The sequence below is a fragment of the Pelagibius sp. genome (assembly GCF_965249265.1).
Lineage (GTDB): Bacteria > Pseudomonadota > Alphaproteobacteria > Kiloniellales > Kiloniellaceae > Pelagibius.
Window position 1 is genome coordinate 1,687,960 of sequence record NZ_OZ252224.1, and the last position, 52,041, is coordinate 1,740,000.

General features: G+C 62.4%; 27 protein-coding genes (1 of these 27 only partly in view). 16 read left to right on the forward strand and 11 right to left on the reverse strand.

What is annotated here, in order from left to right:
• The 4 genes from ACP146_RS08040 to ACP146_RS08055 form a co-directional block, all read left to right on the forward strand.
• Nucleotides 1-11,183: the 3' portion of an SdiA-regulated domain-containing protein gene (locus ACP146_RS08040; RefSeq protein WP_422366241.1), read on the forward strand. 5,122 nt of this gene lie to the left of the window's left edge; the window shows 11,183 of its 16,305 coding nt (coding positions 5,123-16,305); the start codon falls outside the window, past its left edge; it ends in the stop codon at nucleotides 11,181-11,183.
• 448 nt (nucleotides 11,184-11,631) lie between these two features.
• Nucleotides 11,632-16,053 (forward strand): beta strand repeat-containing protein, encoded by a 4,422-nt coding sequence (locus tag ACP146_RS08045; protein WP_422366242.1) that lies wholly within the window; start codon nucleotides 11,632-11,634, stop codon nucleotides 16,051-16,053.
• A gap of 303 nt (nucleotides 16,054-16,356) precedes the next feature.
• Nucleotides 16,357-17,361: a hypothetical protein gene (locus ACP146_RS08050; protein ID WP_422366243.1), complete on the forward strand. Its 1,005-nt coding sequence runs from the start codon at nucleotides 16,357-16,359 to the stop codon at nucleotides 17,359-17,361.
• A 312-nt stretch (nucleotides 17,362-17,673) separates the two neighbouring features.
• A complete protein-coding gene (locus ACP146_RS08055) occupies nucleotides 17,674-23,286 on the forward strand; it encodes a beta strand repeat-containing protein (RefSeq protein WP_422366244.1) in 5,613 nt (1,870 codons plus the stop codon).
• An 81-nt stretch (nucleotides 23,287-23,367) separates the two neighbouring features.
• Here the strand turns inward: ACP146_RS08055 and ACP146_RS08060 are convergent, their stop codons facing one another.
• Nucleotides 23,368-24,555, reverse strand: coding sequence for a glycosyltransferase (locus ACP146_RS08060; protein WP_422366245.1), 1,188 nt, complete (start codon nucleotides 24,553-24,555; stop codon nucleotides 23,368-23,370).
• Between the two features lie 22 nt (nucleotides 24,556-24,577).
• A complete protein-coding gene (locus ACP146_RS08065; protein ID WP_422366246.1) occupies nucleotides 24,578-25,756 on the reverse strand; it encodes a hypothetical protein in 1,179 nt (392 codons plus the stop codon).
• Nucleotides 25,757-26,020: 264 nt separating this feature from the next.
• Here ACP146_RS08065 and ACP146_RS08070 point away from each other — a divergent pair, with 264 nt between their 5' ends.
• The 3 genes from ACP146_RS08070 (at nucleotide 26,021) to ACP146_RS08080 (ending at nucleotide 28,438) form a co-directional block, all read left to right on the forward strand.
• Nucleotides 26,021-26,746, forward strand: coding sequence for a glycosyltransferase family 2 protein (locus tag ACP146_RS08070; protein ID WP_422366247.1), 726 nt, complete (start codon nucleotides 26,021-26,023; stop codon nucleotides 26,744-26,746).
• A gap of 73 nt (nucleotides 26,747-26,819) precedes the next feature.
• The gene (locus tag ACP146_RS08075) at nucleotides 26,820-27,572 is read left to right on the forward strand and encodes a glycosyltransferase family 2 protein (protein WP_422366248.1); all 753 of its coding nucleotides are present in this window, start codon (nucleotides 26,820-26,822) and stop codon (nucleotides 27,570-27,572) included.
• A 95-nt stretch (nucleotides 27,573-27,667) separates the two neighbouring features.
• Complete coding sequence (locus ACP146_RS08080) at nucleotides 27,668-28,438, forward strand: Stf0 family sulfotransferase (protein ID WP_422366249.1); 771 nt, start codon at nucleotides 27,668-27,670, stop codon at nucleotides 28,436-28,438.
• Between the two features lie 162 nt (nucleotides 28,439-28,600).
• Here the strand turns inward: ACP146_RS08080 and ACP146_RS08085 are convergent, their stop codons facing one another.
• The 7 genes from ACP146_RS08085 to ACP146_RS08115 form a co-directional block, all read right to left on the reverse strand.
• Entirely contained in the window at nucleotides 28,601-30,031 is a 1,431-nt protein-coding gene (locus ACP146_RS08085; RefSeq protein WP_422366250.1) for a glycosyltransferase family 4 protein, read from the reverse strand.
• A 185-nt stretch (nucleotides 30,032-30,216) separates the two neighbouring features.
• On the reverse strand, nucleotides 30,217-30,492 hold the full coding sequence (locus ACP146_RS08090) for a hypothetical protein (protein ID WP_422366251.1): 276 nt from the start codon (nucleotides 30,490-30,492) through the stop codon (nucleotides 30,217-30,219).
• A gap of 152 nt (nucleotides 30,493-30,644) precedes the next feature.
• On the reverse strand, nucleotides 30,645-31,691 hold the full coding sequence (locus tag ACP146_RS08095; protein ID WP_422366252.1) for a trypsin-like serine peptidase: 1,047 nt from the start codon (nucleotides 31,689-31,691) through the stop codon (nucleotides 30,645-30,647).
• A gap of 6 nt (nucleotides 31,692-31,697) precedes the next feature.
• Nucleotides 31,698-33,791 carry an HD-GYP domain-containing protein gene (locus ACP146_RS08100; RefSeq protein WP_422366253.1) on the reverse strand — a complete coding sequence of 698 codons (2,094 nt, stop codon included), beginning with the start codon at nucleotides 33,789-33,791 and terminating at the stop codon, nucleotides 31,698-31,700.
• A 34-nt stretch (nucleotides 33,792-33,825) separates the two neighbouring features.
• Complete coding sequence (locus ACP146_RS08105; protein ID WP_422366254.1) at nucleotides 33,826-34,551, reverse strand: transglutaminase-like cysteine peptidase; 726 nt, start codon at nucleotides 34,549-34,551, stop codon at nucleotides 33,826-33,828.
• A 274-nt stretch (nucleotides 34,552-34,825) separates the two neighbouring features.
• A complete protein-coding gene (locus ACP146_RS08110) occupies nucleotides 34,826-36,160 on the reverse strand; it encodes an HlyD family type I secretion periplasmic adaptor subunit (protein WP_422366255.1) in 1,335 nt (444 codons plus the stop codon).
• A gap of 146 nt (nucleotides 36,161-36,306) precedes the next feature.
• The gene (locus tag ACP146_RS08115; protein WP_422366256.1) at nucleotides 36,307-38,598 is read right to left on the reverse strand and encodes a type I secretion system permease/ATPase; all 2,292 of its coding nucleotides are present in this window, start codon (nucleotides 38,596-38,598) and stop codon (nucleotides 36,307-36,309) included.
• Between the two features lie 1,446 nt (nucleotides 38,599-40,044).
• Between ACP146_RS08115 and ACP146_RS08120 the strand changes: the two genes are divergently transcribed.
• Together ACP146_RS08120 and ACP146_RS08125 are read left to right on the forward strand one after the other, a co-directional pair.
• Complete coding sequence (locus ACP146_RS08120) at nucleotides 40,045-41,328, forward strand: TolC family outer membrane protein (RefSeq protein WP_422366257.1); 1,284 nt, start codon at nucleotides 40,045-40,047, stop codon at nucleotides 41,326-41,328.
• 317 nt (nucleotides 41,329-41,645) lie between these two features.
• Nucleotides 41,646-42,050 carry a hypothetical protein gene (locus ACP146_RS08125; RefSeq protein WP_422366258.1) on the forward strand — a complete coding sequence of 135 codons (405 nt, stop codon included), beginning with the start codon at nucleotides 41,646-41,648 and terminating at the stop codon, nucleotides 42,048-42,050.
• Nucleotides 42,051-42,080: 30 nt separating this feature from the next.
• On the opposite strand, the gene ACP146_RS08130 is transcribed toward ACP146_RS08125, so the two are convergent.
• A complete protein-coding gene (locus ACP146_RS08130; protein WP_422366259.1) occupies nucleotides 42,081-42,764 on the reverse strand; it encodes a ribbon-helix-helix domain-containing protein in 684 nt (227 codons plus the stop codon).
• A gap of 85 nt (nucleotides 42,765-42,849) precedes the next feature.
• A complete protein-coding gene (locus tag ACP146_RS08135) occupies nucleotides 42,850-43,200 on the reverse strand; it encodes a hypothetical protein (protein ID WP_422366260.1) in 351 nt (116 codons plus the stop codon).
• A 179-nt stretch (nucleotides 43,201-43,379) separates the two neighbouring features.
• Here ACP146_RS08135 and ACP146_RS08140 point away from each other — a divergent pair, with 179 nt between their 5' ends.
• The 7 genes from ACP146_RS08140 (at nucleotide 43,380) to ACP146_RS08170 (ending at nucleotide 51,902) form a co-directional block, all read left to right on the forward strand.
• Nucleotides 43,380-44,987 carry a carboxyl transferase domain-containing protein gene (locus tag ACP146_RS08140; RefSeq protein ID WP_422366261.1) on the forward strand — a complete coding sequence of 536 codons (1,608 nt, stop codon included), beginning with the start codon at nucleotides 43,380-43,382 and terminating at the stop codon, nucleotides 44,985-44,987.
• 5 nt (nucleotides 44,988-44,992) lie between these two features.
• On the forward strand, nucleotides 44,993-45,784 hold the full coding sequence (locus tag ACP146_RS08145; protein ID WP_422366262.1) for an enoyl-CoA hydratase/isomerase family protein: 792 nt from the start codon (nucleotides 44,993-44,995) through the stop codon (nucleotides 45,782-45,784).
• 6 nt (nucleotides 45,785-45,790) lie between these two features.
• On the forward strand, nucleotides 45,791-46,711 hold the full coding sequence (locus ACP146_RS08150; RefSeq protein ID WP_422366263.1) for an ion channel: 921 nt from the start codon (nucleotides 45,791-45,793) through the stop codon (nucleotides 46,709-46,711).
• 15 nt (nucleotides 46,712-46,726) lie between these two features.
• On the forward strand, nucleotides 46,727-48,454 hold the full coding sequence (locus ACP146_RS08155) for a monovalent cation:proton antiporter-2 (CPA2) family protein (RefSeq protein ID WP_422366264.1): 1,728 nt from the start codon (nucleotides 46,727-46,729) through the stop codon (nucleotides 48,452-48,454).
• Between the two features lie 12 nt (nucleotides 48,455-48,466).
• Entirely contained in the window at nucleotides 48,467-50,461 is a 1,995-nt protein-coding gene (locus ACP146_RS08160) for an acetyl-CoA carboxylase biotin carboxylase subunit (RefSeq protein ID WP_422366265.1), read from the forward strand.
• Nucleotides 50,462-50,541: 80 nt separating this feature from the next.
• Nucleotides 50,542-51,447 carry a hydroxymethylglutaryl-CoA lyase gene (locus ACP146_RS08165; protein WP_422366266.1) on the forward strand — a complete coding sequence of 302 codons (906 nt, stop codon included), beginning with the start codon at nucleotides 50,542-50,544 and terminating at the stop codon, nucleotides 51,445-51,447.
• 35 nt (nucleotides 51,448-51,482) lie between these two features.
• Nucleotides 51,483-51,902, forward strand: coding sequence for a DUF1489 family protein (locus tag ACP146_RS08170; protein WP_422366267.1), 420 nt, complete (start codon nucleotides 51,483-51,485; stop codon nucleotides 51,900-51,902).
• The last annotated feature ends 139 nt before the right edge of the window (nucleotides 51,903-52,041 follow it).

Consider the following 52,041-nt stretch of genomic DNA (forward strand, 5'->3'; position numbering starts at 1 on the left):
CGTATGGCGACAACGACGCCGACGAGCGCTCTCGTGCGGGCAACGACACCATCAAGTCGGGTGATGGCAATGACACCATCTCCGGCGGCGCGCTGGCGGCGGCGGCCGGGACGGCCTATGCCCGGCAGTTGAACGATGCCGACGACAAGGGTGAGGCCGGCAACGACTGGATCTCTGCCGAGTATGGCGACGATGCCGAAGCCTACGACGACGAGGTGGCCGGCGACGCCATGGCCCGTTCGGAGACCGGTTCGGCTGATGCGGTCGTGAAGAACACGGCCGACGAGAGGGGCGAGGCCGGTAACGACACCATTTACGCCGGTGACGGCGCCAACAAGCTGGCTGGCGATGCCATGGCGGTCAGCGAAGACGGCGATGCGACGGCGACCGTGGACAACAAGGCCACGCACACCGGCGACGCCGGCAACGACAAGATCTTCGGCGGCGATAACGACGACATCATCGGCGGCGGCAGCCAGGCGCGCGCCTCGGGCGAAGGTAACTCGGCCACGGCGAGGACCAACAACACGGCGAACGACTACGCCTCGGATGCCGGCAACGACACGATCTACGGCTTCGACGGCTCCGACATCATCGGCGGCGACGCCCATGCTCTGTCTTTCGGTGGCGATGCCTCGGCCTACGGCAACAACACGGCCGGCAACAACGGCCGCTTCAGCGACCGGTACAATGAGGCCGGCAACGACAAGATCGTAACCACCGGCGAGTATGGCGACAGCGTCTCCGGCGGTGCGCAGGCAGGGGCGGCGAAGGCGGCCTATGCCAGCCAGACCAACCTGGCCGATGGTGCCGAAGGTCTCGATATCTTCAATGAGGCCGGCAACGACACCATCAGGACGGGCGACGAGCACGCCAGCGGCGCCGACGTGATTGCCGGTGACGCCCAGGCTCTCGGCCTGAAGGATGAGTTGACCTCCACGGCGACGGCGCGTTCGAAGAACGAGGCCGACGGTGGCGAGGGCAATACGGCCGGCAACGACGACATCAATTCCTATGGCGGCAGCGATACGATTTCCGGTGACGCCCAGGCGATCTCCTACGGCGATGCAGACTCGGAATCCGATAACGACGCCTGGGGTAAGAAAAACTCGGCCGGCAACGACTCCATCGAGGCCGGTGAGGGCGCGAACGTGGTGGCCGGCGATGCCCAGGCCATCTCGACCGGCGCCAACGCCACGGCGACCGGCACCAACGATGCCTTCACCTCCGGATCGTCGGCGGGTAACGACACCATCGTTTCCGGCGATGACAACGACGACATCTCCGGTGGTGCCCAGGCGATTGCCCCGAACGGTACGGCCACGGCGACCCAGACCAACACGGTCCACGCCGCAGGTGCGTCCGCCGGTGATGACGACCTCATCTCCGACGGCGGCAACAGCGGCGACGACCGGGTGGCGGGCGATGCCCAGGCGATCAGCGGTAGCGGTAACGCCAAGGCGACGGCTAAGAACGACGCCGACGACAACCACCCCAACGGCTCCGCCGGTAACGACCATATCTTCACCGGCGGGTACGCCGGTGGCGAATACGGCGGCGATCAGGTGGCCGGTGAGGCTATGGCGTCCGGCGCTACGGCCGAGGCTTACGGCGACAACGATGCCGACGAGTACGCCCGGGCGGGTAACGACACCATCAAGTCCGGCGAGGGTCACGACACCATCTCCGGCGGCGCGCTGGCGGTAGCGGCGGGCATGGCTTACGCCGAGCAGGACAACAATGCCGATGACGATGCCCTGGCCGGCAACGACTGGATCTCTGCCGAGTATGGCGGCGAAACAGGTTTCGACGACGAAGTGGCCGGCGATGCCATGGCGCGTTCGGAGACCGGTTCGGCTGATGCGGTCGTGAAGAACAGGGCCGACGAGAAGGGCGAGGCCGGTAACGACACCATTTACGCCGGTGACGGCGACAACAAGCTGGCCGGTGATGCTATGGCGGTCAGTGAAGACGGCGATGCGACGGCGACCGTGGACAATAAAGCCACGAACACCGGCGACGCCGGCAACGACAAGGTCTTCGGCGGCGATGACAACGACATCATCGGCGGCGGCAGCCAGGCGCGTGCCTCGGGCGAAGGCAATTCGGCCACGGCGCGGACCAACAACACGGCGAATGACTACGCTTCGGACGCCGGTAACGACACGATCTACGGCTTCGACGGTGCCGATATCATCGGCGGGGACGCCCATGCTCTGTCCTTCGGCGGCGACGCCTCGGCCTACGGCAACAACACGGCCGGCAACAACGGCCGCGCGAGCGACCGGTACAACGATGCCGGCAACGACAAGATCGTAACCACCGGTGACGAAGGCGACACCGTCTCCGGCGGTGCGCAGGCAGGGGCGGCGAAGGCGGCCTATGCCAGCCAGATCAATCTGGCCGACGGTGCCGAGGGCTTCGACATCTATAACGAAGCCGGCAACGACACCATCAGAACAGGCGACGCGCACGCCAGCGGCGCCGACGTGATTGCCGGTGACGCCCAGGCTCTCGGCTTGGCGGACGATCTGACCTCCACGGCGACGGCGCGTTCTAAGAATACCGCCCGGTATGGCAAGGGGAACACGGCCGGTAACGACGATATCAACGCCTATGGCGGCAACGATACGATTTCCGGTGACGCCCAGGCGATCTCCTACGGCGATGCGGACTCGGAATCCGACAATAACGCCGGGGGCTTGCTGAACGGGGCCGGTAACGACCTCATCAACGCCGGTGAAGGCGAGAATGTGGTGGCCGGCGATGCCCAGGCCATCTCAACCGGCGGCAACGCCACAGCGACCGGCACCAACGACGCCTTCACCTTCGGTTCGTCGGCGGGTAACGACACCATCGTTTCCGGCGACGAGAACGACGGCATCTCCGGCGGTGCCCAGGCGATTGCCCCGAACGGCACGGCCACGGCGACCCAGACCAACACGGTCCACGCCGCAGGTGCGTCCGCAGGCAACGACACCATCATTGCTGACGGCGACAACAGCGGCGACGACCGGGTGGCGGGCGATGCCCAGGCGATCAGCGGTAGCGGTAACGCCAAGGCGACGGCCAAGAACGATGCCGACGACAACCACCCCAACGGCTCGGCCGGTAACGACTATATCTTCACCGGCGGTTTCGACACCGGTGAGTACGGCGAAGGCGATCTGGTGGCCGGCGAAGCCATGGCGCTGGGTGCCACGGCTGAAGCCTACGGCGACAACGACGCCGACGAGTACGCCCGTGCGGGTAACGACACCATCAAGTCCGGCGACGGCAACGACACCATCTCCGGCGGCGCCCTGGCGTCGGCGGCTGGCACGGCTTATGCCGAGCAGGACAACAACGCCGATGACAAAGCCGAGGCCGGCAACGACTGGATCTCTGCCGAGTACGGCGACGATGCCGAGGCCTATGACGACGAAGTGGCCGGCGACGCCATGGCGCGTTCGGTGAACGGCGATGCCGATGCGGTGGTGAAGAACACGGCCGATGAAAAGGGCGAGGCCGGCAACGACACCATTTACGCCGGTGACGGTGACAATCGTGTTTCCGGTGACGGCATGGCGGTCAGCGAGTACGGCGATGCGACGTCCGATGTCGACAACAAGGCCACTGCGGGTGGTGAAGCCGGCAACGACTACATCAAAGTTGGCGATGGCGACAACGAGCTGGCCGGTGATTCGCAGGCAGTCTCCGCGCAGGGCGATGCCACGGCTTATGGCGAAAATCTCGCCAATGACGGCAGCAGCAATGATGCCGGTAACGACACGATCAAATCCGGCATCGGCAAGGACACCATCTCCGGTGGTGCTATGGCGGTTGCCGCGACGCTGGCCTTCGCCAAGCAGGTGAATGCCGCCGATCTTGGCGACGCCGGCAACGACTATATTGAATCCGATCAGGGTTCGCCGGATGATGACGACGACGTCGCCGGCGATGCCATGGCCCGTTCCGAAGGTGTAAACCTCAGGAACGCGGTTGCGATCTCCGAGAACACGGCGAACGGTGGCCCCGGCGATGCGGGCAACGACACCATCTATGCCGGTGGCGGCGAAAACTATGTCGCCGGCGAGGCGATGGCGGTGAATACCGGCGATGATGCCGAGGCCTATGCCGACAACACGGCTACCAATGGTGCCGAGGCCGGCAACGACGTGATCTTCACCGGCTCGCAGGCCGATGTCATCTCTGGCGGCACCCAGGCGCGGGCCAAGGATGAGGCCAAGGCCGACACCGACAATCTGGCGACGGGTCACGGGTCTTCGGCCGGCAACGACTACATCTGGGCCGACGGCGGCGAGAACAAGGTGGCCGGCGATGCCCAAGCCATCTCGACCGATGGCAGTGCCTCGGCCTACGGCAGCAACACCGCTGGCGATGGCAACGGGGACAGCTACAACGTAGCCGGCGACGACACCATCCATGCCGGTAATGCCGACGACACGATCTCCGGCGGTGCCCAGGCCATGGGCAAGAACTCGGCCTACGCCAAGCAGGTGAACGAGGCCGGGGCCGGCGGTGACCAGGAAGAGAAAAACCGGGCCGGCAACGACCACATTCAAGCCCGTGACGGCGAGAACAAGGTTGCCGGCGACGCCCAGGCGCTCTCCAGCGATGGGACGGCCACGGCTTACGGTGAGAACACCGCGGGTGACGGCGGCAGTGCCGACAACAACTATGCTGGTAACGATGGGATCTATGCCGGTGACGCCGGCGATACGATCTCCGGCGGCGCCCAGGCCATCGGCAAGACCTCGGCCTATGCGTCGCAGGTGAACGAGGCCGGCAGCGGTAACGCTGACGACCAGAACAAGGCCGGCAACGACACAATTAAAGCCTACGACGGTGAGAATGTGGTTGCGGGCGATGCCCAGGCCATCGGCACGGGTGACGAGTCCGCCGCGACCGCCTTCTCCAGAAACTATGCCGACAGCACGGACACGGAGGACAAGGACGTCGCCGAAAACGAGGCCGGCAACGACAAGATCTACACCGGTCAGCACGACGACCGGGTCTCCGGCGACGCCCAGGCCATCGGCAAGACCGCCAAGGCCACCTCTGAGAACGAGGCGGACGGCGAAGGCAACAAGGCCGGTAACGACACCATCACCGATACGAACGGCGACAACCTCGTGGCCGGTGATGCCCAGGCCATCGGTCTGACCGATGAGGACGGCGTTCCTCTGGCGGGCACCTCGGCGGAGGCCTACGGCAATAATCTGGCCGGTGGTGTGGAAGAGTTCTTGAACGACAACCTGGCCGGCAACGACAAGATCACCATGTCCGGTGATGGCGACGACTCCATCTCCGGCGGCGCCCAGGCGCTCGGCGATAAGGCCTATGCCAAGCAGGAGAACGAGGCGCAGTCCGACGGCAGCCAGGCCGGTGACGACACCATCAACGCCGGCGGTTACTCCGAATACGGCGATGTGGTGGCCGGCGATGCCATGGCGATCGGCAACGATGCCACGGCGGTTGCCAAGAACACCACGACGGCATCCGGTGCTTCAGCCGGCAGTGACGACATCTTCACGGGTCTCGGCGACGACTCCGTGGCCGGCGATGCCCTGGCCAACGGCGACGCGACCTCTGTCACGGTGATGAACACGGCGGCGGCCGGCAGCGAGGCGGGCGTGGACGTCTGGGTCGACGCCGGGGGCAGCAACCTCTTCGACGGTGACGGCCTCGCGATCGACAACAACGGCAACACCGTGACGACCACCAACTCTGCCGCCGGCGCGGGTGCCATTGCCGGTGGCGACACCATCACCGTCCTCGGCAACGGCGACAACCGCGGCGGCGGCGATGGCACGGAGTATTCCAGCGAAGGCGATGCCGATGTCGACGTCACCAACATGGCGGTCGACGGCGGTTCGGCCGGCGGCGACACCATCAAGGTCGGCGGCGGTGACGACAAGGTCTCCGGCGGCGCCCTGGCCATTGGCAAGACCGGTGCCTCGGCGAAGATCACCAACACCACTGACGAGGGTGGCAAAGCCGGCAACGACGAGATCGTCGGCGACTACGGCGGCGGCGCCGGAATGGACACCATCGCCGGTGACGCCCTGGCAGATGCCACGGACGGCACGGTCGGCAGCACCGTTGCCACGGTGTTGAACCAGGGCTTCAATGAAGGTGCGCAGGCTGGCGTGGACAACATCCGCTCCGGCGACGGGACCGACACGGTGTCCGGCGACGGCATGGCCCTGGGCGACTACGGCTTGGCCGATGTCCATAACGAAGCCGACGGCGGTGGACAGGCCGGTGACGATAATCTTAACAGCGGCGGCGATGCTGATGCCGTGGCCGGTGACGGTCTGGTGAAAGGCAAGGAAGCCAAGGCCGACGTGCTGAACGAAGCCGGGTCAGAAGAAGATGAGGACTCCAAAGCCGGCAACGACACGATCCGCTCCGGCAGCGGCAACGACATGGTCTCCGGCGGCGCGCTGGCGGCCGGTCTGGCGGCCTTCGCTGCGCTCATCAACAAGGCGGCCCACTCCTTCGGCAGCAACGGCTCGGCCCGTGCCGGCAACGACGACATCAATGTCGGCACCGGCGAGGACACCGTGGCCGGTGATGCCCTGGCGATCGATAAAGACGGCAAGGCCGAGGCCACGAACGAGGCTTTGGTGCGGAGCCAAAGCGACGCCAAGGCTTATGCGGGCAACGACAAGATTGTTGCCGATGACGACGCCGTGGGTGACGTCATCGCCGGTGATGCGGCGACGACGAATGCCGCCGGCGGCAACGCCAAGGTCACCAACAAGGCGACCGTTGATCCGGGTGGTAAGGGATTTGCGGAGGCCGGTAACGACACCATCTTTGCCGGTGATGGCAACGACGTTATCTCCGGTGGTGCCTACGCCGCCGGTGCCGGCGCCATGGCGGAAGCCCATAACACGGCGACCGTGGGTGACTACGGAACGGCGGAAGCCGGCAACGACGATATCTTTGTCCGTGACGGCAACGATCTGGCGGCGGGCGATGCCCTCACCACCGGCGCCAACAGCACGGCCAAGGCGATCAACAAGGCCACTTCCGGGGGCGGTACGGCCCTGGCTGGCAGTGATCTCATCGATGCCAACAACGACAACCTTGCCGATCGTTTGGCGGGTGACGCGGCGGCGGTCGTGACGAGCGGCAGCGCCACGGCAATCACCGAGAACACGGCCACTGAAGCCGGCGGCGACGCCCAGGCCGGCAACGACTCGATCCGTGCCGGCGGCGGCGCCGACACCATTGCCGGCGGCTCTCTCGCCATCGGCGAGACGGTGAGCGCCACCACCACCAACACGGGCCTCGGCGGCGGCGAAGCCGGCGAGGACACCATCTCCGGTGGCGGCGGCGCAGACGTCATCTCCGGCGACTCAGGCTCCCTGGCTGAGGTGCTCGGCGGTACGGCAACGGCGGTGAACATCGGGACCGGCGGCGATGCCGGCAACGACGACATCTATGCCGGTTCCGGCAACAACAAGGTCGCCGGTGAGGCCCTCGAGATCGCAGCGATGGGTGCCCATGCCATCGCCAAGAACACTGCGAGCGGCGACGGCGGCGATGCCGGTAACGACGAAATCTATGCCGGCAACGATGACGACGCTATCGCCGGTGGCGCCTTTGCCGAAGGCGAAGACGGCACGGCCGAGACCACGAACCGGGGTATCGGCGGCGGCGAGGCCGGTGAGGACGAGATCTATGCCGACGGCGCCGAAGGCGGCAACGATACCGTCTCCGGTGACTCCCTGGCCTTCGGTAAGGGCTCTGACGCCTTCGCCACCAACATCGGCGAATACGGCGGCGATGCCGGCAACGACGAGATTTATGCCGGACGTGGCGACAACTGGGTGGCCGGCGATGCCGGTGCCTACGGCGACGATGCCGGCAATGCCACGGCCGACAACAAGGCCTGGGCCAACGACACCAACGCTTTCTTCTCCTCCGAGGCCGGTGACGACACGATCAAGGCCGGCAGCGGCAAAGACACCATCTCCGGTGATGCCCTGACGGACGGCGAGAGGTCCACGGCCCAGGCCAACAACACGGCCGATGCCAAGGGGCTTCAAGGCGAAGGCGCCGAGGGCCGCACGGCCTCTGCCGGCAACGACTCGATCGCCTCCGACTACGGCAGCGGTGACGGTGACGACATTGTCGCCGGCGACGCCTTGGCGACGGGTAAGGATGGCATTGCCATTGCCGTCAACAAGACGACGGCCGACGGTGCCGAGGGAGCAGATGTGATTGCTCGCGCCGGTAACGACACCATTGCTGACGGTGGAGACAACAACATCGTGTCCGGCGACGCCGCTTCCACAAGCGAGGAAGGCGGCAATGCCACAGCCATGAACATGGCCGATGCTTCCGATTACGGTCGGGCCTTCGCCGGGAACGACTCCATCACGATGGATATAAGTGATCAAGGTGACGCCGATGACATCATCGCCGGCGACGCCCTGACCCAGGGTGCCGAAACCACGGCCCTGGCCGACAACGACGGTACCGCTTCGGGCCACGGCCTTGCCAGAGCCGGTAACGACACCATCCGGGCTGGTGACGACAGTGACCTTGTCTCCGGTGGGGCTTTGGCCACCGGCTACAGGGCCAAGGCGCATGCTGACAATGACGGCATGGCCAGTGATTGGGCGACGGTGGTGGTCGGCAACGACTCCATGACCGGCGGGTTCAACGCCGATGCCATGGCGGGTGAGGCCCTGGCCTCCGGTGCTTATGGCGAGGCCCTGGCTCAGAACGATGGCACCGGCAACGGCAGTGCCACCGTCAAAGTCGGCAACGACACCATCTTCGGCGACTCCGGCGGCGACAAGATGGTTGGTGAGGCTCTGGCCACCGCGATCCGCGGTAAGGCCACGGCGGAGAATACCGGTACTGCTAACGACACCAGCACTGTCGAGGTCGGTAACGACACGATGTTCGGTGCCGGCAGCGGCGACCAGATCTCCGGCGATGCCTTGGCCTCCGGCCACTACGGCACGGCGATGGCCACCAATGTTGGCACGGCCAACAGCCCGGCCACGGCCAAGGTCGGCAGTGATACCATCGATGGCGGTACCTCCAGCGACAAGCTGGCCGGTGACGCCCTGGCCTCCGGTAACTATGGCTCCGCCACGGCCACCAACGAAGGTACCGGTCTGGGCGATGGCGCGGTCTATGTCGGTAACGACAGCATCACCGGCGGTAGCTCCTCCGGTGCGGAGAAGATCGCCGGCGAGGCTCTTACCACGGGCCGCGAGAGTGATGCCTTGGGTGAGAACAGCGGCGAAGGCAGCGGCACGTCAGAGGTCAACGTCGGCAACGACACGATCTATGCCGGCGGTTCCTTCGACCAGGTCTCGGGTGGTTCCCTGGCGACCGGCGCTGACAGCGATGCGACGCAGCGCAACAACGCCACAGCCAACGATGCGGCAGTGGTGAAGGTCGGCAACGACTTCATCAGTGCAGGCAGCAGCGGCGACAAGGTGGCCGGTGACGCACTGGCAACCGGCGAGAACGGTGAGGCCGAGGCCGAGAACACGGCAACGGTTCTTGGTGAAGGCACCGCCGAAGCCGGTAACGACACCATCAACGGGAACTCGAGTGGCGACACCATTTCCGGCGATGCCATGTCCGGTCACTTCAGCGGAAACGCGACGGCGACCAATAAGGCGACGGCTGGTGTCGATGGCAGCGGTACGGCTTCTGCCGGCAGCGACAAGATCATCGGTGGTGGCGGTTTTGAGAAGATCGCCGGTGACGCCCTGACCTTGGCCGACAATGCCGTGGCGACCGCGAACAACACTGCGGTGTCCAACAACTTGGACGGCACTGCCGAGGCCGGCGACGACACCATCGAGGCCGGTACGGGCAACCACCGGATCGGCGGCGACGCGGCGGCCTTCGGCGACTATGGCGAAGCGATCGCCAGGAATACCGGCGGAGAACTGATCGACGGTACGCCGAGCGGTGGCAGAGGTGCCTCGGCTGGTAACGACAAGATCACGGTTGGCAATAGTTTCTTCGGTGACTCCTACATCGCCGGTGATGCTGCAGCTTTCGGTGATTATGGCGAGGCCGATGCCCGTAACCTGGCGCTCGGTGACGATGCCGAGGTCGGCAACGACACCATTCACGCCGGCGACAACAGCCATGTGATTGCCGGCGATGCTCTCGCGACGGGCCGCAACGGTTCGGCAACGGTGATCAACTCGCTCCAGATCGGCCTCGCCGCACTGGTTGGTAACGACGAAATCGTCAGTGGTGACGGTGCAGATCTGATCTCCGGCGACGCTCTGGCCATTAACGACGGTGATGCGGAGGTCACGAACCAGGCGGTCGGCGGTGTCGACAAGACCGGCAGCGACACGATCATTGCTGGCGACGGCAACGATACCATCGCTGGTGACGCTCTGGTCGTGGGTTCGGGCACGGCGACCGTCAACGTCGGCGGTAACGACTGGATCGATGGTGGGGAAGGTAACGACCTCATTTCCGGCGATGTGTTGGCAATCGACGGCGGTACTGAGGATCTCAACATCCTTGGCGGTAATGACACCATCCACGGCGGTAGCGGTAATGACACCATCTACGGCGACACCTCTGACATCAACGCAATCGTCGGTGGCGATGACTTGCTCTTCGGCGATGAAGGTAACGACTACATCTTCGGCGGAGCCGGCAACGACACCCTCGACGGCGGTGCGGGGCAGGATACGCTCCTGGGTGGTGCCGGTAACGATGTCATCGTCTTTGATGCCGACGATGGACTAGGCGGCGTTGGTCTGGTCAGCGGTGGTTCTGATACCGGCGGCGCCGACTTCTTTGCCGGTGACACCTTGGTGATCAATGAGGACGTCGACTTCACCTCCTTGCCCACCGGTGTCTGGGAGCAGTTCGAGATCATCGATCTTGAAAACGGCGCCGCTGACACCGCGGAGACGTTGACCCTCTCGTCAGCCGATGTCATTGATCTGACCGATGGCGACGACCTGCTCTCGATCCTCGGCGGTGCCGATGGTCTGGACGCAGGTGGTGGTGCCGGCGATACGGTCAATCTGGAGGGTTCTGTCGGTGCTGGAACCGATTGGGATGGCGGTGTCGACCAAGGTACCTTCACCGTTTACACCAACACGGATGGAACCATAGTGGCGATCGACAACGACATCACCGTTAACGTACTGAACGGCGTCTGATGCGCGATTGTTGAGTTCCAAGTAGGAACCAGGTACAGGGGGCGAAGGCGAAAAACCTTCGCCCCCTTTCTTATTGTGGACGAGACAAGGGTCCGGCGGGAAACCGCCGGGCCCTTTTCCTTGCCCGGCTTGGCGGCCCGGCCGGATTCGTTGCTGTGCGGGCAGTAACGGCTTCTGGGAAGGCGGCCGTCAGTTAAGGCTTCGCTGAAACGGCGGATTGCCGCGGTGGCCATGCAATTCCCCGGTTAAAACCCGGGCGAACGCACACATAAAACCCTAATTGCCTCATTTAGGTTCCTCGATTTCCGGGACCGCGCGTCCGAGGTTTGCACGTCGGCGTTGCAGGCGCTCCGTCCCGGGCGGGGTGTTACCGGAACGCTTGTCCTGCCGATCTGTGATTTGGGCGCCGGCCTGCTGGTCCGGTTGATGCGATCGATGGGAGTGGTGGATGAACCTGGAATCAGGCGGGTTGACGGAATCCTGGCAGAGCGCGGCGACAGGAAGTAGGGCAGAAGCGGAGGCAGTCGCGGCAGCAACGGTGCCCGATGTGCCCGTGATCGTGATTGATGGCGAAGGCCCGGCAGGGGGGGGCGGAACCGTCATCATTATTGGCCAGGCCGGGGCGGCGCAGGTGCTGACCCAGCCCGCGCCGGGACAGACCGTCGCCATTCCCACCCTGAGCGGCGCCGAGTACATCATCGGCTTCGATCCGTCGGGTGCGACGGTTTCCACCGAAGGCCGCGATCTGATTCTGAACTTCGACAACGGTGGCGGCCGCCTCGTCTTTAGTGATTTTGCTGATGCGGTCAACAGCGGTGGGGGGCCGACCTTTCAGATCGGCGGTGAAACGCTGTCCGGCCAAGCACTTTACGGCCAGGCCCTTGCTTTGACCGATCCCGGCCTCAGCCTCGAAGTCGCAGCCGGTGGCGGGCCAGGGCCGCTCGGTTCCGGCGGCACCTACGATGACAATCTCGGCGCCATCATCGATCTCTTGACCGGTCAGGGTGTGATCGGCGCCACCGAAAGCGCTCCTGCTCCGCCCGACATTCCCGAAGTCGAAATCACCGACGAGGAAACCCTGCTGCTGCTTCAGGCCGCCGCCGATGGGGACGGCGGCGGGGCGGGCGTGCCGCCAACGCTGCTGATCAACGAGATCGGCGTGTCCGCCGCTTTGGATGTACCGACCTTGTCCGATGATGACGCCAGCGACATCACTTTCGTCGCGGCGGAAGTGGCAATGGTCTACGACTTCGTGGAGCTCACCAACAACACCGCGGCCGAGACCGAAACCTTTGCGACGACGCTGGAAATCCTCAACCCCGCCGGCGCGGTGATCGTCGTCACTCTGCCCGACGGCGTTACAATTCCGGCCGGTGGCTTTCTGGTGCTCTATCAGGATGCCTCGGCGGGCGAGGGCGGCGATCCGACGGTGATCGGCCGAGTGTTCGATGCTTCCGGCGCGCTGGTCGATGGGTTCGACATCGCCGGCGGCGCGGCTTGGGAACTGGGCGACGACACCACGGCCCCCCTGGCGGTCAACCTTGTTTCCGCCGGCAGCGATTCCCTCGACAGCTTTGCCGCCAATCTGACGACGGCGGACCTGGCGGTGCTGACGGCGCCGGTCTGGACTGCAAACGGCTTGGTTCCGGCAAACCTCGACCTGACCTTCGAGACCTTCAACGGCGGCTTCACCGGTGATCATCAGGTCTTCTCCCGCGTGTTCGATGAGAACGACGCGGGTTCCGGGGCGCCCACCGACAGCGAGGTCGACTGGACCACCAACGTGACCCCGACCGATGGGGCGCTCAATGCATTGGACGGCGCGGACGGCAGCGGTCCGCTGGACCCCAATCCCGCTGACATCGAGAATGACGACCTGAACCCCGGCCAGGCCAACCCCGACCCCATCGCCGGCCAGACGATCCTGACGGCGACAGGCGATGCCGGCGCGTTGCTGGAAGGCGGGCCGGGGCCGGACTTCCTGCTTGGCGGCGTGGGCGACGACAGCCTCTATGGCGGCAGCCAGGCTTCGGCGGATGCGCAGGCCGATGCTGCCAGCTACGGCGGTGAAGCCGCCAGCTTCAACGACCACAACGATCTGCTGAGCGGGGATGCCGGGGACGATGCGCTCTACGGCGGCTCGGGCGGCGATTACCTGATCGGCGGGGCGGGACGGGATTCCCTGGACGGCGGCACCGGCGACGATCTGATTTACGGCTACGCCGCGCCCATCGGCGGGGTGGACGACGACTTCAATCCGGGCAGCGGCAATCAGACACAGGCGGACCGCATAGCCGGCGATGCCTTCAACAACCTGATTGGCGGAAACTCGCCGGCGGCGCGGGCGGTGCGGGGCGGCGACGACACCATCGACGGCGGCCTGGGCTATGACCTGATTGCCGGCGAGGCGCTGGCGGCGGCGGACGGGCAGGGCTCCGCGGAAGTGATCAACAGCGACAAGGCCGACCCCACGGCCTCCGCCGGCAACGACATCATCGCCGGTTTCGACGGGTTCGACAGCATCGGCGGTGAGGCTGTGGCGGTGGGCATCGGCGGCAGCGTCAGTGCGGAGGCCGAGAACCGGGCCACGCAGGGCGGCATTGCCGGCGGCGACGTGATACGTGGCCAGGGGGCCAGGGACGTCATCGCCGGCGAGGTGTTTGCCAGTAACCAGGCGGATGGAAACAGTGGGACAGCCCGCAACGTCGCCACCGACGGGCGCGCCGGTGACGACAGCCTGGACGGCGGCAGCGGTTACAATCTGATGGCCGGTGAGGCGGTGGTGAGCGGCGGAAGAGGTGCCGATGCTCTGGTCGAGAACAGCGCCGAGGGGGCGACAGCCTCCGCCGGGAACGACACCCTGACCGCGACGGAGGGAAACGATACCCTGGCGGGCGAGGCCTATGGCGCCGCGCCCGGCCTCAGCGTCAACGTCAGCAGCACGGCGGCCGCCGGTGGTTCGGCGGGTAACGACTCTATCGTCGCCGGCGACGGCAGCAACAGGGTCTCGGGCGATTTTCTGGCGATGGACGCGACGCGGTTCGGCGGCGACCTGATTGCCACCAACACCGGCAATGACGGCGCTGCCGGCAACGACACTGTTCTCAGCGGAAGCGGCAGGGACATTGTTGCGGGCGACGGCCTGCACCAGGCCCGTTTTACGCGGGCGGAGGCGGTCAACGAGGCGAGCGGCGCGGCGGGGCTGGCCGGTAGCGACCGCCTCACCAGCGGCGGCGAACGTGACCGGGTATCCGGTGACAGCCTGGCCAACGGACAGAGCGAAGGCACCGCGACGGCCCGCGCCACAGCCAACGCCGGCGGGATCGCCTCGGCGGACAGGATCAGCTCCGGGTCCGGCGCCGACAGCGTTGCCGGCGATGCCTTCGCCGCTGCCTCACAAGGATTCGCGATCGCCGACGTTGTAAACGAAGCAATGGAAGGCGCGGCAGGCGGCGATACGATATTGGCCGGCGGCGGCGCCGACCTGGTTTCCGGCGATGCTCTGGCGATCGCCGGCTCGACCGCTGATGTCGTTGTGAACAACACTGCCGATGGTGCCGCGGCGAACGCCGGCAACGACAGCCTGCGCGGCCTCGACGGCTTTGACACCGTTGTCGGCGACGCCCTGGCCACTGCCGCTGGCAGCGCGACAGTGCTTGTCGAGAACACTGCCAGTAACGATGGCAAGGCCGGCAGCGATACGGTTCGCGGCGACGGTGCGGCGGATACCGTCGCCGGCGATGCCCTGGCGACTTCCAGAGACTTCATTGCGACGGTGGATATCCAGAATACGGCCGATGGCGGATCGGCGGGCAGCGATCTGCTCGACCCCCAGGGCGGCAACAATCTGGCATCCGGCGACGGCATGGCCGAAGGCACCAACTCGGCGGAGGTGACCGTTACAAACACCGCCGATGGCGAGGGCTCGGCCGGCAGCGATACGATAATCTCCGGCAACGGCCGGGACAGTCTTTCCGGTGATGCCCTGGTCCGCGGCAGCGGTACGGCCAGGGTGTTCAACACGGCTCTTGCAGGGGCCGCGGCTCTGGCAGGCAGTGACGTGATCACGAGCCTCAGCGGGCGGGATGTGATTTCCGGTGATGCCCTGGCACTGGACGGCGGCGACGCTGAAGTGACCAATGCCGGGGCGCCGGAGGCGGCCGGCAGCGACAGCATCAGTAGTGGTGCAGCTCGGGACACCGTTGCCGGCGATGCTCTGAGCGACGGCGGAACGGCGACCGTAGTTTACGGCGGCGACGACACCATCGACGGCGGTGCGAACGAAGATCTGATTTCCGGCGACGCTCTGGCCCTCAATGGCGGCTCAGCCATATCGCGCGACGGTGGCGACGATTTGATTTGCGGCGGCAGCGGCAACGATACGGTCTATGGCGATTCGAACTTCACCGATATCCAGGGCGGCAATGACACGCTCTTCGGCGACGATGGCAACGACTATCTGGCCGGCAACTCCGGTGATGACCTGCTGATCGGCGGCGGCGGGGACGATACGCTCATCGGTGGCGAGGGCGACGACACGCTGACAGGCGATGCCGGCGCCGACAGCTTCGTATTCGGTCGTATCGAAGGAACCACCGGTGAAGGCAACGACAGGGTGAACGACCTTTCATCCGCCGAGGACCGCCTGCTCTTCTATGGCGTGAGCGACAACGACGTCGACACCGACATCGATATCGACGACCTGCTGGCGGCCATCACGGGAACCGCCGACGGTGGTGCGGGGCTCAATGTGACTCTCGACTTCGCCAGCGGCGGAAGCGTGATCTTCATCGGTGCCGGCACCGGCGCCGTCACCTCGGTCACCGATCTGGTGGACGACCCGGCAAGCCAGATCCTGGTCTTTTCTTGACGCCCGAGAGTCGAGTAGGCGCGCTGAAGGCCAACCATCTCCGGCAACACTTTTGCGGTGTTCAGGTCTTTACCGCTTTGCCGCGATCTCGTGAATTCGGTCCGTCGGCGCCTTCCGAAAGCAATGCACCTAACAGGGGAATCTCTATAATCACTACGCGTAGTTTTATTTTTCCCTTTGACTTGAAGCGCTTGGCCGTTAGGTTCGACTGACGAAAAGACAGGTCCAGGGGTGGATCACGGGCGCTAGGGAGGTGCCCGGGGAACCAGGAAATGGTCATCCCCACCCAACTGGAGCGTCTTTATGCGCGGTGCCTCGCGTTCTTCGGTCATGGAGACCGATCTGACCGAGTCGCGGAACAAGGCCGTAAGTCCTTGTCCGCAGCAGTCGCCTAATCAAGAGACAGAGAGACATCAACCCGACGCCGGGGCGGTCGACGATTCATCAGGCATCGCTAAGCGGCCGGCCCTGCCTTGTCTGATCATCAATGAAATCGGCCTTGGTCTTGCCCCTGTCCCTTCGCTTTCTTCCGGACAGGGCCGGCAGGAAACAACCGATGACGCCGTCAACGTCATTGAGTTCCTTAATCCGTCCGACAGCCAGACCGAGACTCATGCTCTCACCGTTGAGTTCGTGAATCCGGCGCGCGCCTTGATTCGGCTTGAGATTCCCGATGGTGTTTTTGTGCCGGCCGGGGGCAGCCTCGCGATCTGTCAGCCGGCCGGCCTGGATGCCGATCCGATGGTTTTCACCCAGGTGCTGGACGCCAAGGGATTCGTTCTGAACAGCGCGACCATTGCTGAAGCGGCGTTCTGGGATTTGGGCAGCGATGCCACCGAAGGCTTGGCGGTGAACCTTGTCTGTCAGGCCGGCGGGGGCGACGAGACAGGTATCGATACCTTTGTGGCCAATCTGAAGAGGCCGGATCTCACCGCGCTCAGCAGTCCTCTCGACTTTGGCGTGGCAAGCAGATCGAAGCGTATCTCTTCAGGAAACTTTGAAACCTATTTCGCAGGCCTCAGTACGGTGCCGAACATCTTTTCGCGGGTCTTCACCGGAAGTGCCGAGACGCTGCCGGGCGACACTTCGGTGACCCAAACCCAGGAGACGATTGAAAGCACGGAGACCGTGGCGCCGGAAGGCCCGGAATGCCCGGAAGACGGCGCAATCGTCAAGGTATCGGGCCAGCCGAACGATGCCGAAGCCCAGAGCAGGAAGCGTCACCGCGGAAGAGGGCGGAGGCGTTTCGGTGGCAAGGCCTCTGGGCTTCAGAAGCCTGGTTCCGGCGGCTTTAGATCCGGCATCTGAATTGCAAAAGGGAATCTTCGACTCCGGCATTGCTGTTCATTGATAACCATCCGGCATCTTCGGCGCTGCTGGCGGCAACTCTGGATAATCTGGTTAAAAATGTTCGCGGGAGCCAAGTTGTCGCTCCGCAAACAGCAATTAAAAGTAGTATTTATAGTTAATAGATCACTTTAAACGTTATTTAACGATTGACTTGAACCATCCGATCCATATGTTCGACGCATAGCAGATCCAGGGGTGGATCGCGGCGTGTTGGGAGACACGCCTGAGAACGTCATGACGGCGTTCTTGGTTCACACCTGGAGTATTGCTATGTCCGAATTTATTGTTTCCTCGGTCAAGAAGACCGATTCAAGCGATCTTGGCGCCGCCACTGGCGAGACTTCCGTTACTGAGACTTCTTCCGCGGGTAAGCCCGCGCTGACGGGGCAGGCTGCCGCGCTTATGACGCTGGCGCCACCGGCCCCCGGTGAGACGATTGTCGTGGCCCCGCAGAGCGGCGCGACCTATGTCCTGGACTTCGGCCCCCGCGAAGCCTCGGTAAGCGCCGAGGGCGGCAACCTCGTTCTGAGCTTCGATGATTCCGGTGACGGCGCGGCCGACCGGCAGATCGTTTTTGAAGACATCGCGCAGTTGGCCGAGGCCGGCGAGGCGCCGACCCTGCAGATTGCCGGAACCTTCTTCTCCGCCGACACCCTGTTCAACGAAGCCCAGGCGCTGGCCGGCGAAGCCGCGCCGCTGGAGACTGCGGCTGCCGACGGTGTCGACGCCCTGGGCGGCGGCGCCACGGCCTACAGCGACAACCTGGGCGACGTGATCAAACTGCTGCAGGCTTTGGGCGTCATCCCGCCGACGGAACTGGAGTTCGGTCTGATCGATCTTGAAGAGGATACCGGTCTGGTGCTGTTGGGGGAGGACTTGCCGTCCGCGCCGGAAGAACTGGTTATCAACGAAATCGGTCTCGGCGTATCCTTCGGCGCCTTGCCGGGCATTCCCGGCGAACCGGAGGTGCCGGACGGCGTCCGGCTCGATTTCATCGAGTTCTACAATGCTGCAACGTCCGCCGTCGAAACCCTGGACCTTACCGTGGAGTTGCTGAACCCCGCGGGTGATGTTGTGACCATGGGAATTCCCGACGGTTTGGTGATTCCAGCCGGTGGTTTCCTGGTGATCTATGAACAGTCGGCCGCGGGCGAAGGCGGTCTTGAGACCAACGTCTTCGGGGTGATCTTCGATGCTGAAGGCGTTCAACTGGATGTCTTCCTTCTTCCCGGGGTGGCCCCCTGGGCGCTGGGTGAGGACACCACCGAAGCACTGGCCGTCAATCTGGTGTTCCAGGCCGGCACCGAGACCGAGACCGGCGTCGATACCTTCGCGGCCAACCTGCCCGCTGCGGATCTGGGCGTGCTCAGCAGTCCGACCTGGGTTCCCAACGAGACCGTGTCCGAACTGTTCCCCAATGCGAACTTCGAGACTTTCCTTGGTAACTTCACGCCGGGTCAGAACATCTTCTCTCGCGTTTTCGACAATGAGCAGAACGATCCCGCGTCCGGCGCGCCGCTCGACAGCGACACTGAAGCCGACTGGACGACCAACAACACACAGACGGCGGGCAGCCTGAACGACACCGATCTGGCGGAAGAGGGCGCCTTGGTCCTCAATCACGGTGCGAACCCAGGTGTCTTCCATGTCAGCTTAGATGGCAGTGTGACCGAGGTCGTGACCGAGGCCGATGTTCTGGCGGCCGGAGAAACCGACGTCGCCTTCATCAACAATGGCATCGCGCTGGCGTCTGATGGAACGATCTACTTTACCAACGGCGGTACCGGCATCGGAGATGGAGCGATCATGCAGCGTCTCCCCGACGGTACGGTGGAGGTGCTGATCTCGGAGGAAAATGTCGCTGCCGCTATCCCGGAGATGCAGGTTGTTCTGCAGGATCTGGTCGTCGGTGATGACGGTCTTTTGTATGTCGTCGACGAAGAGAACGATGCCATCCTCTCCATCGATCCGGGGACACTGGCGGTTTCTGTGCTGACCTCAGCCGCGGATATCCTTGGTTTACCCGAGTTTGGGACGATCAATGACCTCGGTGGCCTGATTCTGAGCGCGGATGGGACAACCCTCTATCTCGCTGTTGATGGCGATCCCAACAACGGCATCGTACAGATAGACGTTTCCACAGGCGTCCCCTCTGTACTTGCCACCGATGCGGTCTTCGATTCTCTTTCGGTTTTCATGGTTCTGGCCCCCAATGGCGATCTCATCGTTGCAGATGAAAGCGGCGGCGACGAGCTTTACCGCGTCACACCGGGCGGCGATGTGTCGGTTTTTCTCTCTTCGGCTGAGCTTGACGCTGCGACCAATGCAAGCACTGATCTGGAGGCTGGTTTTTGGTTCGACGCGGACGGTAACTTCTATCTGGCCGACGGACAGACCCAGACAGTGTACCGCTTCGATGCTGTCGATCCGGTAACGGGCGAGGTTGATGCCCTGGGCTATCCGTTGGCTCTGGAGGCCGACATCATCGCCGCGCTGGGTGCTGCCGACCTTCAAGGCGGCGCTGTGTTTCTGCCGACGAGTGATGCCAATCCGTCGGACTTCTTCTTCGACGACACCAATCCTCAGCAGGCCAATGGGGACCCCCTGGCCGGGCAGAGCGTGCAGGTGGCTGACAGTGATGCCGGCGTCTTGATGGAAGGTTTCGGCGGTCCGGATGCGTTGTTTGGCGGTGCCGGCGGAGACACCATCTATGGCGGCAGCCAGGCAATGGTCGCTGAGCAAGGTGCTCTGAATACGGAGGACCCCGGCGAAGCGCCGGCGAACGGCTTCAGCGATCACAATGACTTCCTGTTCGGTGACGCCGGCGACGACGCCATCTACGGCGGCTCCGGCAGCGACGTCGTGGTGGGCGGCCTGGGTGCCGACTCCATCGACGGTGGCAGCGGCGGTGATCTGATCGCCGGCCATGATGTGGAAGGTCAGGGCGTGCCGGAAGGGGATCCTGGTGCGCCGGAACTGAACGCCGATGTGATCGCCGGCGACGGACTCAACAACATCGCTGACGGTGACGCCGTTACGGTCGCCGAGGCGCTGGTCAACCTGGGCGGCGATGACAGCATTCTCGGCGGCTTTGGCTTCAATTTGATTGCCGGCGACGCGCTTGCACTCAATGAAGAGGGCGATGCCACCAGCCAGGTGCGCAATGATGACGAAGTCAGTTTCCCGGATCCGAACGGCAACGACCTGATCTATGGTGGTGAAAGCGGCAACATCATTGCCGGTGACGCCCTTGCCAGAGGCCTTGGCACGGCCGGTGCGGAGGCCGACAACTATGCACTGCTTGGTGGCCTCGTTGGCAGCGACTCCATCGTCGCGGCGGAAGGCTCGAACCTGCTTTCCGGTGAAGCGGTTGCGACCGCCATCGGTGGGTCGGATGCCTATGCTTATGTGACCAATACGGCCGAGGTCGGTTCAGCCGGCAACGATCTGATTGGGGCTGGTGACGGCGCCGATAGCATCGCCGGGGAGGCCGCAGCAACGTCAATTGGCTCGTTTGCCACCGTCGAGGTCGTGCAATCGGCCACAGGCCCCGTTGCCGAGGCAGGAAACGATGTTATCGAGGGTGGCGCCGGCAGCGACGATTTGGCTGGCGAGTCGCTCGCTATCAGTGACACTCAAGCTGACGCAAGCGTTGACAACGCCGCGGCCGATGGCGGAGTTACCGGCGGCGACACCATCACCGGTGACCAAGGTGCCGATGCAATGGCCGGTGAGGCTTTGGCGCGCGGCGCCAACTCCGGAACCGCCTATGTAATTCTTACGGCAGAGGATGAAGGTGATTCGGGGAGTGACAGCCTTGTCGGCGGCAACGGCGCTGACTCAATTGCCGGCGAGGGGTTGGCTTTCAGTGATGCTAACGCCGTTGGCTTCCTTAACACCGACGCGTCGTCCGGGGGTGTTCTTGCCAATGACACGATCTCAGGAAATGCGGGAAGTGATTTCCTGGCTGGTGAGATACTGGTGATCAGTCAAGGAGAAGCCACAATCATCGGCAATCTCATTGCTGAGGGTAACGGCTCCGAAGCCGGCAACGACGATCTGACCGCCGGTGGAAGCGCGGATGACGTCGCCGGCGATATCCTGGTCGACGCTGTAAACGATATCAGCGTTGAGATGAACTCGATGGCAACGGAAGGCGCCGTCGCGGCGGGCGATACTGTCAGTGGTGGGGCTGGAGCTGACGTCCTTTCCGGTGATGTCATTGCCCGCAGCTCGGTGGGTGTGGTTGATGTTGAAGTTATTCATGCCGCAGTCGCAGCAGCCGCCAATGCCAATGCCGGCTTCGACAGCATTCAGGGCGGCAATGGGGCCAACATCATGGCTGGTGACGCCCTCGTCGAGGGCGGCGACGGCTCGTCCGTGACCGTTGAAAGTTCGATCGACGGCGAAGGGTTTGTCGGCAGCGATGTGTTGCTGGCGAACGACGGCGACAACCAAATCGCCGGTGACGCCCTGGTCATAGCAGAGGGTGCTTCAACGGTTCTGGTTGATAATAGGATCATTACTGGTGGACCCACAGCCAATGTCGGTAGCGACGTCATCGAGGTTGGCACTGGTGAGAACGTTGTTGCCGGTGACGCCCTCGGTTTTGGAGGACTCGGTCTTTCAGTCACTGTTGGGAATGTTGCCGACGATGAGGGCGCAGTCGGCAATGACGGCATTCTGGCCGGTAATGGCAACAACCGGATCGCTGGAGATGCATTGATTATTGGAGGCGGGGATGCCTCCGTCACCAATACCAACTCTGCAGTGGTGCAGGAGGACGCGAGAGTCGGGAATGACTCTATCGAGGCCGGCGACGGGTCGGATACCTTGTCAGGCGATGTAATGGCTTTTGACGGTGGCACCGCCTTCGTTTTCAACTCCGGCGACTCGGGGAATGACGTGATCATCGGCGGTAACGGGGAGAACTTCATCGCTGGCGACGCCTTGGCTGCCGGTGCCGGTGGCCTCGCCGAAGTTGGCGGGGAAGGTAGCAACGATACCATCTTTGGCGGTGACCAGGCCGACCTTATCGCGGGTGACGCTCTGGGCATCCAGGGAGCCACGGTGGACGTCAGTGATGGTGGAGATGACTCAATTCTTGCTGGCGATGGAGACGATACCGTCTACGGCGACGGCAATGGAACCGAAGCAAATGGCGGTGACGACACCATCGACGGTGGAGCCGGTAACGACAGTCTCTTCGGCAACTCCGGCGACGACGTGATCTTCGGCGGGGACGACAATGATTTCATTGACGGAGAAATCGGCGACGACACCCTGGATGGTGGTGACGGCAACGACGGCGTTAGCGGCAATGCCGGCAACGATGTACTGTTTGGCGGCGCTGGTGACGACACGCTTAACGGCGGCACAGGGGATGATACGATCGATGGCGGCGCCGGTGTCGATCAGATCTTCGGCGGCTCTGGAGTCGATGTGATCGTTTTCGATGCCGATGATGAAGCCGGCGGTAGCGTGAACGCCGATATTGATGACGGCTTCAATGCGGCATTCTCGGGAGACTTCCTGGTGATCGACGAAGATGTCGACTTCACCGCACTGAACGAAGGGGTCTGGACACAGTTCGAGATTCTGGATCTTGAGAACGGTGGAGCCGACACCGACGAAACCCTAACCCTGAACGTGGATGATGTCATCGACCTGACCGACTTCAACAATCTGTTGTCGATCCAAGGTGGGGCGGTTGGTCTCAATGCCGGGGTCGGTGCCGGTGACACGGTGAACCTCAATGGCGGTGGTGCCGGCAGCAACTGGGATGCGGGTGTCGATCAGGGTGACTATACGCTCTACACCAACGACAACGGTGCTCTGGTTGCCATCGACAACGATGTCGCCGTGATGGTCGCCAATGCCTAGCGGACGCTAGGTCTCCAATCAGGCAGCTATGGAAGAGGGGCGAGGGCCGACAGCCTTCGCCCCTTTTCTTTGTTCAACATCCTAGGCGGTCTTAGCACTGCCCAGAACCTTCCGGCAGGTCTCGACGATCTGATCCACTGGGCGATGGGGACCACGGGCCTTGATCTCGGCGGCGAGCCCTGTCGCCCGCTCCGCCATGCCGCTATTCGCGGCCACCTCATCGAGAATGGCCGGTAGGGCCTTGTCCAGGTCCTTGTTCATCAGCAGGCGGCCGACGCCGAGGCGTGTCAGGGCATCGCAGGTGAGCCGGGCTTCCATGTGCGTCGGCAAGGTCAGTTGAACCCGCCCGCCGCTGAGCGCCGCACAACTCGTGCCGTTGCCGCCGTGGTGGATCATCATGGTGGCGCGGGCAATGACGTCCTTCATGGCTTGGGGCTCGCGGTGCACCGTCAGGCCGGGGCGGGCGAGGGCTTTTGCGACGTCGTCGGTCATGGCGCGGGCGAAGATTTCGCCGCTCATCTTGCTGGCGCGCAGGCCACGCAGGAAGGGTTTGGTCTTCTTGTGCTCCAGGCTGACATAGGCAAAGAAGTGCGGTCTTTCCGGCAGCGGTTGCGGTTTCTGCAGGCCCTCGACGGGCCCGATCACCGGGTCCTCACGCAGGTCGGCGTAGGGATCCAGTTCGGGCAGGGTACAGACCAGACGGCCGGCAGTGCGGAAAGGCTCGGTGACGCTTTGAGGAACCGGGCGGCGGTTCTGCGCCTGAACGTACCGCATCACTTGCAGCACATGGGCCGGGTCCACCATGTGTTTTCGCCCCTCGCGAAACAGCGGGAACTGGTCGTCGCTTGCGGGGGGCAGCGTGAATCCATCGGCAACCTGCACCACCGGCCGGTCTTGAAAGCAGGCGAGGATACAGATCGGGCTGTGGTCGCAGATCACCAGGTCAGGGTCAGCCTGTTCAATGAGGCCCCGCCAGGCCAGCATGCCGGCGTGGAGCGCTTGCCGGCGGTAGAACCCGGAGTGACACATGATGTCGAGATAAGTGCCCATGGGGGCCGGTTTGGGCGCATTGGGAATGCGTTCCACCAAGTCGGGCACCGGCAGGATGGGGCGTTTCTCCCTGGCCAGCAGCACTGCATTTTCTTTGATATTACGCAGGAAGAAGATGACCTCGTGGCCTTCAGCCTCCAAGGCCCTGACAACGGGCATCAGGCGGTGCACATGGCCGTGGCCAGCACCCAGTTCGTAACCGACGAGAATTTTTGCCATGATGTCGCCGCGTTCCAGGTTTTCAACGGCCGTTCAGCATCTTCTCGCAGGTTTCGAGAATGTGGTCCATGGGCCGGAAGGGCCCCACACTCTTGATTTCCTGGGCGATGATGTCGGCCCGCTCGGCCATCTTCGGGTCGTTGATGGTTTCCTCCAACAGCGCGGCGCCTTGGTTTTCGAGATCCTTTGCCGTTGCCATGCGGCCAACACCGATGCGCCCCAGCGCTTTGGTGTTGAGCAGTGTCTCTTCGTGGATCGGCAGGGCCAGTTGAAGGCGCCCGGCACTGCAGGATGCCAAGCACATGCCGCTGCCGCCATGATGCACGGTCATCGTGGTCCGGCTGAGGACCTGATCGATCGGCTGTGGCGATTTGTAAAAAGTCAGGCCGGGGCGAGCGTACTTTTTAGCCGTCTCCTCCGTCATGCCGCGGATATAAGCCTCGGCGGGAAGTTTGGAGGCTTTCAGCACTTCGAGGAATTTCGGCGTGACCCGGTGCTCTATGCCAAGATAGACGAAGAGCGAGGGGGACTTTGGCATTTTCATCGGGTTTTGCAGGCCTTCGGTGGGTCCGATCACCGGGTCCGCGCGCAGATCCTTGTAGGGGTCCATGCCTTTAAGGGTGCATACCAACCTGCCGGCAGTGCGCAGCGGCGCGGTGACACTGGGCACCTTGATGCCGCCCAGGCGTGCCTGGACCTCGTTCATTACCGATACCAACTGGTCGGTGTTCACCGTTGCCTTCTTTTTCGTCTGGAACGGCGGGAACACGTCATCCTGGGCCGGCGGTATGGTGAAGCCGTCGCCGACCTGCAGGACGGGGATGCGGCCGTAGGCGGCAAAGCAGGTTACCGGACTGTGGTCGCAGATGATCAGGTCCGGGCGCAGGTGGTCGAACAAGGTTCGCCAGGCGAGGGTCGCGGTGAAGAGGGTCTCGAGCCTGCCGAAGCCGCAATAGACCATAATGTCGCTGTAGGCACCCATCCGCTTCGGTTCCCGCTCCGCCGGATTGGGGGCGACCAGATCCGGCGTCGGAATGAAGGGGATGGGGTTCTTGGTAATCTGCGCCCTGCAGTCATAGGGATTGCGCAGGAAAAACGTGACCTGATGGCTCCGGGCCGCCAGGGCCTCGGCCACCGGTGCCAGGCGGCGATAGTGCCCCAGGTTGTCGCCGCGCTCGTATCCGATCAAAACCCTTGCCAAGACTCAGTCCTCAACTCGACCTGGGCCGACAGATAACGCGCCCCGCATCGTTTCATCTCATGAATTCGTTGATAAATTGTTCTTGCCGGTGCCTGCAACCGGTAATTCGGGGTGCGCCGGGATTTAAGGTTGTGATAGGAGAGTTACAGCTCCCGACCGGGATCGCCCGGTGGTGTCGCCAAAGATGCCGCCAAGCCTGCCAACAGGCTCTTGCGATCCGGGAATCGGGCCGAAGTGGGGGGAAAAGGAGGGGAGGCGACGGTCATGAAGATCGCGGTCATAACGCCATACTTTGACGAGGATGAGGACCTGCTGCGTGCTTGCCATGACAGCGTCATCGGCCAGATCCATCCGGTGACCCATATCATGGTGGCCGACGGGCATCCGCAGGCTTGGATCAACGCCTCGGCAGCCCAGCACATCGTCTTACCTGTGTCCCATAGAAACTATGGTGATACACCGCGGGCCGTCGCTTCCCTCGCTGCGATCGGGCAGGGCTTTGATGGCGTGGCTTACCTGGATGCCGACAACTGGTATCAGCCCAACCACATCGAAACCGTCGTCGAAATGCACAGGGCAACGGGAGCGGCCATCTGTTCGACCAACCGCAGCATCCATCGCCTGGACGGCAGTCTTCTCGGTTACTGCGAGGCCTCTGAGGGGGAAGACTTCGTCGACACCAACTGCTTGGCTGTTTTTGGGCAGGCTCTTGAATTGCTGCCGCAGTGGGCTTTGATGCCGGAGTGGGCTCATGCCTTAGGGGACCGCATGATGTGGCACATCCTGCGCCAGAGTCAGTTGAAGCGGGTCCATAGTCAGGCCAGAACGGTTTGCTACCGCTCGTCCTATGGATTTCACTACCGTAAGCTGGGCGAGGACCCGCCGCCAGGTTCTGCGCCTGCGGACTATTTTAACGAGGCGATTCGATGTTGGTATCAAAAGGGCTTCCCGCCCTTCCGAAACACGGGTGTTATTCGGCCACCAGATTAAGGGTATGACGTAGAGAGATGCCTGATGGATTTCGCTGCGATATAGAAAAGCCAGACAAGGGATTGCCAAGGCTGTGAGAATTGCCGTCGTTACACCCTACTACGATGAGACGGAGTCTGTTCTGCGAGCGTGCCATGACAGCGTGCGCGGGCAGACGCATGCCGCAACCCATATAATGGTCGCCGATGGGCACCCGCAGGCGTGGATTGATAGTTCTAGCGCGCAGCATATTGTTCTGCCGGTTTCGCACAGGAACTATGGTGACACACCACGTGCGATTGCGTCCGTCTCGGCGATCACGCAAAAATTTGATGGTATCGCCTATCTCGATGCCGACAACTGGTATCAGCCCGACCACATCGAGAGCATGGTGCAGCTTCACCGGGAGACCGGTGCAGCGATCTGCTCAACACGGCGCTCGATGCACCGTATCGACGGCAGCCTTATGGGTTATTGCTTCTCTTCGGACGGTGAGGATTTCGTCGATACCAATTGTTTGGCGGTTTTCCGAGAAGCCTTCCGTCTACTGCCGTGCTGGGGCTTGATACCGGACTGGGCACATGTGCTGGGTGACCGCATGATGTGGCATCTCTTACGGGATAGTGGTCTGAAGCGGGCACATCTGCCGAGATTCACAGTTTGCTACCGCGACTCATATCTGCCCCATTATCTGCATATGGGAGAGAACCCACCGGAGGGGGCGAGGGCTACCAATGAGATCCTTCAAGCCATTGGGAGATGGGACAAGGAAGGGTTGCCACCATTCAGAAAAGAGTTCGATGTTCGCCGGTCTAGCGAAATTCCCAGTGGTCGGTCGGATTCTTAAGCGGTTTGAGCGTGGGAGACGTCGAATGTCCTTAGCTGTGTTTTGGAGTACAGAACCGCCCTTTATAGATAATACCCTCAAGCTGTCTTGGGTTTGTGGCAAAACAGATCAGGTACCAGCTTGTGCTGGTAGCTAGCCCGCAAACAGATCCGGAATTTGATTTCACCGATTCTCGTGAAATGCCACGCCGTTACGTGATTGCCTGTGCACCGCGAAGCGGCAGCAATCTTCTTTGCGAACTCTTGATGCAAACAGGCAAGATGGGCTGCCCGATCGAATACTTGCATCCACAGTCGATAATGGTACCGATGGCGCGCCGGATTTGCGGTGAGGGTGAGGTCACTGGTGATCAATATGTGACGGAGTTACTTAGGCGCCGCACCAGCCCAAATGGTGTGTTCGGATTGAAGACCTTTTGCTGGCAGGCCAAGCCATACATTGATGGGCGCCGCTTTAGGGTGCTCTTTGAGAACGCGGCGTATGTCTACCTGACCCGGAAGGAAAAGCGCAGGCAGATTGTCTCACTGGCGATCGCGTGGCAAACAGAACAATGGACAAGCTATGACAAGCAACACGGACAAGCAAGATATGACGAAGACCTAGTTCATCAAGCCGGCAGGTTCTTGGCACAAGAGGCGACAGGCTGGGAGCGGTTTTTTGACAATCACGAGATTGAACCGCTTCGGATAACCTATGAAGGCTTCTTGGCGGATTTAGACAAGGTCGGACGGTCCGTTTGTGCGCTTGTCGATGTTACTCCATCACACCCGTTTCGTATTGAGCAAGCTGCTACGAAGAAGCAGAGTAATTCGGTGAATGATGATTGGCTTGAGAAGGCCGAACGAGTCCTTTCAGCCTACGTCTAATGCTGGTCATGTCACAAAAGCCTTGGACCTTGTTTGGTGATTGAGAGGCCTGACATCCATCAAGCAGCAGGTTGTTCTGAATCGACGATAGTGCCGCTGGCTGAACATCAAGGACAAGCCGATTGAATAAACGTGGTATGCGAACGGGCAGCTAGTCGCAGGTCAGCTACGCGCGGTCTTGCTGCCGGCCGATTTCTTTGCCGGGGCCTTCTTGGCCTTGCTTTTGCGTGTTCTGGTCTGGGGCTTTGCGCCCGCCTTGGCAGCGGATTTCTTGGCGGCCGATTTCTTGGAAGCTGGCTTCTTCGCCGCAGTCTTGCCGGCCGGCATTCTGAAGCTCGGTTTTCCCGGCTTGCTTCCCGCGGTGGGGCGCTTTCCGGCGACAAGATTGTCGATCAGCTTCAATTGCTCTTTCAGGCACTTTTCAAGATCGTAGCTTTGCAGGATCGTCGCACGCGCCTTTTTGCGAATGGCGGCCATGCGGTCCTTGTGGTCCAACACCTCGTCGACGCGATTGGCGATGGCCTCGTGATCGAAGAAGTCAAACAGAAGCCCGTTGGAACCGTCCTTGATGACCTCTGTGACCGGTTGGGTGGCAGAGGCGACGACCAGGCACTCCGAGGACATCGCTTCCAGCATCGACCAGGAGAGGACGAAGGGGAAGGTGAGGTAGACGTGAACGCCTGAAACCTGGATGACCTGCAGATAGGTCGAATAGGGAACGCGCCCGAGAAAGAATACACGATTGAGATCGAGGTCGACCTCTTCCAACATCTGCTTGCGATAGGTCTGACCGGCAGGGAGAGCCCGGCCGTAACTTACTTCGTCGCCCCCGATGATGATGATCTTCGCATCGGGGCGCCGCTTCAGGATCTGTTCGGCCGCCCGCATGAACTGCGGGAATCCACGGTAAGGTTCAAGATTGCGCACGACAAAGGTGATAACCTCCTCACCCTGACGCAGGGTGGTGACGGCGCCGTCGGTGTTCTTGATCTCGATACTGGCGTCAGGATTGGCCTTACAGACTTCCGTATCGATTCCGTCGTGTATGACGGATATCTTGTGCTGGTACTCCGCTGGATATTGTTCGAACTGCCAGAACGTCGGTGTCATGCCGGCGTCGGCTGATTCAAGTCCCATGAACTGGATGATGTTCTTGGTTCGAATGCGGCAATGTGTGTCCAGCGTGGTTGGGCTGCTCGGATCGAAACCGACGTCCGCACCCACGGCATGATAATAGAATTCGAAGAAGTTCAGCAGGGGCGAGTCCGGGAAGACGTCTTTGAGGTAGAGGGTCTCGCCCCAGCCCGGGTGGCCGATGATGATGTCGGGATAGAAACCCTTGCTCTTCAGCTCCAGCGCTTTGCGGGCGACCTCCTGGCCATGCAGAATCCCGCGCTCGGTTTCCCGGATATAGCGATGGGTGGAATCCGCCGGTTCACGGTTCGGTTTGTAGATCACCTTGTGGATGTTGGGGAGCTCGATGCCCTCCCGCTTGGTGATGAACACCACCGTGTTGTCTTTGTCGGCAGCAAGCCGCTGGCAGATATGCTTGTACTGCCCGGGCATGTTCTGGTGCACGAAGAGGTATTTCATATCTTTGGGCCTTCCCGTTGCCCGATCTTCTTCTGGGTTCGGCGGCGCGAGTCTACACAAGTCCTGTCAGATTCGGCTAATTTGCTCAATTTTTTGTAAAGCTTCGGACAGAGCCGCGGGCCGGCTGAAGCGCCGGCCAGGAGCCTGGCCCTCTTGAAAAGAGGGTTGTCCGGCCGCCTGTGGGCTCAGAGGTTGGTCAAGGCCTCGTCCAGGTCGTCGCCTTTGCCGGAACTGGCCTCCAGCCGGTCTTTCTCGGCCGTCCGGGTCTGGATCTGCTCCAAGGCCTTGGCGAGCTGCAGGGTCAGTTGCTTCAGCGACCCGACCGGCATGAGGAGGTTTCCCGTCGTGTGCGCCTCGAGCTCGGCCTTGTCATTCTTGCGGCGCAGCTGGACCAGTTCGATGCGCACGACCCCATTGGACACCACAATCGAACCGGTGCCGTCTGCAAATATATCGCTCATGAATGCACTTCCCTCTATCTCGCTCAAACAGTGCTTCGGTAAGGGTTTGAGAACAAACGAACGCCATAGGCGCCTGTTAAAACCGCCCCTGGATAGCAGGCTTGCTGCCGTTGATCCAGGACTTGCTCCCTAGCGCCTGCAATCCCCCGGAATCAAGGTGTCGAAGCCTTCAGAAGGCTGCCCAGTATCGCAACGGATGCCCGTCCGTTCCTCGGCAGCCCCTTGTCGGCCTGGAATCGGCTGAGAGCCTGGGCCCGCGCCTCTTCTTTCGCACGCAGGTTCTCACCCTGCAGATAGCCGAGACGAACCAGCAGGCTGTCGATGGTTTTCAGTGGAATCATCGCCGCCTCGCTGCCGCCTTTTGGCGCCTGCCCGTTGCGCCAGCGCGCCGAGGTCTGAGCCAGCGCCGAGGCTGCCTCGCGCTTGCCGCCGTCGGGATGAAACAGGCTGAGTGACAAAACGCCAGCCACTGATTCCTCATTGGGTGCCTTGAGGTCGATCACGTGTAGTCCCACGGCAAAAAAACTGCCATCGGCGAAGAGCAGGAGAGGGGACCCGGAATCTCCCTTGATCACACTGCAGTCGTGGGTGATCAGACTGCCGGCCTGACCGACGCCGCGAATCTGACAGCCCCAACCGGCCGTCATCACATGGGCACGGTCTCTGCGGTATCCGGCCTGCAGCAACAAGGCTTCGCCGGCCTTGATCCGCGACAGCATGAGACTGTCCAGCTTCTTGATTCCCAGCCAGCCGGCCTGGGTTCCGATCGGCTTTGCGAGGGTGAGGATCGCCCAGTCGCGCACGGCGGATCGGGTCGTGGCGCCGTCGCGGTAGTCAAAAGCCTCGGCCCGCCGATAGCTTGTAACCTTGGAGTGAAGGATGAAGCGGTCACGCTGATAGCCGGCGATGAAGTGTATCTCGATCGGGCCGCGCCAGCGACCGGCGCGCGGATCGAAGAGGCAGTGTGCGGCTGTGATGACATGCCTTGGGCTGATCAGAAAACCGGTGCAGTGACCGCGCCCGCCGGCATTGACTCTGCCGATGGCGCTCCAAGGGTACTCCATGGCGTTGATCTCGACACGGTCAGACGCCTGCGCCGCCTGCGTGCCGCTGGAAACGCAAATGGCCAGGGCGAGGGCGCTGAGCGCGCGCGCCCAGACGTTCGATGCGGGGCGAACACCCGCAAGGATTTTCAGCATTGTCGGTCAGCCGACCGCAATGCTGGCGATGAGTTTCTCACCGGAAATCGTGGCTGCCACCTGTCTCAATGCTTCGATCACTTTCGGGTCGTAGCGGCTGGAATTCTCCTGCAGAATATCCAGCACGGCGGCAGGTGCAAGGCCTGCGCGATAGGATCGCGGTTCCACGCGGGCACAAAAAACGTCGCAGGTGCCCAGAATCCTTGCGGTCAGCGAAATGGCGTCACCGGCTAACCCTTTTGGGTAGCCTTTTCCGTCCAGACGCTCGTGCATCTGCGCGATGGTTTCAACCACCGGCACGTCGAAATCGATCCCGTCCAAAAGCCGGACGGCGTGCTCGAGGTGGGTTTCCATCTGGCGGATTTCGTCTTCCGACAGCCGCGCCGGCTTGGTCAGAAGTTCCTGAGGAATCGCCAGCTTGCCGATCTGAGACAGATTGGCGGCCAGCTCCAGGCCGGTCAGTTCGTCTTCGGTGCAGTTCAATTCCTTGCCGACCGCCACGGCGAACTCGGCGACGCGGCGCGAGTGTCCGGCCAGGTAAGGATCACGAAGCTCGATTGCGCGAACCAGGGCGCCAACCATCTGTTCGATGGCCCGCTCTTTCTTGCGCTGCTGTTCCACCAGTTCGGTGACGTCACGCGTTACCGAGACGATACCCTGCAGCGTTCCTTCGTGGTCGACGAAAGGCGCCTTGGAAATCTGCAGATGGCGCAAAGCCGAGTCGAAGTAGATCTGCTCGTTCGAGGTTACGGTCTCAAGGCCGTTGACGACACGCCGTTCCGAAAGGGCCAGACGCTTTGCCGTGCCGCGTCCGAAGATGGCGGCATCGTCCAGGCCAACCATAGCCTCCGGGGCACGACCGACCGCCGAGGCAAAGGCGGCATTCACGTAGCGATAGGTGCCGTCCGTTCCCTTCAGGCCGATCTGTTCGGCGATGGCGCCGTTGATGCTGTCGAGCAGTTGTTTTTGCGCGTGAATACGGCTGGCCAGGCTCTGATATTGCCGGGCGAGGGTTTCATTGTGCAGGCTGGAGAGCCGCCACCAGAATGCGCCGAAGGCTATGGCGACGGCGATGACCACCAGTGCGGCGACCACCATCGCTGCGGTCGCAAAGGTCGCGAGTGGTTGTTCCGCGATGCCAACATCGAGTTCCTCAACCACCCACCAGGTCGGCCCTGCAACCATGGCGCCGGCCGAATAGACGGTCCCGCTCTCGGTGAGTGAGGCGCGTTTGCCAAATGGAACCTCACCGGCGGCGAGGTCGAAACCCTCCAGAGAAACTGTCTTGACCGGATCGGGAGCGCCGGGGGCGATCCGCGACAAGCGATCGCCGTCGAGTTGGATCAAGGCGCGGCGGGCGCCGGGGCTGGCCAGCGGGTCGACCGCGAGTATCTCCGAGAGGCCGCTTGCCAGAGGGGTCACCAGGACGAGGACAGCAACCGGCGGGGCCTGACCCGGTTCCACCTGTGCGGCGAAGACCGGGATCGCCAGATCCATCACCAATCCAGCGGAAACGCTGCGTGCCGGACCGAACACCGATTGTCCGCGCCGGAAGCTTTCGCCGGCCAGGGCGGACTGTTCGCTGTTGAAGCTCACGGAGGCGCTGGACGAGACGAGGGCATCGCCGCTGCGCCCGACGAGGTAGGCAGCCAGGAAGTCGGCGTTGACGGCGAAGTCGCTGATTACCCGCTCAATGAAAGGCAGTTGTTCGACCAGCGGGACACCAAGGCCCCCTTCGTCGGTCTGCGGCGCCACCATGCGGGACATGTCACCGCCGGCGAGGTCCATCTCGGCGGAGAAAAGACGGATCAGCTCACTCTCGACAACCGGTTCAGCGAGGCGGAGGCTGCCCTGCAGCCAGGTGGCGATCACCTCGGCCTGGCCCTCGGCGGTGATACTGAGCCGTTCGGAAACCTGTTCGGTGAGCTGGTTCCGCTTGGCATCGATCGTCAGCTTGGGCACCAGCACCGCGGCCAGGGCGATCACGGCCAAAACAATTCCGCCCCAGAGGAGCACGCGCCAGCGTCCCGAGGGTTCGGGTTTTGCGTCGATCGCGGCGAAGTCCAGGGCATCCGCCGCTTTGAGCCCTTCCTTAATCATGAATAGGTTATCTCATAGAGGAATTAACGATTGTTTACAAAGATGCGGTGCGCTTCTTTTCATAGAAATGGGCCCAGCGTGTCGACTCGTTCATCGAGTACTGCGGAATATAGTGGCGGTACTTTCGATGCGAGAAGATAAGGTCGGTGAGACTGTCCAGGATCAGGATGTCGTTGCTCTGGTAGACGGCCAGGACGGCATGGCCGATACGGCGGATCCGGTCCATCAGGATGACCACCCGCATCTCGTCGTTTGACAGGCCCAGATCGCGCAGGGCGAAGAACTTGGCGATCGAATAGTCTTCGCAGTCGCCGGAACGCTTCATGAATTCCTTTGGCGTCGCCCAGAATTCGCTGACGCCGTAAAGTTCCTGGTCGACCTTGTAGGGCCAGCGGTTGAAGTACTGGTTCACGATCTTCAGCATGGCGTCCCGCGGCTTGCCCTTGGCGGCGGAGGCAACCTCGCGCCAGGACTTCAGGCCGGCGCTGGTGCAGGCTGCCGGGTTGTCGAGACAGGCCCGGAAGGCGCGGCGTTCCTGTTTCACCTTGGAGAGAACCCGTGCCCACTGGGGCAGGGCTTTCAGGGTATCGGAGGAAATCTCGGTGGAGCCGAAGAGCGCGCCGCCTTGGTTGCGGCTGGACTTCAGGAAGTCGCCCAGGGACTGCGCAGCCGCCGGTTTCGCCCAGCCGTCCACTGCGAGACTGCCGACGGCAGTCCCGAGCATCAGAGCAGACGAACGAAGGAAGGCGCGGCGATCCACTGACCATGCTCCCGAAGCTGCGGCTGTTCCCGCGGGTTCGCGGGAATTGCGGCCATGAGCGCCTGCTGGAGGCCCTCATCGAGAGCATCGCTGTTTTGCCTTAACGTAGATTTTCCAAAGATGGTTTACGCGGTAACACCGGGGTGAGGCGCATTTCCGCCAAATACCGGGCAAATGGCATGGATTCACCCCATGCATTGGTAAAGACGCGAAAAAAGCGCCGCCGGTATGCCGACGGCGCTTTTGCGGTTCCGCTGTCTTGCGTCTTGTATGCTTAACGCTCGCGCAGGGCGCTGTCCTTGGCCTTCAGGATCGGCTTCAGAAGGTAGTCGAGAACCGACTTCTGGCCGGTCAGGATTTCCGCCGTCACGGTCATGCCCGGAATGATCGGCAGAACCTCGCCGTTGCGCTGCAGTTCGCTTTCCTGGGTACGCAGATAGACACGATAGAAGCTTTCGCCTTCTTCGTCCTTGATCGTGTCCGCCGAGATCCGCTCGAGGTCGGCGCTCAGGCCGCCGTAGATCGAGAAGTCGTAGGCAGAGACCTTGATGATGGCCTCCTGGCCGGGACGCAGGAACGCAATGTCGGCCGGCCTGACCTGGGCTTCGACCAACAGCGTATCATCCAGCGGCACGATTTCCATGATGTCTTCGCCCGGCTGGATCACGCCGCCGACGGTGGTGCGCTTCAGGTTCTTCACGGTCCCCCGGACGCGCGACTGAACCGAAGTACGGGTCACGCGGTCCTGACCGGCGAAGAGAGACTGCGAGATAGACTTGAGCTCGGCGCGCACGCCGTTGAGCTCGTCCGAGGCTTCGGTCTTCGTCGTCAGCACCATCTCTTCGATCCGCTGCTCCGCCTCTTTCTGAGCCGCCTGAAGGCGGGGAATAGCGGTGCGGATCGTCCGGATCTCGCCTTCGAGGTCGGCCACCTGGCGATCGATGCGAATGAGGTCGATGCGCGGCATCACACCCTTTTGGACCAACGGCTTGGTGATCGCCAACTCCTCGCGGGCCAGGCGCAGGCTCTGCTCAAGCTGGCGCCGGCGGCTGCCCATCTCGGCCACTTCCTGTTTGCGCTGACTGGCCTGAGACTCCAGAACAGACACCTGGGCAGCCAACTGACGCTTGCGTGCGTTGAAAAGACGCTGCTGATCCGAGGCGACGATGGGTGCTTCGGCCTCTACCGCTTCCGGAAACGTGATGCCTTCGGCTTCCTCAAGCTCCGCGACGAGGCGCGCTTCGGTCGCCAGCAAGCTGTAGTACTGTGACTGGGCATCCTCCAGGTTGGCTGTGGCGATGGTGTTCTCGATGCGGACCAGAACATCGCCCGCCTCGACGATGTCGCCTTCGCGAACCAGGATTTCGGAAAGAATGCCGCCTTCCAGATTCTGAATCACCTGGGTCTTGGAGGAGGGGATAATGGTCCCTTCGCCCCGGGTGACCTCGTCCAGGACGGCGTAATGCGCCCAGATCCCCATGACGGCGAAAAACAGGATCGACATGATAGTGAGGATGTAGGCAAACCGCCGGCCGCGATGCCGGGTGGCAGCATGGACGTCGGGCATGAAATCCAGATCGTCCCGATCGAAAACGCCTTGTGAACTCATCCTAACTTATTCCTCCATCGGGCCGGGGAGCAGGGTAACGGGCCCGCAGTGTTACAGTCTGGGCGGTATTGCCGATCTTCGCATTGATACAGCCCAATCCATCTACCGTGCCTGCCGGTCAAGGCAGGTTTGCCGTTCGCCGCCGATCAGTTGTTTGTCGCGCGGATCTGGCCCTGTCGCAGTGCTCTCAGGACCTCTTCCTTAGGACCGTCGGCAACGATCTTGCCGTTGTCGATAATCAGCAGACGATCGACAAGCGTCAGCAGCGAACTGCGATGGGTGACCAAGAACAGCGTCTTGCCCGGCAGCATTGCCTCCAGGCGCCTCTTGAAGGCGGCCTCCGAGGAGTTGTCCATGTGGCTCGTCGGTTCGTCCAGCAGGATGATCGGCGGGTCCAGCAGCATCGAACGGGCGATCGCCACCGACTGGCGCTGGCCGCCTGAAAGTGACATGCCGCGTTCGCCGACCGGCAGGTCGAAACCCAGCGGATGGGTTCGCAGGAAGTCACTGACGCCGGCAAGATCTGCGGCGCGCAGGATCGCCTCGTCGTCCACATGCGGCGCCCCGAAACAGATGTTTTCGCGGACCGAGCCGAAGAACAGATAGTTGTCCTGAGAGACGTAGCCGATGTTGCGGCGCAGATCGGCCGGGTCGACCTGGCGAACGTCTGTGCCGTCCATCAGGACAGCGCCGTCCATGGGTTCGTAAAGCCCGACCATCATGCGCGAGACCGTGCTTTTGCCGGAGCCAATGCGGCCCAGCATCCCGACGCGCTCACCCGGCTTGATCTTGAAGGAGAGGCTGTCCAGCGCCTTGGTTTCCTGACCCGGATAACTGAACGTCGCCTGCTTGAACTCGATCTGTCCGCTGAGGCGCGGGCGATGCAGGAAGCTCTTGTTCTGGGCGCGCTCGATCGGGGCCTTCATCAGGGTATCGAGGGATTTCAGTGCGACACGCGATTGCTGCAGGCGGGTCAGCATGGCCGCAACGGCGCCCAGCGGCGCCAGCGCACGGCCGGTCAAGATGGTTGCGGCGATCAGCGCGCCCATGGTGATGTTGCCGGCGGCAATCTCGTGCACGCCGTAGACAATCACGATTACAGTCGCCATTTGGATGGCCACCTGTGCGAAGGTTGTCGCAATGCCGGAGATGAAACGCGCCCGGCCCGAAGATGTTGCTGACAGGCCGACGAAGCGCTCCCAGGACTTCTGGACGCGGCCCTCCGCGGCGGTCGCCTTGATGGTCTCCAGGCCGTCGATGGTCTCGACCAGCAGGGCATGCTTCTGACTCGCCTCGCGCTGGCTCTTTTCCATGATCGAGCGCAGCGGGTATTGCAGAATGAGGCCGGCTAGAATAACCAGCGGCACCATGACGAGCGGCACGATGGCCACCGGTCCCGAAACGATATAGATGACGCCGATGAACAGGAAGATGAAGGGCAGGTCGACCAGCGCCACCAGGGTGCCCGAGGTGAAGAATTCGCGCAGCGATTCGAATTCGCGCAGATTGTTCGCCATGGCGCCGGTCGATGCCGGCTTGGCGTCGAGACGGGTCGACATCAACTGCTCCAGCAGGCGGCTGGCGATGATCACATCGGCGTTCTTGCCGGCGATGTCGACGAAATAGGTGCGCAGGTTGCGCATTACGAACTCGAAACCGAAAACGGTGATCACGCCGATGGCCAGAACCCAGAGTGTCTCTATGGCCTGGTTGGGCACGACGCGGTCGTAAACGTTCATGATGAACAGCGGGCTGGCGATCGCGAAGCAGTTGATCAGGATCGACGCCAGAAAAACGTGACCGTAAATCGGCCAGAACTGCCAGAGGGTGCCCCAGAACCAGGCCCGCGGTTCGGCGAGCTTGGTTTCCGGCGCCCGCTCGTCGAAGCGCGCCTCGGCGCGGGCGAAGATGGCATAGCCGCTGTATTGTTCCTCCAGCGCCTTCATATCGACCGACTTCTGGGTGCCGCCGGCCTCCGGCAACAGGACATCGGCAAAGCCGTTGGCCAGCCCGGTAAGCACGCAGCAACTGCCGCCCTTCAGCAGCAGAATGCAGGGCAGGGTGACCGGCAGGATCTTCACCAGGCGCGGGCGGCGCACGACGCGGGCCGAAAGCCCTGCGCGTTCGGCAGAGCGAACCGCCAATTCCGGCGTGAAGGCCTCTTGAGCGTGGGGCAGTCCGGCTTTCAGAGCCTCTGTGGAAATCGGGCGTTGCAGCAAGCCGGCAAGCAAGGAAAGGCAGCGGACAAGGGGGTCTTCAAAGTCGACGCTCGAGGCCGGCACGTCCCAATCGTTTGCCGCACTTTCCTCAACCACATCGCTGGTCCGCAAGGTCGCACCGAGGGAGGCCGACTTCGTATCGTCATCTGCCGCACCCTCAGATTCAGCCAGACTCGCCGACATCTTGGTGTCACCTGAATTATCGAATGCCTCACTCACGTCGGCGGTATCCTTACTGGTAACGGAGTCTGCCACCGGCTGGTCCGGAACAGGGGCCCCTTGATCGTCCTCGCGGCTTCTGCCGACAGTCCCAGCCTGCCCAGCCGCAACATCTTTCTGCGTTTCCGCGCCGTCAGTCTCTTCCGCCGCAGCGCTGCCCGGGAGCTGGAGCTCCGGGTCAATTTCTTGTCGGCCCAGCTCGGCTGGCCCGAATGTCGTCTTCAGGTCCGGCTCGGCGCCACCATTTACCTCCGTCGGTCCGACCGAGAGGCTTGGTTCACTTGGTCCAGCTTTATCGTCCGCCACGTCTACGTCCGGCCCTTTGCGCTTGGGCCTGCCGTGAATCGCCGACGTATTGTCGCGTGCGACCATACCGTGCCTAAAGCTCTCCCATTAGACGATCCCACCTCACAAGAGCCTGCCCCAGCAGGCTTAGCCCATCCGGCTGCAAGCAGGCGGGGCGGCGTGACGGGAAAATCGCTCCCTATCGCAGACTTTCGGATCCCAAATCTTGACCATAGACATTACGAAATCGCAAAGACTTGGGTTTCATGCCTAACTGCAACTCAGTCACTTTTTAGTGCCGCTTCATTCGGGAAGGCTTAATAGCACAATTTACCGGTTCGGCCAGGGGATTCACCCGACCGACGCCTGCGTGATTGATTGTCCGCCAAATTGCCTGCCGCCCGCTCAAACCCTTGGTGTCACCTGATAACCGGCGTTTTCACTTCCTGGTAACCCTATTCCCGCGAAGCTAAAACGGCCCGGCGCCCAGGGCTGTGGGATTTGTCACAGCTTTGTGGCCTTTGTTGGGCATAGAAGTTCTCCGTCAGGTCGCGATATTTGTACTTCGGGGGCGAATACTTACGCGCGCTGCAATTATTTCGTGAAAGATGGGAGTAAATTCCTTGATTTGGCTTGGATGCCTGGCGTCAAGGTCGTCTGACCGGCAGCTTAAGGGTTTTCACAGGGTGCTGGTATCCGGCGTTGACAGAATCGATCCGCTGTCCGTATTGCCTCGCCTGCTCATCGGGAAAGGTGCATTCTGAGAATTGAGTGGCCGGCCCGGGAAAATCGGTCTCGTGGCAGTGGTTTGAACTTCGGTCTTCAGAGCTTGCAGCAGAACGGTGAACATGGGATTGTGGTTAAAATGTCACGGTGTGGCAATTGAAGTGGCCTTAACCCCAATTAACCCTGTTTGGCCTTAGGAGCGCGCGTTGACAGCCAAACTGGAAACAGGTTACAAGTCGCGCATATTTCTAGATTTGTTTGCCTTTCGTCCGTTCCCGGACGTTGAGGTCCGACACGGGGGAGAGGTATTAGATGCAAAGATTTAGGTCGGGGGAAGCTAGCATGCGCTGGTCTCGCAGGACGAGTAAGACTCACATTAAAGCAGTACTTCTCAGTGGTGCTCTAATGCTGCCATTTGCAGTATCGGCAAATGCAATGACATTGCAGGAAGCTGTACAGCAGGCGATTTCAACAAACCCGGACATCGGCATTGTGGCCAGCAACCGTGAAGCGGTTGATCAGGAACTGCGACAGGCCCGGGGCCTTTACTTGCCGCAGATTGATGTGGCGGCCGGTATCGGTATCGAAAACTTCAACGACACGACGTCGCGCGCCAATAACAACGGCGGCACGGAGACGACCAATCGTCGCGAGTCGTCAATCACGCTGCAGCAGCGCTTGTTTGACGGTTTCGAAGCCGGCGCCACGGTCGAGCGCGAGCAGGCCCGCGTCGAGTCCGCGGCCAACCGGGTGTATGAAAACTCCGCGGTTCTGGCCCTTGATGCTATCGGGATTTACCTGGAAGTCCTGCGTCAGCGCGACCTTGTGAAGCTGGCTGAGGACAACGTTGCCTATCACCAGCAGGTGCTGAGCGCTCAGCGCGAGCGGCTCCAAGGCGGTGGCGGCAGTGAAGCCGACGTGGCGCAAACCGAAGCCCGTACGGCTCGTGCTGATAACACCCTGATCGAAACCCTGAACGATCTTCGGGACTCGGAAGCGGTGTTCACGCGCATTATCGGGTCTTTCCCGGGTAATGACCTGACCTATCCGGAGTTCCCTGCCGGCTCTCTGCCGGGTGATCTGGATGAAGCTGTCCAGTTGGCCGTGCGGAACAACAACACCACGAAGATCTTCGAGGCGGATGTCCGGACAGCGGAAGCTGAGGTCGAGCTTTCAGAGGTGCCGCTCTACCCGGCGATTACTCTGGAAGCGCAGTCCGAATACAATGACGGCACGTCGGCGTTGGACACCTACGAGTTCAACAATCAGGTGATGGTGCGCGTTCGCTGGAACATCTTCCGTGGCGGTATTGACCGGGCGGCAAGGCAGGAAGCGCTTTTCCGTCTGTCGGAAAGCAAGAACCGGCGCTACCGCTCGGTGCTTGAGTCGCAGCAGGAAATGCGGACGTCCTGGTTCGCCCTGGAAGCGGCCCGCGAAAGCATTGAAGCTCTTGAGACGGCGCGGGACTTCAACCGCTCGACTCTTGACGCCTACGAGCAGCAGTTCGAAGTGGCCCAGCGTACCCTGCTGGACGTCCTGGATGCTGAAAACGAACTCTTCGTTTCCGAAGGGCAGTTGGTGACGGCTCAGACCAACGAGCAACTGGCTTCCTACCGGGTGCTTGGGGTCGGCGGCGTTCTTCTCGAGACCATCGGCGCTTCGGCGCCTGAACAGGCGGTCGTCGAGGAAGTGTCCTGGGCCGAGGGCCTGGTCGACTAAAGATCGCCTCAGCCGCCCGCTTGCCGGCGGCAGGGCAGAGCAAAGGACAACGGCGCCTTCCGGATGGAGGGCGCCGTTTTCTGTCGTCCCTGAGGATATCGGGCGGCGGGTATCTTGAGCCTTCAGGCACCCCTCGGATGCCGCCCGCGTGCCTGCCGCTCACGAGCAAGACCGCAATTTGGGGTGTTTGATCTGGAAATAGGATTTTGAACCTATATTTCAACCCTCCATTTTGCAGAATTGTTGTTCTTTCCGGGCAGAGGTTCTATCTTTAAAACTAGTGTTTGAAAGATCTGGCCGGAAGGCGGCCGTCGGGTATGAATGAGAGCAAAACAGGCACGGACCTGCCGCAAGCCCCTGTCAGCGCGGAAGCGCAGACGGATCACGGGCTGCTGCTCGACGTCGAAAACGACGGACTTCCCCTGGTCATCGTCGAGCCGGGCGGCCTTTCGCCGGCCGAGGACCCAGCGGCTGATTCGGTACTGCTGGAACTGGATGACCTGCTGCCGGACCCGGAAGGGGAGGTGGTCCTCTTCACCGGCGATGACGTATCCGTCAACATCCTGACCAAAGAGACAATCACCGGCTTCGGGGTGGCTGAGGAGCACATTACCGCTTCCGGCGTCGATGTTACCGGCTTGAACTTCTACAGTTTTGAGGGCGGCTTAACCGTCTACAGTTCAAGCGACGTCCTGATCATCAACGATCCCAATATCGCCTGACCAGTGTTCGCCTGACCAGTGTTCGCCTTGTCAGTGTTCGCTTGTCGGGGCTCTGCTCGGCGGCATCGGCAGGCTGCCAGCAATGCCGGGCCGCTTCGCCTGTAGTGACAGCCACATGACGGCGTAGAACTCCTGGTAGGTCTGAGAGCGCAGGGCGAGGATCGTTGCCTGGGCGGCATTCACCCGGCCTGGGGCGACATAGAGCAGCTTGGCATCGGCTTTCGCCTCCCGCCCGTTCACCAGATCCTGCCAGACCTCGGTCAGCGAACGCCTGGTGCGGACCTGAACCAGAGTGGTCAGTTCGGCACCGATAACCGCAACATCGGCCGGACCCAGCCATTCGCCGAAAGCCCCGTTGTAGGCGATCACCGTTCTGTAGCGCGACAGGATAAGGCCCGGGTTGGGGCAGTTCGTCACAACGTCCAGAAGCCCATGATGGGTTGGGCCTAGGGTTTCCCGCGCCAAGGCCTGTTCCCCCTCAAGCATGCAGAAAACCCGCAGATAGGAAGAGAAGTTCGGGCCCTCATAACGCTCAGCCAGTTCGGCGACAAAGCGGCCCAGACGCAGCCGCTGACGTTCAGCCAGAACCTCGAGGGTTTGCCAGTAGATCGGTTCCAGCCTTACCGAGTAACGCTTGTTGCGATACTGGACGATACGGGGCTTGGGCGCCTGATTTCCAAAAGATGTCGGGGCCGGTATCTGCAAAGCGTTCAATCCACCTGCTCAAAAGCATCGGTAGATTACGCATACATAAATATGGCGTTGTCTGCAAGCGGCCGGAGGGGGCAGGGCTCGATTTTCAGGGCAGCATGATGTCTTCGTGGTCGCCGATAATGCCGCCCAGATCCGACAGATTGCTGCGCAGTTTGTAGCGGCGGGCAAGCTTCTGCTGGGCCGGGGCCGGAAGATCCGTAAGCATGAAAACCCGCTTGTCGATCAGAACGGTAATGACGTCCTCGATGACGCGGATGAATTCCATGTCCGAGGCTTCGAGCTCGGCGCGGATCTCGGACTCGCCTCGGCCGCTATTGAGATAGGACACCAGTTCGGGATCATCGAGAGCGACCTGTTCATAGGCCATCTCGGTCTCGCGCTCCTGGACATCGGTGATATGTCCCTGGTCATCTCTTGCCACGTAGGGCATGTCCATGGTCCTCCCTCGACGCGCCAAGGTATTCAGCTATTAGTTAACATCGGGTAAGCAACGACAGGTGGAGCGCCCGTCGGGCCCGGGACGCCTCGTTTGGCGGGCCTCCTGCTTTTTGCTTGCTGCGCGCGGTCAGTTAGCGAAACTAGCTCAGTCTTTCCCGTTGCCGATTCGCCCGGGCCATGCCTGTCATTGTCAGCAAAGCCAATACCCGAGATCCGGAGTTCGCCGAGAACCGGCGCGCCAATCAGGCCCTTGTGGATGATCTGGCGGCGCAGGTCGAGCGTATCAGAATGGGCGGCGGCGAGCGGGCGAGGGGGCGGCACGAGGGGCGTGGCAAGCTGCTGCCGCGCGAACGCGTCCGCGGCTTGCTGGACAGCGGTTCCCCCTTCCTGGAGCTTTCGCAGCTTGCCGCTTATGGGGTCTACGCGGACGATGTGCCCGGCGCGGGACTGATCGCCGGAATCGGCCGCGTTTCCGGTCGCGAGTGCATGATCGTCGCCAATGATGCGACCGTGAAGGGCGGAACCTACTATCCCCTGACCGTTAAGAAGCACCTCAGGGCCCAGGAGATCGCAGAACAGAATCATCTGCCCTGCATCTATCTGGTGGATTCCGGCGGCGCAAATCTACCCAATCAGGACGACGTCTTTCCGGATCGTGATCACTTCGGCAGGATCTTCTTCAATCAGGCGAACATGTCGGCCAAAGGCATTCCGCAGATCGCCGTGGTGATGGGCTCCTGCACCGCCGGTGGGGCCTATGTGCCGGCCATGGCGGATGAGAGCATTATCGTGAAGGAGCAGGGCACGATTTTCCTGGGCGGCCCGCCTCTGGTGAAGGCAGCGACCGGCGAGGTGGTGACCGCGGAAGACCTGGGCGGTGCCGATGTTCACACCCGGACCTCCGGCGTTGCAGACCACTATGCGGAGAACGACTCCCATGCCCTGGCGATTGCCCGGCGCGTGGTGGCTTCGCTGAACCGGCCGAAGGGACAGAGCCTGGAAGTCAGCGAACCTCAGGAGCCGCATTATGATCCGGCGGAGCTCTACGGGCTGATCCCGCGCGATCTGCGCAAACCTTACGATGTAAGAGAGGTCATCGCCCGCATCGTCGATGGCAGCGAGCTGGATGAATTCAAGGCGCTTTACGGCCAAAGCCTCGTCTGCGGCTTCGCGCGCATCTGTGGCTACCTGGTTGGCGTTCTGGCGAACAACGGCATCCTGTTCTCGGAGTCGGCCGTGAAGGGCGCCCATTTCATCGAGCTCTGCTGTCAGCGCGGCGTCCCGCTGGTGTTTCTGCAGAACATCACCGGCTTTATGGTCGGGAAGAAATACGAAGCCGGCGGCATTGCCAAGGACGGCGCCAAACTTGTAACCGCCGTTGCCTGCGCCCGGGTTCCCAAATTCACGGTCATCCTCGGTGGGAGCTTCGGGGCAGGTAACTACGGTATGTGCGGCCGCGCCTACAGCCCGCGGTTCCTTTGGATGTGGCCCAATGCGCGCATCTCCGTTATGGGCGGTGAGCAGGCGGCCACCGTAATGGCCACGCTGCGGCGCGATGCGGTCGAGGCGAAAGGCGGTCAGTGGAGTGCGACCGAAGAGGAAGCCTTCAAGGCGCCGATCCGCGAGCAATACGAAGAGCAGGGGCACCCCTATTACGCAACGGCGCGGCTGTGGGACGACGGTATCATTGATCCGCTGGATACCCGCATGGCCTTGGGACTTGGCCTCTCGGCGGCTTTGAATGCACCGGCTGAACCGACCCGGTTCGGCATCTTCAGGATGTAGGGCCGATGGTGTCGCCGTTCTTCGTTCAAGCGATCGACCCGCAGGGTGTGGCGCGGATCACGCTGACCCGCTCCGACATGCACAACGCCTTCAACGAGGTTTTGATTGCCGAGCTGACGGCGGCCCTTGAGGGCCTCGGCAACGACGACCGGGTGCGGGTGGTTGTGCTGGCGGCGCAGGGGCGCAGTTTTTCCGCGGGCGCCGATCTCAATTGGATGAAGGCGATGGCCGGCTTCTCCGAGGCTGAGAATCATGAGGACGCACTAAACCTCGGGCGCCTGATGCAGACATTGAACGACCTGCCCAAGCCGACACTGGCCTTGGTGCAGGGGTCTGCTTACGGCGGCGGTGTGGGGCTCGTGGCCTGTTGCGATATCGTTGTCGCGGCAGAAGAGGCGAAGTTCTGCCTTTCGGAAGTCAAGCTGGGCCTGATCCCGGCTGTCATCTGTCCCTATGTCATCGCAGCGATCGGTGAAGCTGCCGCGCGTCGCTATTTCCTGACGGCAGAGCCGTTTTCCGCCTGGGAAGCCCAGCGCCTGGGGCTGGTGCACGAAGTTGTGGAACCCGGGCGTCTCGAACAGAAGGGCCGGCAGGTCGCTGCCACGCTGCTGGAAGGCGGCCCCAAGGCGCAGGCAGCGGCAAAGGATCTGATTTTTACGACGGCGGCGGCTGCGCCCGATGACGATCTGATCGAGGAGACGGCGAGGCGTATCGCCACGCTGCGTGCATCAGACGAGGGGCGGGAAGGGATCACCGCATTTTTGGAGAAGCGAAGGCCGAATTGGCAAGAGGATTGAGGCTTCATGCAAAAGCCTGACCGCTACTGGCTGCCCGGGTTGGTACTGACCCTCGGTCTTTACCTTCTCGTCTCCCTGGCCGTTGCCGAGCGCTTCGACCTCTTCTTCTTCATAATGATGGGCACATTGGTGGTCTGTGTGACCCTGTTTTATCGTCTTTTCCCCGGCAGCCGCTTCACGACGATCGCCCTGGCGAACTTTCTCTCAGTTTACGCCTGCCTGTTCATTTTCTTTGTCCTGTCGAACTTCGAGTCCGCCACCGACTGGTCGGTACGCTTGTCCTTTGTGATGCCCATTCTCGCCTTCATGGCCGGTGCTTGGCTGCGCCGTGGCGCAATCCATCGCCTTGTCAGGCACGAATCCGATACGCGGGTCCATTACTCGCCGCGGGTATTCTTCTGGCTTCTGCCTGTCCTGGCCGTAGGTCTGGCAACCTTTCTGGTGCCCCACCAGGGGTATAGCCCGGAGACGGTGAGCCTGTTTCTGATCGGCAGTATGGGTATGATTGCCCTTCTGGTCCTGGCGGTCAGCCGTGATGTGACGGCTTTTCTCTTGGAAACCGGCCTGCTGTTCGAGGATTTCTTTGCCCGCGCTTCGGCCCTGATGGCGCCGACCTTGGCCTTCTTCACCTATTACTCCTTCGTCGTCATCGTCTTCGCGGGGTTTTACCGGATCCTCGAGCGGATCATTCCCGGTCCTCACTTCATGATCGCCGGTGAGGCCAGGCCGATTTCTTTCGTCGAGAGCCTGTATTTTTCCATCATCACCCTCAGCACGGTCGGTTACGGCGACCTTGTCCCGCTGAGTATGCTGGTGCGCGCGGTGGCGTCGTTGCAGATCGTCATCGGTGTCTGGCTGATCATCTTCGGCTTCTCCGAGGTGCTGCGCTACGCGCGCGAGCATCGCCCTCATGATCGCCGCAGTTAGAGGCGCGAAGACAGCATGCATGAACCGGCACATCTGAACGAAGTCTTGGTCTTTCTGATCGCGGCGGTTTGTGTCGTGCCGCTGTTTCGCTGGGCGCGATCCAGCTCGGTCCTCGGTTACCTTGCTGCCGGCGTTCTGGTCGGGCCCTCGGCCCTGGCCTTGGTCAAGGACCCGGACAGTGTTCTCTTCCTGGCCGAGTTCGGCGTCATCTTTCTGCTCTTCACCATCGGATTGGAACTCTCCGTCGAGCGGCTGAAGGTGCTGAGGCGCTTTGTCTTCGAGCTCGGTGCTGCGCAGGTCGTCGTTACCGGATTTCTCGTCGGCGCCATCGCCATGTGGTTCGGCCAGCCCGTGGAGGCCGCGGTGGTGATCGGTGGCGGCTTGGCGCTTTCGTCAACCGCCTTTGTTGTCCAGATGCTGGTCGAGCGGGGCGAGATGGCTTCGCGGTTCGGGCGCATGTCCTTTTCCATCCTGCTGTTCCAGGATCTGGCCATCGTGCCACTGCTCGCTTTGCTACCGCTTTTGGGGTCGCCGGATGCAAGCCTGGCAGAAGCGTTGGGGATCGCGTTCCTGAAAGCCCTGGGGGTGGTCATCGCGGCCCTGGTCATTGGCCGGCGGGTATTGCGGCCGATCTACCGCGTCATCGCCTCCAGCAGGCTTCAGGAGCTCTTCGTCGCCGCAACCCTGCTGGTGGTCCTCGGCTCCGGCTGGCTGATGGCACTGGGGGGCATCTCGATGGCCCTCGGCGCTTTTCTGGCCGGCCTTTTGCTGGCGGAGACCGAGTACCGCCACCAGGTCGAGGCGGACATCCGGCCTTTCAAGGGGCTGCTGCTGGGTTTGTTCTTCATGGCAGTCGGTATGAGCATCGACCTCTCGCTTGTGGCGCAGGAGTGGCCCTTGATCGTCACGGGTCTGGTGGTCCTGATGGTGATGAAGTCCGTGATCACCGTCCTGCTGTGCCTTGCCTGGCGTCTGCCGCGCGATGTCGCCCTCAGGGTCGGTCCTCTTCTTGCCCAGGGCGGCGAGTTCGGCTTCGTGCTTTTTGGCGGTGCCATGATTCTTGGACTGCTGGATCGCGAGACTGGTCAGATCCTGCTGGCCGTGGTCGCCCTCTCCATGGTGGCGACACCGGCCGTTGGATGGCTCGGAGCACGGCTGTCGCGCTGGGCGACACCGCAACCGGTCGCCGGTTTGGAGGGACTTAAGGAGGAAACCGAGGACGTCAGCGGCCATGTCATTATCGCCGGCTTCGGCCGGGTCGGTCAGACTGTGGCCCGCGTGCTTTCGGCCTGCGGGCTCTCCTACGTCGCCCTGGATATGGACCACGCCCGCGTCACCCGCTGCCGGCGTGACGGCCTGCCGGTCTACTACGGCGATGCCTGCCGTGTTGAGGTTCTGGAAGCAGCAGGTATCGAACGTGCCCGTGCCGCGGTCATTACCGTCGATCGGTCGGGCGAGGCGAGCCATGCCGTGGAAGCCTTGAGCCGCCGGATGCCGGCGGTGCCGGTTTTCGTGCGATCCCATGATCTTGTTCATGCCCAACGGCTGGAGGAGGCCGGTGCCGCGGCGGTGGTTCCGGAAGCCGTGGAGGCCAGCCTGCAGCTTGGTGGAATCCTCTTGTCATCCGTCGGCGTCGGCACCGATGATGTGAACCGGGTGATGGCCGACTTTCGGGCCGACAACTATGCTCTGTTGGAAGACCTGGACGGGAAGGTCGGCAAGGCCACTGCGAAGCGCAAGTAGAGAGGGCAGGTTTTGTTCCAAAGCATTCTGATCGCCAATCGTGGTGAGATCGCCTGCCGGGTCATTCGCACGGCACGCCGTCTGGGATTGCGGTGCATTGCGGTTTATTCGGAGGCCGATGCCGATGCCGCCCATGTCGAAATGGCGGACAGCGCGTTCTGTATCGGTGCGGCGCCGGCTTCGGAAAGCTATCTGAAGGGCGATGTCATTCTGGCCGCCGCGAAGGAGGCGGGGGCCGAGGCCATTCATCCCGGCTATGGCTTCCTCTCCGAAAATGCCGACTTCGCTGAGGCCTGCAGCGCTGCCGGCATTGTTTTTGTCGGGCCGCCGGCCGCGGCCATTCGCGCCATGGGCTCAAAGAGTGAGGCCAAAGCCATTATGGAAGGCGCCGGCGTGCCCCTGGTGCCGGGTTATCATGGTGATGCTCAGGATGTCGCGATCCTGAAAAAGGAGGCCGACAAGCTGGGCTTCCCATTGATGGTGAAAGCCTCGGCCGGTGGCGGCGGCAAGGGGATGCGCATCGTCGAAGACGCGGGGGATTTCTCGGCCGGTCTGGAAGCGGCGCAGCGCGAAGCCATGGCCGCTTTCGGCGACGACCATGTCCTGCTCGAACGGTTTTTGCCGTCGCCCCGACATGTCGAGATACAGGTCTTCCGAGACGATCACGGCAAGGCGGTGCACCTCTTCGAACGCGACTGTTCCTCGCAGCGCCGCCATCAGAAAGTGATCGAGGAGGCGCCGGCCCCCGATCTGCCGGCACCCGTTCGCAAGGCTATGGGTGCGGCCGCGGTTGCTGCGGCGGTGGCGATCGACTATCGCGGCGCCGGTACCGTCGAATTCCTTTTCGATGGCGAAGCCTTTTACTTTATGGAGATGAACACCCGCCTGCAGGTCGAGCATCCGGTGACTGAGATGATCACCGGTGTCGATCTGGTGGAATGGCAGTTGCGGGTTGCATCAGGTGAGCCGCTGCCCCTGGCACAGGATGAATTGACAGTCTCCGGCCACGCGATCGAGGCGCGGATCTATGCCGAGGACCCGGGCAACGGTTTCCTGCCGTCGACCGGGCGGTTGCTTTATCTGGGGTTCCCGGCCGAAGAAGACGGTCTCCGCGTCGACAGCGGCGTACGCCAGGGCGATGCGGTGACGGTCTACTACGACCCGATGATCGCCAAGGTGGTCGCCTGGGGCGAAGACCGGGAAACGGCGCTGCGGCGTCTCGACAGGGCCCTGGTGCAGACCGAAATCGCCGGCGTCACCAGCAATGTCGCTTTCCTTCGGGCCATCCTCGGCCATGGCGTTTTTCGCCGGGGGGCGCCGGACACAGGCTTCATCGATCAACACCGTGAAGGCCTGGTGCCCGAGCAGGGAGCCGTTCCCGATAAGGTTCTGGCAGCGTTGGCGCTGGCTGAAATGCGCTGGCGCAGCCGTCAGGCGCGTCTCGCCGCTGCCGGTTCGGGCGATCCCTATTCGCCCTGGCGGCTCACCAATGGCTGGCGCCTCAATTCCGAGACCCATAGCGATCTGACCTTTTTGGATGGGGAGGACGCTTTCCTTATCTCGCTGCACTTCGGCCCGGAGGGGCTGAGTCTGGCTTTGCCGTCCGGTGAACAGGCGGTGCGCATCGAGGAGATCGCTGAGGACCACTATGCGATCCGCCTGGGTCAGGAATCCTTCCGCGCCCGCGTGCTTGGCGACGGTGAGCAGCGCTGGGTTCTCATCGACGGGGCCGTCTACGTGCTGGCGCTGCAGGACCTGCTGCATGGCGCGCCGGCGGAGGCCACCGGCAGCGGGCGGATCACGGCGCCGATGCCCGGAAAGGTGATGGCCGTGCTTGTGGGTGCGGGTGAGGAGGTCGCGCAGGGGGCGCCGCTGTTGCGCCTGGAGGCCATGAAAATGGAGCACACGCTTACGGCACCCCATGACGGGCGCATCGAATCGCTGAACTGCACCGCCGGCGAACTGGTCGATGAGGGCAGCGAACTTGTGGTTCTGGCGGAGGCATGAGGCGCGGCCGGTTCAGTATCCGCATTTTTGCGATAGACTGCCGGGCGCTCTCGTTGTCCGGCCGATAGAAGGGAAGGGACGTGGCTTTTCCCAAAACCGTGGAACTTGTTGAAGTCGGCCCGCGCGATGGCCTGCAGAACGAGCCGCAGTCTCTACCGGCGGCGGTAAAGGTCGAACTGATCGAGCGCCTCGCCGAAGCCGGCTGTCCGGTGGTCGAGGCCGGGGCCTTCGTGTCGCCCAAGTGGGTCCCGCAGATGGCCGACACCAGCGAAGTCCTGGCCAACCTGAAGCGCAGGGCCGGCGTCCGCTATCCGGTGCTGGTGCCCAACGAGAAGGGGCTGGAGCGGGCCTTGGCAGCCGATGTCGGGGAGATCGCCGTTTTCGCCGCCGCTTCCGAGACCTTCTCCCAACGCAACATCAACTGTTCGATCGCTGAAAGCCTCGCCCGTTTCGCCCCGGTGGCCGAGCGCGCCAAGGACGCGGGCCTGCGTCTGCGCGGTTATGTTTCCTGTGTGCTCGGCTGTCCCTATGAAGGGGTGGTGCCGCTGGCCAAGGTGACGGAGGTTTCCCTGGCCCTGCGGCAGCTCGGCTGCGACGAAGTCTCCCTTGGCGACACCATCGGCGTCGGCACGCCGCGGCGCGCCGCCGAGATGCTCTCCGCCGTCGCTGCACAGGTGCCGGTGGAGCATCTTGCGGTGCACTTTCACGACACCTACGGACAGGCTCTGGCCAACATCCTGGCCTGCCTGGAACTGGGGGTCGGAACCGTCGATGCGGCGGTTGCCGGGCTCGGCGGCTGTCCCTATGCCAAGGGGGCCTCGGGCAATGTTGCCAGCGAGGATGTGGTCTATATGCTCGACGGCCTGGGTATCGAGAGCGGCATCGATTTGGCGAAACTGGCGGAGGCGGGGGCCTTTATCTGCGAGGCGCTGGGGCGCCGCTCCAACTCCAAGGTGGCGCTTGCCCTGGCCGGGCGCGCAGCCTAAGCCTGCTGAAAGATCAAGGGGACGGAACGGATCCTATGGTGCTTCATATGATGAAGCTCTGCGTCGGTGTTGAGACCATGGAGCAGCTGGAACAGAGCCAGGCGCGGCGCTTGCGCCGGGGCCAGCGCCTGTTCCACGACACCCGTATGATGCCCAAGCGGGCGGACGACATCATCGACGGCGGATCGCTCTACTGGGTGATCAAGGGCCGCTTTCAACTGCGCCAGGAGATTGTCGATATCACCCGGGAGAACGATGGCGCGGGGCGTGGCTTTGCCCGGCTGCACCTCGGCCCCGATCTCCACCGGGTGATGCCGCGGGCCCAGCGGCCTTTTCAGGGCTGGCGCTATCTGGAGGCCGCGAAGGCGCCGCAGGACCTGCTGACGGAGGGCCCGGGGGCCGAGGATCTGCCCCCGGAAATGCAAGCGGAACTGCGGTCTCTGGGCATTCTTTAAAAAAGTTTCGCAAAGGCGTTTTTCGGTCTGGACAGGCCTCCGGCAAGCCCCTATATACAGCTCCGCCGACGCAGAAACCTGCGGGTTTCGCAGAGGCTCCCAGAGAGCGAGTTTTCCACAGCCTATAGGCGTTGAAAGC

Excerpts from the sequence above, each read along its gene's own strand:
- ACP146_RS08170 (WP_422366267.1), top strand. The coding sequence starts at position 51,483 with ATGGTGCTTCATATGATGAAGCTCTGCGTCGGTGTTGAGACCATGGAG.
- ACP146_RS08095 (WP_422366252.1), bottom strand. The coding sequence starts at position 31,691 with ATGCTGAAAATCCTTGCGGGTGTTCGCCCCGCATCGAACGTCTGGGCG.
- ACP146_RS08140 (WP_422366261.1), top strand. The coding sequence starts at position 43,380 with ATGCCTGTCATTGTCAGCAAAGCCAATACCCGAGATCCGGAGTTCGCC.
- ACP146_RS08120 (WP_422366257.1), top strand. The coding sequence starts at position 40,045 with ATGACATTGCAGGAAGCTGTACAGCAGGCGATTTCAACAAACCCGGAC.
- ACP146_RS08135 (WP_422366260.1), bottom strand. The coding sequence starts at position 43,200 with ATGGACATGCCCTACGTGGCAAGAGATGACCAGGGACATATCACCGAT.
- ACP146_RS08145 (WP_422366262.1), top strand. The coding sequence starts at position 44,993 with ATGGTGTCGCCGTTCTTCGTTCAAGCGATCGACCCGCAGGGTGTGGCG.
- ACP146_RS08150 (WP_422366263.1), top strand. The coding sequence starts at position 45,791 with ATGCAAAAGCCTGACCGCTACTGGCTGCCCGGGTTGGTACTGACCCTC.
- ACP146_RS08090 (WP_422366251.1), bottom strand. The coding sequence starts at position 30,492 with ATGAGCGATATATTTGCAGACGGCACCGGTTCGATTGTGGTGTCCAAT.
- ACP146_RS08110 (WP_422366255.1), bottom strand. The coding sequence starts at position 36,160 with ATGAGTTCACAAGGCGTTTTCGATCGGGACGATCTGGATTTCATGCCC.
- ACP146_RS08070 (WP_422366247.1), top strand. The coding sequence starts at position 26,021 with ATGAAGATCGCGGTCATAACGCCATACTTTGACGAGGATGAGGACCTG.
- ACP146_RS08085 (WP_422366250.1), bottom strand. The coding sequence starts at position 30,031 with ATGAAATACCTCTTCGTGCACCAGAACATGCCCGGGCAGTACAAGCAT.
- ACP146_RS08125 (WP_422366258.1), top strand. The coding sequence starts at position 41,646 with ATGAATGAGAGCAAAACAGGCACGGACCTGCCGCAAGCCCCTGTCAGC.
- ACP146_RS08050 (WP_422366243.1), top strand. The coding sequence starts at position 16,357 with ATGCGCGGTGCCTCGCGTTCTTCGGTCATGGAGACCGATCTGACCGAG.
- ACP146_RS08100 (WP_422366253.1), bottom strand. The coding sequence starts at position 33,791 with ATGATTAAGGAAGGGCTCAAAGCGGCGGATGCCCTGGACTTCGCCGCG.
- ACP146_RS08045 (WP_422366242.1), top strand. The coding sequence starts at position 11,632 with ATGAACCTGGAATCAGGCGGGTTGACGGAATCCTGGCAGAGCGCGGCG.
- ACP146_RS08155 (WP_422366264.1), top strand. The coding sequence starts at position 46,727 with ATGCATGAACCGGCACATCTGAACGAAGTCTTGGTCTTTCTGATCGCG.
- ACP146_RS08055 (WP_422366244.1), top strand. The coding sequence starts at position 17,674 with ATGTCCGAATTTATTGTTTCCTCGGTCAAGAAGACCGATTCAAGCGAT.
- ACP146_RS08060 (WP_422366245.1), bottom strand. The coding sequence starts at position 24,555 with ATGGCAAAAATTCTCGTCGGTTACGAACTGGGTGCTGGCCACGGCCAT.